Origin of the sequence: Sphingobacterium multivorum (genome assembly GCF_039511225.1) — a bacterium.
Classification (GTDB): domain Bacteria; phylum Bacteroidota; class Bacteroidia; order Sphingobacteriales; family Sphingobacteriaceae; genus Sphingobacterium.
The window spans coordinates 2,477,434-2,535,104 of the sequence record NZ_CP154261.1 but is presented as its reverse complement, the minus strand read 5'-3'; the positions used below and the strand labels follow the sequence as shown (position 1 = coordinate 2,535,104).

Genomic DNA, 57,671 nt, shown 5'->3' with positions numbered 1-57,671 from the left:
GAACTACATTTAGGTTTTTTGGATCAGTTTTTTGATGACGAGATAAAGCGATTTGAAAGCTACATTGGCAATTTCAACAGCCAACTTGACACTATTCAACTGACTATAGAACAATCCCTAACCGACATTGAAAATAAAATACAGAGCCTTGCAGATACTTTAAGTAGTAAAAACGTGAAAGCTGAAATTACAAAATTATCTAATGAAAAGATAACTGAAATTGGAATTACAGTAGTCGCACAAATTGAATCGTTGAATATCCATAAAAAAGTTAAGGAAACTACCACAAAGGAATTAGGTGGTTATATTGTGAAAATAAAGGAAACGGTAAACAACAAAGTAAATGAACTCCCAGATAGCCTGGATCCTGAGGAAATAAAAATAGAAGTAATTAGCTCCGTTAATTCCGTCAAAGGAGGCATTTCTACGCAATTCGAACAAATTAAAAAGATAGTAATAGTTTTACAAAAAGAATTAGCATGTGTTAACAAGAAAATAACATCATTAAAGATCAAAGTCGATAGTCTCTTTGATAACATTAGAAATAAAATTAATGACGGTATAAAACCACTTGCAGACGAAGTTATAAAGCTTTACAACACCTTACAAAATACAAAGATTTCGATAAGGGAAGCTTTCGAAACAATGTTTTACAATAAAAGAACGGAATTTATTCGTGATTTATCGAAGGATATCCTCGATCTATTAATTGAGAATTTTCAAGTCGGAAATGAAATTCCCGCCCCTATTGCTAACATATTCAACCAGATTGACAACTGGATGAAAGATCTAATTACAGATTTAAACACACTACTTTATAAAATAAAAAATGAGGGCGGAAATATAGACGCGGCGATAAAAAAATATTTTGATCCAGCACTAAATTTATATACGGACTATAAGGAAGCTATAGCGGCTATTGAAAGCGGCAATAAAGAGGCTATCATAAAACAGGCAAATAAATTGTCCCAAACCATCAATCAGGATTTTGGTGATGCTGTAGGGAAAGTAACTACAGGTTTTTATAAGGCTGAAAAATTCAGTAAAAACCTGAGAGGTCTTGATCGTGAATTTCAAAATACGCTATTCAACTATCGTTCAGTCGTAGAAGACATTAAAGCCGTAGATCTAGGGATCAATCGCCAGACGGTGGAACTGATCTATAACTTTAAGGAAATATCTGCTCCTAAAGTGCTGATAACCCCGATCATGGGAAAATTGGAAAAACTGAACGATAGTCTGAGTGCAGTGGGCATTACTATACCATATGGAGCAATAGATGAGAAATTCATTGCCCCTATGCGACAATGGGGTGCAAACTTCATAAACTCCTATTCTGACAAATTTCCAATGTCCAATTTACTCAAGGATATCGGCGGATTCAAATTTGACAACTTACTACCATTTCTAAAGGGTGACGACCGCTTTTATAAAGCGGTGAAAGTAGAAAGTAAGGTCGATGAAAAAGCGATGAAAGCTTGGGTAAAAGCAGATTTGGATTACACTTTTACAGATGACAATACTTTAATGAGTATTGGTCCATTAAAAGTTCGTATGCTGCGTAATGCTCGAATCGTTGCACATGCTTATGAAGCCTATGACATCGACCAACAACGAACTAGTGAAAGTTATGGAGCAATGAAATCTACATTTGAAATTTCACTCTCAGGTACTCCACTGATGCTATTTAAGGAAACAACAGTAAGTTTCAAAAATGGAAAATATGATTTTGACCTCGATCCAAGTCGAATGGAAATGCCTGGATTGCTGAAGCTTCTTACCGATGCCTCTAAAAATATTCCTGCTTCCGATCCCGCCTCGTCGAAGGAGGGCGATTCCCCTTTCAAGATGAAAATTCTGAAGTTTACTGTCCCCAACACTAAATTGGAAATGCCTATCGGTGTGCAGGCGAATCTTGATATCCCCCCCCTTTCAGTAGGAGGCGGAACAACAGCTATTTCCAATCTTTCCTTTGGAGGTCATTTTTTATTAAAGGCAATTGACGATAGTGATCCCGGTAAGCCAAAACTCGATTTCAACATAGGTTTAGGTTTTTACCTTGGGAAGAGGGACCTTCCATTCAATTTTACCGCGTTTATTTTGGGTGGTGGAGGCTATATCGATTGTAGTTTTAAATACCAGCCATCGGTCAGCAAAAAACCAATGGTCAATTTCGTAATGAGTGTTCATGGCAGTGCCGGTTTAACTATTAGCGCAGGTTGGATTACGGGTAGCATAATGGTGCTTGCCGGCATTGAGGTTGAATATTCATCTTCAATAGGAAATACCAGGATAGAGATTTTTGTTGCCATAATCGGAGTCGTGGATATTCTCGGTCTGATTTCCGTTTATTTAAGTCTACGTCTTGCAATTAACTATCAAAGCAATGGCAACGGAACCGTACTCTATGGAGTGGGAAACGTGCGTGTGAAAATCAGAATTTGTCGATTTGTAACCATATCCGTTAATAAGAACTATACGATGGTACTAAAAGGCGAATCCAAAAATGTAAAAAATGAAAATTCAGAAAATATTGCGGCATCCTTAAACTAAAATAACATGAGCATTACTCTTCAACTGGCATATGATTCTTCTTTTATTGACCTAGTCAAACAGGAAGATCCGGACGGACAACTAAACTTCGATCTTAAGTTTTCGCTATTGTGCAATGGTAACTCCTACAGCAAAGATTCAATCATTGATGATGATAATATGGTTTCGCTGCGCGAGCAATTGCTTCCCTGGAATTGGTCTGAACAACCTTCATGTATTAGAATATGGAAGATTATAAATGGCACAGTCGACCCAGCATATATCGATTTTGAAATTGACCGAAACTCAATTTATGTTGGAAACGATAAGGATTTAATAAAAAGGTATTTCGAACACAGTATCGATTTTCAACTAAAAAAGATAGAAGATTTTCGTATTTCAATAAACGATCAAAATGCAAAGGTAATCGACATAAAAGAAGACTATTCAAGTGATAATGAAATAATTGAAGGAAAATCAATCCCTATTACAGCTCAGATGGCCCAGAAATTGCCACCCTTCAATGAAAGCTTGGGATGGTTGATCTTAATCAATGAGAAAATAGACAGCAAAAAGCAGGAAAAACTAGATTTTTTCACTGTTGATAGTCCTGAAGAGATAGAATTTGTCTGCTTGCCCATATCTAATGAGGCTACTTCAATTTGGTATCCCAAAAAAAATAAAGAGAATTATTTTATACCTGGGGAAAAAAATTATGTTATTGAGTATGACAAAAAAAGGCAACTAAGAGATGGTATAGAAATAGTATGCAAAGCTTATACTAAGGCTACCCCATATCCACTAGAAGACTATTCGGATAAAGACGGCATTGTTAACATCCGAACAGAAGGAAAATTTGAAGGTAAGGTAAAAATCAATGTAGAGCAAGACAATAATTGGAAAGTAAATTTTACAAAGGTTTTAGCCAATTTGCTTGACATCCGCGATTTTTTATTCGATAAAACATTAATCCATATAATTGAAAACAATGAACCGCTGTATAATGATTACATCAAAAATATTGATATCGCTAATCGTTATATTCTTTCGCCCTTGAGATATCTAACCTATTATTTGGATGCAATAAAACAAATCTATCTAGAAGGACAGGTCATCCAATCTAACTCAAATACGATACAAAATGATTTCGGCAAGCTTAAAACAGAGGTAGATGAGATGTTTGTTAATTTTCAGAGAAATATTGATTATCTCTCTAATTTAAACGACGAAAAAGAAACATTTCTGTACAACATCTTGGCACAGATCCCATTTGTCGATGATTATACAAGGGAGTTATCCAAAAATACTTTGTTCGAAGACGCCCACCGATTATATTCCAAATTATCTGATAGAACTGTTCAACATCATCTAATCTCGATTCTGTTTCAATTTAGCGAAAACCATTTAAAGCGATTTAGTTCGCCGAACGAGAATAGAAGTTATTTTATACAATTTACTGAAAATGAAATAAGCCTTATTGAACAAGATAACGATACGGTTGAACAGCTCGAAAAGCATGAACAACTGAATTTTCATACCCTCGATATGTATGACGAGTTTAATACGTTTTTGATTCTGAATAGTACCTGCAATGGAGAACCTTTACTCAATTACCTTTTAAAAGATGTGAAGGAATATTCTTCACAAAGTATTAATAAGAAAGTTCCACAATTAATTAATGCTATCTATTGCGATGAGGCGGTCATCATTACTCTTCCTGGAATCAAACCTAAAGATTTCACGATCAAATTTAACAGCTTCGACGATAAGCTTGTCCCTTTTCTAATTGAAGAAATTGATTCGTTGAGCAAGATCCCTTCCCAACCATCAAAGGAACAGCTCCCAATCCGCATTCAAATCGGAAACCCAAGTCATATCTCTACAAAAGCCACTAATATCCCTGATGACCTCGCCGATGAATTAAGTGGCTATATATTACTCAGTACACGTAGCAATAGCATCAACGTTGATGATAACTATGGGACGTGGAAATACCACAACTGGGCACAAGCTAAACTAAGTACAGAAGCCAAAGTACTTACAACATCTTTTTTAATTCCCAGCAATCTGCCAGAACAAAATGAGGTAAAACAAATTTTCCTAGAAATTAGTAATGATAGCGCATCTTTGGTTGCGAATTTAGAGGGAATATACAACGATATTTCCGCCGAAGGAGGAGAAATTTATAAAAGTCCGCAAATTGATTATCTTTTGCCGGCAAAGGATCCTGATCCTAAAAAAAGTGATACCACGCAATTCAATCCTTATGCATTACGCTACGGCTATTTTTATCGTTTTTCTGCATTTGCGATTTTAAATAGCGGTATCTTACCAGCGTGTTTAAGGCAAAACGAGATTTTGAATAAGCATAAAGATGAGATTGAATTTGAAGAAATACCTTCCGAAAAAATTCAATCATTTCATTATTTACGCACCAAAGCAATTGGGCCTCCAAATATTATATTAAATGATCCAAGTAGTACGAATACAATGTTCCCTAGCAGTTATCCTAAGGATCTTAACCCATTATACAATGAATTGTTTCAAACTAATATTGAGATAGACGATCCTCATAAAGAGGAAAATAATCGAAAAAATCCCATCATTATGGGAGAGAACTTTAATGAAGAGTTTGTCATAAAAATTAGAAAACCGCTGACCGATTTTTGGGATTGGTATTCATTTAAACCGATTGAGTATTCTCCCGAAAAAAACAGTCAAAATAAATATAGAATAGTCAGAGAATTAGAAAATAAAGTTGACAAAATCATTGAATATATAGATCCAAGTGTTTTAGACACCGTTCATATGGAGATCGAAGTGATCAATGATTTAGACCCGACTATCCCTTTAGAACTGTCACCCAAAAATATATTATACAAGGAAAACGAAATTGAACTTACCTTTAAATGGGGGAGCAAGATAGCCATTGATCCGATCAATAAAAAAGTGACACTTGCACAAGGTAAAATTTATAAAATTTCATTTTTTAATCTGATTGATGCCAAATATTTTGAAAGTGACAAAAATGGTCCCATCGGAAACTGTCAATTTAATTTAAATAGAAATTTTATACCTGATAAAGAATTACAGGAATCTGCTGGATTAATTAAGATAAAAAATGCTGAAAAAGAAATTGAATGTTATAAGGTTTCCAGAGACTATATAATCTTAGAAAGTGCTTATTGTAGCAAAAAACAAGATGACGAAGTTCAGGAACAGCTAAATCAAGAGAAAAAAAATCGACGACTATGGGAAAATATTAGAATTGATGAACAGGGAAATCATACGCAAGAAATTCTAAAAACGCCTTCTGTAAAAGTACTTCTCAATAACAGGGATTACAGCTGTTTTAGCAAGATCGAGGTACGTCATCAAAAATTAGACTGGCAGGGTAGGCAATCAAATATAGAACTTACTAATTTAGGTAGCAATGGTAATATAAATCCAATTGAAAATGCAGGTCTTTATTCTGCTACCGCCGCAATGAAACTAGACGCTTGGTGGAACTCTGAAAGGCCACATAATAGCGCTATGATTTCATACTCAAAATTATTAGCGTCAAAAGAGAACAAAGATAATATCATCCACGAATATAAGAATGTCATTGATAACCATGCAATGTTACTCAAGTATTCACTTACGCTATACAATCGCTACGAAACATTGGGCAAACCATACGATAACGATATAATTAGCAGTCAGATTAATATCGAAACCTTCGAAAAGAAAAGATATTACCCTTGGAAATTTTACCTCAAAAAGTCAAAACGAACAGAACAGCTCCCGGCGCCTTCTGTACGATTCTATATTCCTCTTACTGGCTCTATTAAAGAAACAGGCGAAATTGTCGATCTCAACATCGCGGATGTGATGCTCGTTTTAGATGATGTTTGGTACAAGGAAGCCGGGTTGGCTCAAAAGTTTAGTCTTGGAATTGTACAAACAAAAGATCCGAATGCCGAAAATATTTATCCCGAAGCAGGATATGACCCGACTCTTTCCCTTGAAAAGACTATTGCTGTGGATACAACAGAAGAAAACAATATCGATTATTTAATTCTAGAAGATGAATTTATTACAGGTCCCTTAGGTTTCACTTTTGACTTTGTAGCAACAAATCCAAAAGTCAATTCAACTTCTTTCGTGATTTCCGGGAATGGCTTAGCTTCGCATATTGGAAATAGTTATAATATTAAAGACCCTTTCTATCCCTTATTTAAGCTTGCTGTACGCAGCGAAATACATTCTAAACTCCATGAAATAGCTCCACCTAGTAGTGAAGAAAATAAAGAGCGGACAATTTCCAGCAAATGGAGCAGCGCACAATGGGTACAATTTTTAAAAGCTGTCGACTCTTTTGTACCGAGCGACTGGAGAAATGATGTGCAAAAGGACGGTTTCGTAAAAATAATTAGTGGGGATATCAGAAAAAAACTCAACTTATCTGTTTTAAGCATATTTGGAAGCGTATTTAATGATAATCATAACTGGTACCTTATATTATCCAATATAGAAAGTAACATTGGTGGACTCCCAATTGAGCGATATTATAATACTTACCTGATAGATGATAGTACAAATGAAAAAGAGCTTCCATCGGTGCACAACCAAAATAGGCTAACTGATTTTAAAGAAGGGTATGCGAGAATAATGGTTGTTAGGAAATCAGTAGAACACTGCAATGACCCCGAAAAAAATATATGGGAAGAGCTATTTGGAAAACAAACTTCTTTACAGGAAGAAATAAAATATTTTGTCCAAAATGACAATACACTCGCTAAACCTATTATTACAGAAAGAATACCTTTCAGGGTTTCAAATAATTGAAATCTTTCATAAAAACAGAAAATTGCAAACATTGTCATAATTTTTAAGACAACAAATGTATAATACACAATAGATCCACAGAATCAAACATTTAAAATCATTACCGTTGGATGAAATCCGTATATAAATGAAGAATAATTTGACAGATGATATTATGAAAAAGACATGCAATAAAAAGGTTTACCTAGCTAATGCTATTAAGAATTAAATAACTAATACCCAAATCATATTTTATAAAACTATTTATGAATTCATTAGACACCACAGGAACCTTGAGCTCTACTCCTGCTCAATCGACGACAGCAACGGGAACGCGACCAACAACTGCAGTAAATCAGCCAGCAGCATATTCATCACAAACCTCCATTGCCGAGGGTCAGCAGGCTTTAACAACAACGCATCCTGTCACAACGACAACGCTACCATTAACAAAGATAACGCTAGCTGAAAAATGGGTTGCTCTTACACCGATTTTACTTTTTGTTCTAATTTTAATGTTCATCTTTAGAAAACTAAGACAAGACAATGTTTCTCTTAAAGATCTACTACTAGACAAAGATATTGTTGTAGAAATAGAAGAAGAGCGAACAAAGCAAATTTTAGCATTTAATCAATCTTCCCTCATTCAGAGCCCTGATGCAGTAAAAGCTTTTGAAGCATTTGCAAACAATGGCGATCCGGAAAATGAAAAAAATAACACTAGTGTAAGCAGGTTTCTTGCAGTCATAAGTGGACTCGTATCTACAGGAATTGCTTGTACAATAACAACATTTTTTATGTGGAACTATTTTGATAATGGAGCGAAAGATTTGAACTTAAATGAACTTTTAACTGTACTACTATCATTAGGGATTGGCGTAATTCCTTACGCATTCAATAAAATTGCAAAGAAATAGCCCCTTTAAATTCTAAAATAACTTCACCTTGAAAATAAAACAGGTGAATGTAAGAGGTATGTGAGAGATACCGAAAAGTCTGGTGTCGTGTTGAAGCGGAAACATGTCTTACAAAAAAATGGGCTGTATCAAAATAGCTGATACAACCCATTCGTGAATTACCAGTTCATGAATAATTAAGAGCAATAAGTTATCTCAAAAAAAGGCAACAGAGCATAAGCAACTACAGCTCTACGATCTCTCCAATCCCATTTTTAACTCCGCTTAAAGGATGCCTGCCAGGAATATGCCAATTCACATCGGCATGGAATATATCCTGCAATTCATCGATTGAATTGCTCAAATATGCATCGAAAAATTTGTTTACTACAACTAAGTTTGGATGTTCATTCATGATATTTTAAAATATAATTGTAATTATTGTTCCATACACCGGGGGTGTTGTACACCTAAACCAAATGCCGGAGGTCGCTATCTTCAATAAAACGTTTCTGATCTGCCAAAACAAGAAATCGGCTATAGATATTTTCAAAATGGTCAGCCGGGAAATCTATTTTCATATTTTTTAACCGATCTTTTAATGCTGCACGTCCACTCCTCGCCGATAAAAACAACTCGGGCAACCTCCCCCCTATGATTTGGGGATCAATAATTTCATAGTTTCTACGGTCTTTCAGCACGCCATCCTGGTGGATACCGGAGGAATGCGCAAAGTCATTTTTCCCAACAATGGCCTTATTGGCCTGCACAGGATTTGACATCGCCCGTTCTACCATACTGCTTAGTTCTACAATATATTTTGGATCAATTCCGGTCGCCATCCCCAGATCTTTCTTTACAATGAGTGTCAAAATAATTTCTTCCAAGGCAGCATTTCCTGCACGTTCTCCCACACCATTAATCGTTCCTTCCACCTGAAGTGCGCCTGCCATTAGCCCAGCTATACTATTCGCTGTAGCCATACCTAAATCATTATGACAGTGGACAGAAAGAATTGCGTTCTCTTTTTCCCTTCTATTTTGATTCACATAGGCTATCTTTTCAAAGTACTCGAAGGGTGTACAAAAACCATTGGTATCAGGAAGATTCACAACTTTCGCCCCCGCTTCAACCACTGTATTGGTCATTTGAACCAAAAAATCGTTGTCTGCGCGGCCAGCATCTTCGGCAAAAAATTGTACTTCATCACATTTATCCGACGCATACGCCACCATTTCGTAAGCTTTCGCCAAGATTACCTCACGGGTAGTATTAAACTTATGTTTAATATGAATGTCCGATGTTCCAATTCCGAGCTGAATCCGTGCTACCTTTGCCTTACTCAAGGCCAAAGAGGCCTGTTCAATATCTGTCCTGTTGGCCCTAGCCAATGCGCAGACGGTTGCCTTTTTTACCAGCTTACAAACCTCTGTGACTGCCTTAAAATCTCCAGGTGAACTTATTGGAAACCCTGCCTCAATCACATCTACTCCCATTGCATCTAGTTTTTCTGCAATTTCTAATTTATCATTCAGTGTCAATTGGCAGCCCGGGCCCTGTTCTCCATCACGTAAAGTAGTATCGAAAATCTTAACTTGTTTCATAGTCAACTTATTGTTATAGATCAAAAGTACCAGAACTATAAAATTTAATATATTTGAAAATAAAACAATTGTTATTCAATAATGCCAAAATCCACCATTCCCTTCGTTCAATGTGCCAAGAACTTCCGCGATGGGACAATTGAATTACGTAACTATGGTCAATTCAATACAGAAATGCATGCTCATGAACAAGTACAGGTACTTAGCCCAACAAATGGTACTCTCTTTATCTATACAGAAAAAGCCAGTTTCTGTGTACCAAGTACTTTCTTTGTATATATCCCAGCACATGTCCCGCACAAGCTCATTTCCCGCTCACAGCAACTGTCAATAAAAACCATTTTTGTCGATATGAACAATATGCACGAGGAAGTTAAGGTGTATCCATCAAATGAATTGTTGAATCATTTTTTGCTTTTTGGCCAGCAACATTGGAAGTTGAAAGACCACGACACGTTGACCGCGTCCACCTTGGAGGCCTTTAAGTCTATGCTCCCTATACTATTGGCAAAGCCGATCCTGTTGCAAATCACGCCTGCAAAAAGTGAATTGATGATCCAGGTATGCACGTATATCCTCCAACATCTCGACAATAAATTGTCAATCGCTGAGCTTAGCGCTAATTTTTTTCTTTCGGAGCGAACACTTTTCAGGCAGTTTAAGGAAGAAATGCGGATCACCATATTCCAGTTCATAAAACAGCATAGACTTCTAAAGGCACTTCAATTATTGGAAAATAAGGATATGCATATCGCTGAGATTGTTTATCAAATTGGCTATGAAAGTGTACCGAACTTTTCCAATCTATTCAAAGAATATTTTGGACTGTCACCACAGCAGTATAGAGCGAGACTATAAAAATAATCTTATTGAATATATCTTCTATCTACTTCTAATTCGAATCGTGAAAACGTTACATCTTCTGCGCCAAAGGCCCATCTTTAGTGACCAGACTAGACCAACCGGGACACGATCCCACGGTTAGCTTTGCAACCAATCTGGAAGCTATAAATATATTAGCCTCTGTTTCTTCACAAAAATCCCAAGTGACTTCAACAGGCGACCATGCGTCAAATGGTTCAAGGTTTTCTTTAACAAACTCCACAGGATTTAAAAACGGTAGATTCTCCTTTTTATGCCATTCAGGTTCGCTAGGAGTAGGAACGCTATTGTATAACCATATATCTCCAACTATTTTACTCTCTATCAATAAGTATGCATAACAAACCTTATCATCATCTTCGATAAGTACAGCGAATTCTGGACGATCATTTGATACATATCTTGTTAAACTTCCCATAGAATATCTAATTTAAACAAAAAAATTTGTACTCTTAAAGGGTCTGCTAATTCATTAATTAACGCACTTTCGATAACACTTGATTTTGCTGTGGCAACAATGTCCATAGCATACATTCGCGGATAAACTCTTATCATCCGAATTCATTTTGCTTGCGTACATGTTTAGTACCCTGAAAGATAAGAACATCCATTTTGTCCGAAATAAATTTCTTTTTTATAATATACAATTTTTTGTATCTGTTTTGAAAATTCTTTATATTAAAGAAACCAATTAACCGCCCTTAGCAGAAAGGAGTTTATATGCCTTAATTTTATCGTCTACTGTTAGAAAAAAATATGAAAAGTGTCCCCAAGTTTGATCACTAAATAGTGAATCAATCAGGTAGTCTATTGATATCAATTAAAAAAATCATGTTGAAATTTGGAACAATTCCAGCAGTAGCTTATTTATACACATTTGCAAAATAGAAATTTCGCTAATGTTGACCATTTTAGTTATATTTTCTATAGGGTAGCCTGCGAAGGGGGGAGCATTCAATCCTTATGCGGAATAGAAAAGTCTATTAACAAGATAGTTTCCCATGTTTATCGGATTGAAAAAGAAAGAAAAAATTTGCAGATAAATTCGTAAAGGAACACAACACAGACCATGAGAAACAGAATTCTACTTTCTGCCCAAAAACTTTGGGATACCGTAGTGCATGACAAAACATTTCCCAGTAAACAACTGTTAATCGGACAACTGGAACAGTACAAAAAATTGCTCAATATTTTTCAGGTTGGCGATTACTACTATCTTCTTTTCAACATTATGCAAGGAGAAATAGTGGATATAGGAAAAGATGTAACCAATGTATTAGGTTATGAACCCGCTGAGGTTACAATGCAGCTCTTTACGGACAACATCCATCCGGATGACAGGGCCTGTTTCCTGCACTTTGAAGAGAAAGTAATTTCATTTTATAACTCTGTTTCCATCGAAGAATATCCGTATTATAAAGTGCAATATGACTTACGACTAAAAACAACCGCTAACAAATACAAACGTATTCTAATCCAATACATCCTGGTAGATTATAACGAGTTAAATGTTTGCCAAAGCTTTCATGTCCATACAGATATTTCACATATAAAGCCCACAGGCGAGCCTTGTTTTTCGATTATCGGAATCGAAGGCAGGCCTTCTTACTACGATATACGGGAGCCAATTTTGGTAAAATCTTTCGACATGTTTACCCGGAGGGAACGGGAAATCCTAAAAGAGATAATAGAGGGAAATACAAGTAGGCAGATTGCCGATAAGCTATTTCTTAGCGTTTTTACTGTTGATACACACAAGAAAAACATTTTAAAAAAAGCGCAGGCACATTCTTCTGTTGAGCTTATAAGCAAGTCCGTAAGAGAGGGATGGATATAAAAATGGACAAAGATTAAATAGAAAATACCGAGAACTCGGTATTTTTTTTTGCTTTTGGCTTAGATAAATTTGCTGTATCAGTATAAGCCAAAAGAGGGAATCCCAGCATTAGCCAACGTTTTTTAATAAAACCGAATAGTTGAAATTATTCATCAAATAAAACACAACCTAGTTATGAAAAGAATTTACATTTTTTTGATGCTGTTATTAAGTAGTTCGCTTTCTTTCGGGCAAGGGGGAGAAATAATTTACAAGGATGGTGGAATTATATTTAGCTATTCCTACAAACGTGCGGGAACTTATAAAAGCAAGGATTATATGGGGTCCAGCGGATATGGAACTTGTGAACAACAAATAAATATATTCTATGTCACGGTCAAAGTTAAAAATAATACTCCTGAACTGGCAACCTTTAGAGATTCCTATATAGAAATTATTGGTAGCGATTATAAAGCGCCAGATTGTAAACAAATAACTCGTACTTATAACGGTTGGCCAATGGTTTTTCCTTCTAATCCTACAGCCACTTTTATGGATTTGGGAGCGGGGCGGGAATACCAGAATACCATTGAATGCATTACTGTTGGTAAAGATGAACCTTATGTCGGAAAATCCACTAGGATTGAGCGTGGAGAAAGACCCTATGTCAAGCCTGAGTGGGGGGAATGGAAAACTTTCACAGGTACTGATTGTAATACGAATATACTGTATAAGGTTCTGCACGGAGGTAACGGCTGGGGCGGGCAGACTGATTTTTTCGAGGTAAAAAGCAATAATGACAGAACGGTTTCATTTGTATTTCAATTGTTAGATGCCAATGGTCGAGTTCATTTTGGGGATACTCATACAGTAAACCCAGGTGAAACGATTAAATTTGAGCATAAAATGCAAAATAATGTCCGCATTACATCATACCGTTTGGATAAACTAATTTATGTTTCTACAGGAAAACCGGTATGTGGGACCTCTCAAGAAGAGGAACTGCTGTCATTAAAAAAGAGAAGGTATGAGTTGTGCCAGGAATTAAGTACGGTACTTGGTAATAGGCAGAATGCAGTATTTGACAAGATTTGTAGAAATCTTAATAAAAGCTATGTTGAAAATGATATAAACCAATTAAAAAATGAGGTTAATGAATTGGAACAGGAACTGCGATATCAAAAAGGCGTGGCGCCCCAGCGTGAAACTCAACAAGACCTGGAAAAACAAAGAAATGAACTTTGTAACGAGCTTAGTGCACTTGTTCAGAAATCGGGCAAACCAAGTCAAGTGAACGAAGACCTTTGCCTTTCAGGCGTTCATTTGCCAGGTAGTTTACAACAAGATATAAATACGCTAAAAACCGAAATAGCCAGGCTAAAAACGCTAGATCGAGAGGAGGAAAAACGAAACGATGAACAATTGCGTAAACAACAGGAAGAACAGCGTCGCGCTGAAGAACAACAAAATCGGTTTGACAATTATATAACCCAAGGCGACAAGGCCTACGCGGACGGGAATTATGACAGTGCAATGAGTCTCTATTCGGAAGCGCAAAATATAGCGTTAAATGACACGCAAAAACAGACTGCTTCTGAAAAATACAATCGGGCATATGAAGCTAAACGGACTGCTGCCAGACAAGAAAGATTAGCTGTTCAGGAAAAACGGGATGCAAATGAAGATTTGGCCTATACCAGTTTAGCATCAGGGACGATCGGTATCATGTCATTGATTAATGATCAATATACAAACAAAGTATCATCCGGTAAAGTTCAGGTAGGTTTGGGTTATGAGCAAATGCCTATAATAACTAATCAAAACAATTCGTATTCGGCTCCTGCCTCGTATGCGGATAAGACAAGCTACCCACTTGTTTACTTTGGATTGAATTTAGAATTCCTCAACAATAAACCGGTAAATCTCCATGTTCGTCCTCTTGTGTCAATTGGTATCAATGCTTTTTCAAAGGGAACCAGCGGCACACACACCGCAACAGGGATTGAGGGCGGTATACGGTTTTGGTATAAATCGCAGACTAGATTTAAGTTTTTTGCTGATTTTGGTTGGTATAATCGTGTTGGGGACAAAACTGCTGATAAAGATGCTCAGTCCGGTGGGGCTACTACCACCGATGAAGTGAGGGAAGGAAAATACAGTTACCATGTGTTGCGTTATGGTGGCGGACCTATGTTACATTGGCGTCATCACGGCCGTGAATCATGGTTAAAACCGGGGATTTATTTTGAACAATTTACATTTGCCAAACATCACAAACCGACAATGTCATTTGGTTTAAGTGCTAATATAGAAAGCGAAATCATTTTGGAAGGGACATACAGCAAAAATTATCCAGTAGCTGGAAATCTTCAATATCCTAATGCGTTTACGTTCGCTAATCAAGATTATTTTTCGATTAAAATAATCAGGCAAGGAAAACTTTGGTAAACTTTTAAAAACGATAATTATGAAATTAATTATAATAACGGCAGCAATATTTGGACTTCTGTTTTCCTGCAATGAAGATTCATTGGTAGAGGGGTATAACACTAATAATGAAGATAGAGGTAATATCATAGGACAATGGGAGCTTACACATACGTCAGGATTTACTAATGGTGTTGAAACTTTCTCGACCGATATTGTGCCTGATTGCCCCACTAAAAAAGATTATGAAGAGTTTAGATTAGATGGAACAGGAAGGTATTATGATTTTGATAAAAGCTGTGAAGATAAAGGGCATGATTTAAAATGGTCAAAATCAGGCAATATAATTAGTTATGGTTCGGGTGGATTTACCGAAGAGATATTATTGCTGGATAAAACGACTTTGAAGGTTAAATGGAAGGGTTCAAACACAGTTTATTATATAGATACCTATAAAAAAAGATAGCTACTACAATATAAATGTATGGTCGGGATACTATTGTGTTTGCTTTAGGCTATCTTTGCGGCACATGAGGTTCCCCGGAAGAAACAGGGAACCTCAATTCTGACTACTCGGACGAGAAAATAAAACTCTTGCGCCTGAGAGGAAATTTTACTGTCGGAGATGCTAATTTCTGCAACTTGTTTTTAACGATTCACTGACATAACCTACTTGATTTCCCACGAAGTTATTTTGATCGAAAGACCCAAAGGATCTTAATAAATACATTTAGGACGCCAATATCTCATCCCCAAAATTCTTAGAGTTTAAAATCGACGAATAACCAATACTTTTCTATCATTCCCTCAGCTTCTTTACGTACCACTTTTCACAAATATTTTTTAGGCGAAACAGCATGGGTTTTGATATTGTTATCTCTTAAAGATTTTATAAAATATGTAAAGATTGACATTCGAAGCTTATGAATAGCATGAATGACAAACCCTAAAAAATATTACTATGTCATTATTTTCAAACGATTTGAGCAAAGAACCCGTATTTGACGGCATTGGTTACGAACCTTCTTTTTTTTCAAGAAAGACGATGGTTGCGGCCAAGACAAATTACAGCAAAAAAAAGTACAGTGATGTTAACAAGGACACCCGAAAAAAGATTCTCGTACTTTGCACAGAAGAACGGTATATGATCATGAAAAATGGAAAGAAATTTTCAACAGGCAATCATCCGGTCGAAACACTTGTTCCCATTCTTCATTTCGTACAGGCTGGATTTGAGGTTGACTTCTATACACCAACCGGTGCTCCTGTAAAATTCGAAATGTGGGCTATGCCGTACGAAGATGAAAACATCGGTAACATCCTCGACAAGTATAATACACAATTTTCAAACCCGCACAACCTACGGCATTTTATAGCTGATACGAACAAAGGATACGTTGACTACGTTGCCGTTTTTATTCCAGGTGGACATGGCGCAATGCTCGGGCTACCTGAAAATAATGATGTAAAAGAACTTATCAAATGGGCAGTAACTGAAGATAAATATCTCTTGGCAATCTGCCATGGCCCCGCAGCGCTCTTAAGCGCAGCAGATTGCGGAGACGATGAGTTTCCCTTTAAGGGGTATAAGATCAATTCGTTTCCCGATGAAATGGATAAAACTTTGCCAGAAAGTGGATACCAGCCGGGCGAGATGCCCTGGTTTTATGGCGAAAAACTCAAACAACTTGGGGTTGAAATCTTGAATAAAAAAATTGCCGGCGATTGTCACGTTGATAGAAAACTGATTACTGCGGATAGCCCACTGGCGGCCGATAAATTCGGAAAACTCTGCGCAGATGAACTTCTCGCCCATGAAAAATCAAAATTGGAAAATGGATAGGCGATTTTTTTCAAATAAAAAGCTCCCTTATTAACCGATAAGGGAGTCTTTTTTGGCTAGATGTCCGCTTGAGCCAAATGTTAAACCGGCTTTGGGCATTGCTCTAATTTAAAGTTAGGTATATTTCTGGATTTCAGCTTATTCTTTCGTTAATAAAAGGGCTATATCCTGTTTTGCAAGCACAGGTGTCAAATATGCAAAATCTTCCTTTGAAGCTTTGCTTCTGTTATACAGCTTATTTCGCTTTATAAAAAGTTTCACTTAAATTACTTGCTGCTCGGATTCATCATTTTCAATGCTTCTGCTGGGTTGGAAAGATAACTGCGGTAAATGTCATCGGTCTTCCCTACCCTGATTTCAAGTTCATCATCGCTGAATCCCTGAATAAAACGTGTAGCTACTTCAGACGCGGGAATACCATTTTGTCCACCAATGGGTGCCGAAAATTCGGTATCAACTAAGGGCGGCATAAGTTCAAAGACCTTTACTGTCGAAGAGATGTTATCGAGCGCTATTCTTAACGACTGTGTATAAGAATGCAGAGCAGCCTTACTTGCTGAATATGTTGCAAGGCCTCCCGGCACATAAGCAACAACAGAAGAAACGTTAACTATTGCCGATTCTTTTTTGGCTTGAAGCAAAGGCAAAAGCTTCTCATTTAGTCGGATTATGGATAAGTAATTGGTAAGCATTTCTTCGCGCGCTTTTTCCTCTGCGTTTATATTTTCTGTTAACAGATTATAAACATGTGCTGCACCTGCATTATTGATCAATATGTTAACATCGCTGTGTTTGCTTTGAATTTCTCTTATCAGAGCGTCGGTATCTTCCGGTTTTGAGATATCACACTGAATTCCTATGGCGCCGGGCAAAAGTTGTAAAGCTTTATCTAACCGTTCTTTTGTACGGCCTGTTATAATCACTTTATTTCCATATGCTGCAAATAGCTTGGCAAGTTCCAAACCTATTCCGGCGGTACCGCCAGAAATAATAACCGTGTTGTTTTTTGTGTTCATATTTCTTATTTTTTGAGATTAATTTTGTTAATGATCAGCTGCTGCCACCACAATTTTTTTATTGCTTTTCCGCATCGAGAAAAATAACAGCAGAGGTAGTGATAGTGCAAATGCCGCACCGATGAAAAGATAGGCGTCGATGTAACTTAACATGAAAACCTGTTTTTGCGCAATCATATCCATTAGACCGATGGCCCGATGCTGTGCATCATCATGCCCAAAACCTTTGGTTTGAAAAAGAGCTGTATACTTATCCAGTCTTTCTACCACTGAATTATTTGTGTAGGTGATGTTTGAAACTAAATCCGACCTGTGCTGAGCCATTCTTCTGACAATAAACGTATTGATGATAGAAATACCAAAAGAGCCGCCCAGCTGCCTCATCATATTATTTATGGCTGTTCCCTGTGGTATATCTTCGGGTCTTAATGACGAAATAGCAAGCGTAGAAAGAGGAACTGTCAGCAATGCCATCCCCAGTGCCCTAAAAATTAAATTAACTGATATTGTTGTGAACGGGACTTCTAGAGTTACCCTTGACATCGACCAATTGAAATAGATGAAGCAACAGAAGCCGATGAATACAACTAATGCAGGTGGTATACCCTTCTGTAGCACACGCCCTGTAATTATCAGCGCAAATACGGCTATGATAGATCCCGGAAGGAGCATTAAACCAGCCATTGATGGGGTAAACTGTAAAAGCCGCTGAGCAAATACTGGAGTCAGATAAATAGAAGTAAACATCCCCATACCGGTAATAAAAGTGAGCAACGCAGAAATACTTAATGAAGGGGATCTTAAAATAGATAATTTCACCACAGGATGTGCTGTGGTAAGTTCCCTGTAAACAAAAAGAAGAAGTGAAAGAAATGCAATAACTGCAAGTATGGTGATATACCGGGTTTCAAACCAATCTTCTGTTTCCCCACGTTCAAGAATGGTCTGTAAAGAACCAATCCCTGCGATCAATAATAAGATTCCTGCCCAGTCTATTTCTTTGACCTTTTTTCTGGTTGGAGATTCCGGAAGTATCCGATAACAGATAATAGCAGTAATGATACCGATAGGAATATTAATATAAAAAATCCATTCCCAGGAAAAGTTATCAATTATGTGTCCGCCAAGTGTTGGCCCGATCGTCGGTCCGATAAAAACACCGATACCGAACAGGGCACTCGCGATATTTTGTTTTTCTTTTGGAAAGCATTCGTAGACCACCGTCGCAGAGACAGAGAGTAATGCCCCCCCGCCGATACCCTGAAAAAAGCGAAAAGCCACCAATTCCCAAATACCGGAGGCGTTGCCACACATAAAAGAACATAATGTAAACAGTATAAGAGATCCAATATAGTAGTTTCTACGCCCCAGGTTATTCACAAGAAAACCGGTCATCGGAATAATGATAACGTTTGCGATGCCGTAAGAAGTCACAACCCAGGAAGTATCTTCCAATGTTGCACCCAAGCTTCCGCTCATATGATTGATTGCCACATTGACAATGGATGTATCAATCAATTCCATGATAGCCGCTGATATAACAGTAATGATCAGGAGTATTCTATTCATTTTTTTATTATTAAACCCTTAAGTTATAATATACCGATTGGTATATTATAACTTAAAAAAAATCCTTAAAATAGTTAAGGTTGTCTTGTATTGTTGTCCTGTTGCAAATGTAACCATTCCATCAGCCTTGGTTCAGCAAATTTGTGAACTACTTCAGCACAATATCCATGACATTAAGGATGACCAGAACTGGCTCAGGTTGAATACTCGTATTATCATCGTTACGGATAAACACCTGTCTTTTGGTTGGAAACTTGATACCTTGTACCTCTGTATAATCATATAGATAATGTGCACTTGCAACATTTTCGGAAATTTCCACATTATAATCGTGCCTGCGTATAAGTCCCGCCTTGTCGATGTAAAATGTCTGAATACGACTATGGCTTTCAAGTGTTTCAGGAAAAACAACTCGCAACCTACGGAACGTTTCACCGTCTTCTTCCCAAGCATCAATTTCGGTTACTTCAAAAATCGGATCCGCAAAGCAGAACGGTGCATTGAAATAAATCCAGATCGCATAACTTGCAAAATAAAATGTCTGTAGGCGCGTCCAAGGCGTTTCCCTCTTGTGGTTAAAAAAAGACTGCCTGGGACTGGGCAGTTCTTCAATTATTTCATTATCCAGTGTTAAAGCAGCAACATGATCAGGTTCAAACGACGTCTTCCAATCTGCATAGACCGGTTGAAAAGACGCAAATTGTCTTTTTGTATCTACAGACACATATGTATCGTTTATTATTCCTGACTGTTGTTTCCGAATCCAAGTTAGCCCATCGACTTTTAGATGTGCAGATATGTTAGTAAACATATTCCAATTTTGAAGGCCTCCATGTGCCTCGATCGTTAATTTTAAAAGATTGTTCATAAATTATTATCGCATTATTTTATAGCCATACGAAGTTGAAGCAGCATTTATGCATTCACTGATTCGGTTTAACACAATCAAGATGTTGCTGAAATGCTTCAACCGCCAATTCACTCTTGTCTGAATCGTACACAAATATATAAAAATATAATACCGTTCGGTATATCATTTTATATATATTTTCATTTACTAATTTGTGATACCACTTTGTAATGCCGCGACTTCAGTAATCAAGAGTTTTCATCCCCAGTATCGTGTTCTTGATTAAAATTGATTCGCGATATTTCTTTGATCTAAATTATATAGGCAAAGTACCCACGTTAAGGGGTTATCGTAGACATAAAAGGGTTATCTCCTCGGTATCGGAGTTATACTGGAAAGTCTTTCAAGCTGATTACTTATTGGAAACCGTAGGCGATTTAATCAATAGCCGTAATGCCCGCCTCCATAATATAATTATTTCTACACCTAACATAGATCTTTCTCTCTGATTTGAAAACCGGCAAAGTTTGCCTATGTTCAAACCGTTCTGAATATTTTGATAGAACTCGACAACTCCACATACAGCAGGACGTAATCAGTTGTATGTGTAAAACGTCAGTCAGCTCATAATAGCCAGAGGTCTCCTCATATTGTGGAAGGATCTTCAATCTGATAAAAATCTTGAAAGTTATATTTCATTTTAATATTTTGTATAGGCTTTTACAGCTAAGTCTAAAAGCGAGACTTGAAGAATGGTGTATGTTACCTGCCTCTTCCTCATCTCTCTTGCATAACCTTTTTTCAGGGAAGGTTGAAAATAAAGGAATTCTAAAGAAATAGCGGCCAGAATAATAATGTCGACTAAATAAGATTGTCTGCCATAAAGAAATACTCAGTTAAATAAATTTGAAACGATTATGAAAACAATTGATGATATTTATAGTACTATTGCCAGCAATATTAATTCTGTAATCAACGAAGAGTGGATTGCGGCAGCGTTAGACATAGAGGCTATTGGAGAAATGGTCAGTTTTACGGGAAGTTATGTCAATAAAAATGATCAAAAACAGCAACTTGACGTTGATCAGTTCGATTTCGGCTTAACATTTGATATTCTTGAACTTCAGAAAATAACAACGGAAGATGATAGAAACAAGTGGAATAGAGCTATTTTTTCCTTACAGTCAGACGGTGAGTTTGACATACAGTTTATCTGGGATCAGGAGCTCCATGATGAAGTAATAAGATTATCAAAAGGATAAAATTCAATACGAATAAAAGACTTCAAATTGAAATTGCAAATTATATTTCTTCAGAAAATTCAACTTTTATGACGGTAGATGAAATTTATTTAAACATTGGAAAAAGTATTGTAAATGCGATAAATGATGAAAAATGGAGTCGTGCAACATTAGATATCGAAGTTGTTGATGAAGCACTTGATGCAGAAATAACCAAATTATCAAAAGAATAGAGAAAGCTAGTTAACTTCATTGATGTTTCTCACTTTGACAGCAGGCATCGTCTTGAAAATATCCTCCATGTACTTTCTATGGTTGGCCCCAGCTAGGACTACAACTCTTTTGGCGCCTGCCATCTTAGCCCTGTTGACAACGTTATCGCACATTCCCTCATTTCTCATAATCCACCAATGTATTTTTGACAGCATATCTTCTTTGGGAAACTCATTCATATTATACATAACAGGCAAGTAAAAATCTCCCGAGGCGGAAATTTCGGCGGCCTCATCCGTGTTCAACCATTCCGTTATCATATTGGAAGACTTTTCGATATGAGCATATTTCTCAAAGCCTTTGTCAATAGCTATCAAAGCTGTTTTTAAATGATTTTTTGAAGAATCAACTATATTTTTACTGAACAAGGCAAACTTTGCGTCAAATGCTCCCCAAGATGCTTGCCAATTCAGATCATAGTCCTGGCAATCCATAGACATCAGTTCCTCGATGCCCAACTCCTGCATCATCGGGAAGGCGATATAAGCATACTCAGAAGTTTTTAGCCTTTTCATACTACGGCCTGTGGTATCTACACCAGGGCTAAGCAGTTTTTCGATATAGGTTTCAAGTTCGCTATTAGGATGATGACACAGAAAATTATACACCTGCCAAAATTGGTAATGCCCATTTGCCACATCTTGATCAAGATAATAGGCATGCGCTAAATCAGCTTTTACATGATAATCATGGGGTTGCAGCGTAGATCGTCTCTTCAAGCTGTCAATGGTATGCTGCAATAATACCTCTTTTATAGTTCGATTGCTTCTTAGTTTTTTTAGCCGATCGATATTTGGCTGTTTGCACCAATAATCCATCAGCAACCGCTCGTCCTCTTTACTCAAAAACTCACCAAAAAAGGCGTCAGGTTCAAATTTTCTAATTTTATGATGGATGCTAGAAAAATCCTGGACAGGATATTTACTGTAATCATGGGAAACTCCTATTAATAAGACCTCAATATCCTGTGCTTTGGCATTGATCGATATTAAGAAAAATAAATAAAAGAAATACTTCATATTTTGTGCCTTCTTGTTTCGTTCAGGTATTAGATGGTTCTTTTTTCAGCGTCGCACTTGATACTACAGTTTACAAATCCGCTGCCAGGCGCTTATGCCGTCTACAGAACTAAAAATACAAATAAATCCCTAAAGTTTAACCTCATCGGCAAAGCATTAAAGCCGCATAAAGCACAATATAGCCCGGATGTAAACACGATTCGCTCATTATTACCTATGATAAGTCCAAGCTATTTATAATCCCTTTTTACCTGCCATCCAGTAGCCGTGTAAATAAACGGTACCATTGGTGTTTTCTCTAATGATTTTTCTGAAGAGTTGAGCCGATTTTGCATTACCTGTCAACACGAACTTAGCTTCTTGCCAATCTGGAGTATCGATCACCGGCAGTTTGCCTACCCACTCCTGCTTGTTGGACAAAAAGTTTTTGGGAAATATCAGGCAGTTTTCCAAACCCAATAATTTTGGAACATCTTTGTTCTCTTCCTCTAATTCAAAAATAAACATAAACTGATGCTTGTTCTTCTTCAACATCGGAAGAAACGAACAAGCAAGTGCTAACGAAGTTTCATCGCCAAAAATGACAAACCTTTGCGTGGTTTTATTATAGTACCTACTTAACGCTCTTGGCTTATACATCACAATTTGATCGCCCACTTTCAAATCCGCCATAAGACGACTTCCACAACCTTTACCATTCAAATAAACGACGAAATCAAACAAGCCCTTTTCAGTATCTGCATGCGAAACGGTATATCTTCGAGCCTCTGTATCGTTAATCCTGAAGTCTATGAACGAACCGACCGTAAATTGTACATTTTTTAAATCCCCTTTAAAACAAATCTTCTTCACAGATTTTGACAAAGAGGCTGTTTCGACAACTTCCGTCGAAGGCAGCTTGGGCGTTAAGAATTCTAAGGTATCAAATAACCACTTTGGTGCACTTGGCATAGGATTTTATATTTTGTTCAAAGCAAAGTACAGCAGAACCGATCGTATAAAATAGAACGGAAAAGAGTAGGTATTGGATTAATCGTGGTTTTTGCCCACGAAATGGCAGAGCGTGGTTTACCTCCGCTCTTTAAACATTGCTAGCAAATTATCAAGGCCACCTTCCGCGTGTAATATTTCTGTGTTTTCCAACGTATCTTTGGTTATTACTGCCGCCCTTGCCTGCATTTGTTTTTCATACTGTGAAATTGCCGTCTGAATATCCGGAAAATGATCGCTGGTCAAATTTTCGGCCAGCTCAAAAGCGTCCTGCATCGCCTGGTTTACACCCTCACCGGCATAGGGCGGTATACGATGAGCCGCATCGCCAAGCATGGTCAAGTTGGGTAATGTGGGCCAAGTCTGGTCCAATGGAAAGTGATATTGCGGTCGTGGCATAAACCAAATTTCATCACTTGCAAAAAGTTCATGCCATCGTTCACTCCAGGAGGAGAACGCGACTTTAAACCAATCAAATACCTGTTGCTTGTTGTTAAAGTCAATGCCGCTTTCCTGCACCCAATTTTCAGGAACTTTACAACCGGTATAAAACGATAAACTGCCCTCTCCTTTTGCACTTAAGATAATGGATTGTCCGTTTCCAAGCGCAAAGACTTTTCCGCCTTTTGCGATTTCCCAAAGTTTCGGTGCGTTTTTTTCAGCCTCGTAGACATTTCCCTCAACAATCGTGACGCCAGAATAAATTGGCTTAATATCGGTGAGATAAGGGCGGATTTTTGAATTTGCACCATCCGCTGCGACGACAAGGTCAGCGTAAAAAGATTTTCCGTTTTTGAAATGCAGAAGCCAGCCATGATCCTGTTCTTCCATTGAAACAAACTGACTGTCCCAGACAATGGTACCCTCATGCAATGCGTTTATTAAAATATCACGCAAAGGGGCACGATCAATTTCAGGACGATCTTCCTGATCCTTATGTGGAAGCTCGTGCTCATCCATTTTGATGATGGCCTGCTTGTCCAACACCCTTAAACGTCCCGCCTCGGGTCGAAAGCTAGCTTTAAATTCTTTCATCAAATTTGCCCTGCGAAGAGCTTCCAAACCACTTTCTTCGTGCAGGTCCAGTGTGGCTCCCTGCTGGCGAACTTCTTTATTGCTATCACGTTCATATACGGTTACATTTGCTCCCTTTAATTGTAAGAGTTTGGCTAATGTGAGTCCGCCTGGACCACCGCCAACGACTGCCACTTTTTTGTCTTGTAATTTCATATCCAGTACAATTTAATTTTTTTGACTGAACAAAATTAGGTGGATCTGAGCGTTGAAAATTGTATAAAACGCTCATTTTGGTTCTTCAACAGTTCTTTTGGTGAAACACCTGCAAGTTTCTTGACTTCTTTAATAAAATGGGATTGATCGGCAAAGTTTTGTTGTGGAAACAATTTGCCTTCTTTGATGTGCTGAAAGGAAGCACGGAAGCGGATAATATTGCAATATGCTTTTGCTGTAAGTCCGAACTGCTGATCAAAATAACGGTTGATCTGCTGCCGACTCCAAAACGATTGTGCTGCAAGTTCTTTGATTGTAATCGCCCCGTTTGATGTATAAATGAGGTCGAACAGTGTTCGTTTCCTGTTGTCAACTTCACGTGGCAAAAGTGACTGTATTTTTTTTGTCGCTTTCGCACAGAATAAATCAAAGTCATTCAGGTCGTCGGCACTAAAGTTCCAAAAATTAGGAGGCAAGAGGCTTGCCCTGTCCACCAAGTTGGCGATGCTGGTCTGAAAAACAGATTGGATTGCAAGCGGGTTAAAACTGATGGCGTAAGTCTGTCGCAAAGGCGCAATGGTCGCCCGCCCCGGCTGAGTTTGGATGCCCAAAAGCGTCATGTGGAAAGGATCTGTTGCAGATTGCGTAAAAAATAGATCAACTCTTCCGTCTGGCAGTACAACAACCTCTTTATCGCAATCCGATTGGTTTTGTAAAAGCCAAAAGCTGTCAACAAAATCCGCTAACGGCCTGTCAGGTTTTACTGCCTGATATTTTAATTCATTTTCCATTGCTTTTAGTGAGTTCGTGCGCAATAGCCTTCCCCGCAAAATTCACTACGGCACATCCGGTGAAAAGCCCCACACATTCAATCAAAATTACGGATTATTGTATTACCACACATGAAATAGATCAAATACCAAGCCTATTCGGATGACGGTAGCGGCGATCCGTGTTTTTCAATGACAAATGCTTTAAGCTCTGCCATTTTTCCATCTTCAAATCGCCAAATGTCGCAATAATCGAAATGCTCATATTTTCCGGCCTTATTTCTCAACCGGATTTCTCCGGTCACCATAACAGAATCGCCTTCCTCAATAGATTTTTCGACATTAAAAACTGGTGGTTCCTGATAGAACTCTTTCATATAAGCTCGGACTTCTTCTTTTCCTTGGAGGGTACGGTCCCCTACAAAGACCCATTTCGTGTCTGCAGTACAATAAGCTAAGAAGCTTTCATAATCTCCTTTTGCAATAAATTCGTTGGCTATCTGTAATATTCTTATATTTTTCATTTTCATCAAAAAAAGTCAGGCAGAGAAAAGCCCAGTTTTAAATGGAAGCCTATTTATTCATCCTTTTGTTCGTTGATCAGACGAAATGTCAAGTTGATCCTTGCGCTCATCTTTTGCGTAGATTTTGCGATTCGATGTTCCCATGTCTCCTGCAAATTGCCTTTCATCAACAGCAAAGCACCATGGTTCAGTAGCAATGAATACTTCTTATTATGATCGTCCACTTTCCTGAAATCAAAATAGCGTGCTTGTCCCAGACTCACCGACCCGATCACGGGTCTATTGCCCAATTCGCTCTCGCGATCGCGGTGCCAGGCGACTGAATCGTTGTTATCGCGATATAGATTGAGCAAAACGGAATTGAATGTACAATAAAACCGCTGTTCAATCCGCTCCTTCAATGTTTTTAGAGGTTTAAGCCATTCGTTCACAGCGATCGTTTTGCCCGCCATTTGATAAGTCGCATTTTCGTCGCCATACCAGGCTGTCAAGCGAGGAGTCGATACCGTTCGGTCGTACATTTTCTTGGATGTCTGCTGCCAAGGTACTTCCTTGAGCAGAAAATCAAACAACTGATCAGCTTCTTCCTGCGTAAGAAAGTCCGGTTCAAAGTCCAGGAGATCTTCCGGAAAAATATATCCTTCATGTTGAAATAAGCGAAGCTGATCCATGGAACAATGAGTTAAATTTATATGATTTTCCGAAGCACCTAAAGCCTATGCCTGCAAAGAAAGAACAATCCTCGCCGCAGAGCGTTTGCTATTTTTTGAGGGAAAGTCTTGCTGACTGTTTCCTTTTGTCGCTATTAGAATTATCCTGTATGAGTTTTTTAACGAATTGCGGATTTTGGAAGCATGAAACAAAAAATTGGTAGTAGTAGGACTTATTCTTCTTTCATTATCTCACTGCCATTACCCTCATCTGGACGATGACAAGCAGGACAGAAAAATCAATTGCAACAAGTAATAAAATAAATAGCCTGGATCCAATCACTAAATACGCGATGCCAAGATGGATATTGATACGACCGATAACTTTTGTGACTTCAGGGGCGAAAAACGTATGCGTTTTAAAAAAATTAAAAGGAAGCGTTCTTTATTTTTCAAGCTCGTTAATTACCACCTTGGCCATTTCCTTCGAACTGAATGGATTTTGACCTGTAATCAGATTACCATCTACAACAACATGAGATGTCATTGGAATAAAAGCTTTTTTGAGATCTGCATCCCGCTCTTTGATGGCCGCTTCAAGATTGAAGGGTACCTCCCGTCTTCGTCTGGCAATCGATTCCTCAAACCAGTCAAATCCGGTCATTGATTTTCCTTTAATCAGGTACCCACCGTTGCTAAGCTTAACATTTAATAATCCCCCCACTCCATGACAGATCGCCGCGACTTTCCTTCCTTTTTCATACTGATTCCTAACCATTGATTGTATCGTAGTGTCATCTGGAAAATCGTACATTGTACCATGTCCCCCAGCTAAATAGATCAGATCATATTCTTGTTGTGCCAGCTCTGCTAGTTTTTCGCTATTTGCAAGAGATAAACGAAAATCATCTTCATTCCAATAGTGTTCAGAAATTTTATCCAGTGTAAAGTGTTTTAGACTCTCGGGATCTACCGGAACGTTACCACCTTGAGGACTTCCAATGGTAATATCATAACCCTTCTCTTTAGCCGTATGGTAGATGTGCGTGAGCTCACTAAGCCACAAACCGGTTTTCAGATGACCATTTGCATACATACCGATATTGGTTACTATAATTAAGATTTTCATTATACCCATATTTTTTTCTTAATTTAATGATGATCTGAATTCCAATGGAGAAAACGATGTTCGGCTTTTAAAAAGGCGATGAAAGGACTGCGGATGCTCAAAACCAAGCTGATACGCAATTTCAGAGACCGACATTGAGGTCGTAGAAAGTAATTCTTTTGCTTTTTCGATCAATCGGTTTTGGATATGCTGTTGTGTGGTTTGCCCTGTCTGCACTCTCAACATATCACTCAGATAATTCGCACTCAGGTGCAGCTGATCGGCTATGAAATGAACCGAAGGTATACCGTTAAGGGTTAATTTATCATTTTTGAAATAATCATCCAATAATAGCTCCAGCTTTGAAAGAAGATCACTATTAACTTTCTTTCTGGTCAAAAACTGGCGGTTATAATACCGGTCACAATATTTTAACAGCAGATCAAGATTGGAAACCAGCAGGTCCTGTGAGAACGTGTCCATGTTTCCTTCAATTTCACTCCCTAGGTTATTGATTATATCAAAAATTGTCTTCTCTTCCTTTTCAGAAAGGTGCAATGCTTCATTCGCGGTATAGGAAAAATAACCATATTCTTTAATTCCGGATGCCAATCCATACCCATGCAGAAAATCCGGATGTACCACCAGAACAAAGCCCCTCACTCCATTAAGAAGTATATCATCAAACTGAAGAACCTGATTTGGGGCAATAAAGTACATAATGCCCTCATTAAAATCATAATATTGCTGGCCATACCTGCATTTTCCACCGGCACAGTCTTTTTTTAAAGCAATAACATAAAAATCAGTAGTAATGGTTCCAAGAATAGTCTCCGATTCCAGTTTAATATCATCAAAATTAAATACACTGATCAATGGATTTGCACGTCTTTTTAATCCCAAAAACTGGTGAAGCGTACTTATAGAGGATACTTTCTCTGGAGTTTTCATTTGCTTATTTTCAGATTTGTACATGACTAATTTACTTATTTATTTTGTCCCCTGAAAGCTGTTCATCCTTAATGATTTTGATTCCCTGCGTATATGAGGTGACCTGAAAATCTGGAAATCTCTTTCTGAATTTTGAGTCATCAAATATATTGTCGTACTCATACCTGGGGAGAAGCTCCAGTAACTCCTTTACACTTTTGTTGAAAAATGAACCTATTTTAAACATCAATTTAGGAATGACAGCATAGTGGAGGTCTCTGTTATAAATCTCTGAGGCCATTCGAATAAACTCTTTGTAGGTAGGATGGTTTCCATCTACCGGAAGATGCCATGTCTGACCGAATGCGTCAGGAGTATTGCCAATCAAAGCAGTGGCTCGGCTCGCATCCGGAGTCCAGATCAGGCTTCTTTTCTTATTTACACTCAAAGGTACTTTCAACTTTTTATGTTCCTTGATATTGTTAAAAATCAAGGTATTGGTAATACTCTGTGTTTTGCCGGGGCCGTAAAATTCAGGTGCACGACAGATCACAGCCTCAAGTACCCCTGACTCCATTTCCTTCAACAGCATTTCGGCCATTTTTCTTCGGACTGTTCCTTTCCTTCCCACAGGTCCAAAAACAGTTTCTTCTGTCAATACCCGGTCATCCTGGGGATACATATACGTATTGTCAAAGAATACCAGTTTTGTATGGTTAATCTTACAGGCATCAATCACATTGCGAAGGATAAGCGGGAACTGTTTTTCCCAGCGATCTGAACTGATCGGAAGGCCTAATGTAAAATAAGCTATTTCACTTCCTTTTACTGCCTCGATTGCTTTCTCACGGATCGACAGATCCGCAGAAAAAACCTCGTCTGTGTCGTTTACTTTTTTCGCATTCCTGCTGACAATCCGTATAGATGAAGTAAAATTTCTGTTGAGTTCTCTTGCGAGCTCTTCGCCAATCTGACCGTTAGCCCCTAATATCGTTTGCATATCTTTTGCTGTTTTAAATTATTAAACAAAGTTCAGAAGATTTATAAGGATCTGAGTAGCCCAATTCAGGTAAGTTGTAACAGAATCTCTGTTACATCACCTTTCCTCCTCTAGGATCTTGCCACCCTACGTTATCTATAGTGGTCGGCTCAATGTAAAGGGATTCTTCAACAATAAAAAAATGGCAAATAGCGAGCTATCGCCATTTTTTTAATCCTGACGTTATTTAACCAGTGTTGCTTCCAGTTCTACCTTCAAAGTTTCAAACAATGTCTTGACTTCCAAAACTGTACTTGTTTGCTTCACTTTATTTTTAGTAATCCAATCCTGAATTACATCAAAGTTTTCAAATAGCGCTGTAGAATCGGTCGTGTAGATATTGAGGCGAACGAGATGTCGAGCTTCATATCCACTTGATTGAATAACTTTTTCAAGATTTTCAATAGTATGAAAAATCTGCGTTCTCATATCAGCAGTGCTCGATACGCCATCATCACTAATAGCACATTGTCCCGACACATATAAGGTTGAATTAGCATGTTTAATTTCAACAGCCTGCACATAATTTCTGGCTTCCTGCCAGTTCCAAGGATTGATTATTTTCTTTTCCATTTCTGTAAAATTATTATGGAGCATAAGCTCAAAATATTTTTACATTCACCTGTGTGACAAACCTCACAATTAAATAAAATCAAGAAAACAGACGGCTTAATGTCTCTCTGGATACGCCTAGGTAAGAAGCAAGCAACAATTTTGGAATCCGTTGCAGTAAAGCGGGATTTCTTTTGATCAGCTGCTCATATCTTTCCTTTGCTCCCGAGGTTAAAAATGATAAGATCCGTTGCTGTGAACCGATATGGCCGGCAATTGATTTACGAAGGAAAAAGCGTTCCATCTTTTGAAGCCTATTGCACAACCTTTCAAAATTTTCCAGCGATAGACAAAGTAATTCTGTGTTCTCAAGACATTCCAAAGTAAATGAAGCATTTCCGCCTGTATAAAAGGCCGAAACATCGGTTTCCCACCAGTCTTCCATTGCAAACGAAACAATATGTTGCTTAGCGTCACCGTCTGTATAATAAAATTTAAGAAGGCCAGACAATACAAAGTAAATATAGTTTACGGTATCTCCCTCCCTAAAAATACATTCCGACTTTCTATACTGCCGTTGAATAAAACATGCTTTTACCAAGGCAAATTCATATTCAGTAAGTACAACGACTTTCTCTATATGTTCTTTTAACAGATTATATTTATCTTCCATTAGATTGTCAGTACCATTTGTTGCTGATTACAAGTGTTAAAACTTCCATTGTATAATTAACTAAATGAAGTGTTTTTTCAAAAATGCTGATACAAATCCGCACCGGAAAAAATAGTGCAGAGAGTTTAAATATTCGCAAAAATTAATTGAATTGAGCTCTATATTGTTGTGGACTTTGTTTGGTTTTTAATTTAAACAATCTGCTAAAGGATTGCGGTTGTTCAAAACCTAATTCAAATGCAATTTCAGAAACGCGGAGAGCTGTTGTAGATAACTTATTCTTTGCCCGATAAATCATTTTATCATGAATGATTTGCTGGGTGTTTTGACCGGTAAGGTTTCGCAACAGATCGCTTAAATAACTCGCTGACATATGCAGCTGATCAGCCAAATAATTCACAGTAGGAACTCCTCCACTCAGGACCTTATCGCTATTGAAATAATCCTCTAGCAATTGATCAATACGCTCGGCAATACTTGGATAGTTTTGTTTTCGGGTCAGAAACTGCCTGTTATAAAATCGTTGGGCATAGTTTAGCAACAGTTCAATCTGGGCGATGATCACATTGTGGCTCATCTCGTCTATACGGTTCTCAAGCTCTTCTTCTATATTTCTGAAAAGTGATAGAATGGTTTCTCTTTCTTTGTTCGAAAGGTGCAATGCTTCATTGGTAGCGTAGGAGAAAAAGTGATACTGATGGATCTTTTGGGCTAACGGATAGTGCAATAAAAAATCAGGATCTATAAGCAGCGTGATCTGTGGGCGAAGTATGCTTTGTTCTCCAGTTTCCTTCTGCCTATCCGTTTCTATAGCAGAGAGAATCTGCTGGGGAGCAACAAAAAACAAACCGCCCTCTTTAAAATCAAATTTGGTATGGCCATAGATTAGTTCCCCTCCGGCATCTGGTTTAAAGGCTATTTTATAATAGTTCAACACATGTGATTTAGGAGGAGCATGACCTTCAAGTGGCTTGTCTACCCCATTTAACAAAACAATTAAGGGATGCTGCGGCGGCGGAAAACCTGATGCCTGCATGACATCGGCCAGCGTATTAAATCTTTTTACGGAATGATTCGATTTTTTGGAAACCATATTATAAAAATTCTAGGTTACAAGTTAAACAATATTCGCTTTTCCTCACAAAAAAGAAAAGCGAATAGATCGGAAGATTGTTAACGACGACATAGATCACTAGCCTTGGGCTGCTTGAGAAATCGGTTTCCAAGTTTCCCATTCCTGGATACGCTCTGAATAAGTTTGTCGGATATGTTTCAGATCATTTTTACCCAAAAGGAGTCGCAACGGTGGATTTTCGGCATCCACAACAGCAAATAGCGCATCAGGAGTTGCATTAGGATTTCCCCGTTCCATCGTTTGTAAATTTTTCATCACCTGGCTTTTCAAATCGTCATAATACGGCAGCTTTTTGCTGGCTATTTTCAGTGATTCGGTGCTACCAAATTCGGTATTGTAAGCCCCAGGTTCAATTAGCGTTACTTTGATGCCAAATGCCGCAACTTCTTTAGACAAACTATCGTAAATAGCTTCAAACGCAAATTTCGAAGAACAATAATACCCGATTAGGGGATTACTATAAATGCCGACAGCGCTGGATGTGCCCAAAATATGGCCATGCCCTTGGGCTCGCAATATAGGCAATGCCGCCTGAATCACATGGATAGGTCCTATAATATTTGTTTCATACATGACTTTTACCTCATCAGTGCTACTCTCTTCAATGGATCCCACCAGAGAATATCCTGCGTTATTGAGCACAATATCCAATCTGCCAAAATACTGCTTGGCTTGGTGGATCGCATTTTGCACTTGGGAGCGATTGGTTACATCCACTTCAAGAACCAAAACCTGATCGCCATACGTTTCTTTTAACGCGGCAATACTATTTATATTACGTGCTGTAGCTGCCACCTTGTCGCCACGTTTCAAAGCGGCTGCTGTCCATATTTTTCCAAATCCTCTTGAAGATCCTGTGATGAACCAAACTTTTTCCTTTTGCCTATTTTCCATTTTTAACTAATATTAATATGAATGCAAAGTTGCTTCTAAAATGGATTTACTTACGTTGCCATAATGAGGATTATCCTAACCAAAATAAAGAAAAACGGGCTGTGAAACAGCATTGGGATGATCTAGGAAAAAACATTAGTCGTACAGCAAGATGAAGTAGCTAAAGTCAACATCTGCAAAAGGCAACCCGACATATACAATAAACACCTAAGGTTCAACATTGTATACCATATACTAAAAAAGGCCGGAATAGTCCAGCCCTGATATATAGTTATGATCCCAATAATGGGATAGTCGGTTTCAAAAATGCTGGCTTGACAAAGTGTAAATCAAGCCAGCAAAAGTAATCGTCTCATTTTTCGTATTAGGAACAACCGGAATGCAGTATTCGTTTGATCTTTTATAAAAAAGCCGAGCATCTGACTTAAGCCTCTCTTCTGTTATCCAAGAGCGCGCCGGCACGAAATTCTTTTAAACTCATGCCCTTATGTCTTTTGAAGAACTTATTGATATGGCTTTCGTCTGTAAATCCAAATTCATAAACCAGCTCGTGCACCCTTTTATCGCTGAACCGTAGCCTATGCTCTATGAGGCGAATTCGATAGGACGATATATAGTGTTGCATAGTCTCGTTGCACTGCTTTCGGAAATAACTGCCGAGGTAGGTTGGCGACAGGCCGAACTGATTTGCGATGGCTGAAATCTGAAGTAAATCCGGCCGCCGGATGTTTTCCTGTATATAGTCCAGTATCTGCAATATTCGCCCATCCGACCTAGAAGATATGCTAGGAGGTTTCATTCCGGCAATGTTCCTTCCTGCGATGACAATGACAGCATTGACCAAATGACGGATAAGGTCTTCATTGTAAATAGATGGATATGCTGTCGCTTGCCGTAAATTCTGCATCAGTAAGGCAACCATCTGCTTATCTGCGGGGTGGATAATGACGGAGCCCGATAAATGCGATGCATAATATAAAATACAGGCGATGTGGTCTATACTTTTCCAATCGTATTCTTTGATATAGTTCTCCCCAAAACGCACGACCATAAACTCACAGGTGCCTTTCAAATCAAACTCGTGGCGGTCATTTGGTGTAATCAGAAACATATCTCCTTGATGGTATGCAAACTTATTTCCATTGACAACGTGGCTTCCAGTTCCCGAAATGACATACACGAATTCAAAAAAATTAAATTCCCTCTCACGCAATGGGCATTGGTCAACCTTTTCATAGAAGACCTCTAATGATTGGTAAATATTTTCTTTCGCCATGAGGTAAAGATACCCAAAAACGCTTTAAATGTACCTGTTTTAGCACCTCTTATCGGTATATCTTTGCTCAATAAATAGAATTGAAATGAAAGCAATCGTATTGGAAAAATTCGGAGACACGGATAGCTTAGTCTACAGAACTATTCAAAGACCTGATGTAAAATCAGATGAAGTACTGATCAAGGTAAAGGCCATCAGTGTAAATCCTGTAGATGCTAAAGTCCGTAGCAGACAGGCGCCGTTGGCTGAAGACTTAGCTCATCATCAACCCTTAATTTTGGGATGGGATGTTTCCGGTGAAGTAACCGCAATCGGACCTGGAGTTAACCAATTCAACATTGGTGACGAAGTTTTTGGCATGGTCAACTTTGTTGGCCACGGTAAAGCGTATGCTGAATATGTCGCTGCTCCGGCAGAACATCTTGCTTTGAAACCCAATAACATCAGCCACATCGAAGCTGCTGCCAGCACCTTATCGGCGTTAACGGCTTGGCAGGCATTTGATAGTTACGGGAAATTGAGACCTACTGATAAAGTTCTCATCCACGGTGCTTCGGGAGGCGTAGGACATTTTGCAGTCCAGATTGCAAAACATATCGGAGCCTATGTTATTGCTACATCATCCATTTCCAATAGGGATTTTATACTCGGCATGGGGGCAGACGAACATATCGATTACCAAAAGACACATTTCGAGGATGTACTTTATGAGGTTGATTTTGTGCTAGAAGCCATTGGAGGTATTAATTTTCAGAAGTCAGTACAGGTACTAAAACCATTTGGAACAATAGTTACCTTACCTTCTGGTCATACTAAAGCGGATGAGCTTCAGGCTCAAAAAAAACAGTTACATGCCTGTTATTTCATGTCGGTTTATTCAAGTGGTCGCGATATGCAGAAAATAGCATCCTTATTGGAAAATGGTATTTTAAAACCACACATTTCGCATGTTTTCGGTTTCGACGAGATGGCAAAAGCTCATCTACAAATCGAAACCGGCCGTACCGTCGGAAAGATAGTGATTACCTTATAAAACGGTCAGCGATGCAAAAATGTATCGAGATCACCATATACTATAATCCCTGCTGGTCTTTAACTAGTGGCTAATACTAAGACTCGTCTTTGGTATTTTTCACCAAACCGATACCGGCAAAAAAGAAAATCAAAGCCAATACGCCCACTACCCCTAAATTGGTGTACGCGGTGCTTTTATTGATGAGTTCATAGCCTGTATAAATTAAACCGACAATACCAAGAATAGTCAGTATTGTTCCGAAAATGCGTTTTACGTTCATAAATGCTCGTTTAAAGTTATTGATTTTTAAAAATGAAATTTATTTATAATATTTATCCACTATACTTTTTAGGTTAATCCCTTTTCCCAATACAGGTTTAAAAATATCCCCTTCACTCTGCATTCTTTCAATCGCGTTTAAAATATGAAAATCGCTTATTTTTAACCCTTTTTTCACTTCGTCCCAATGAAGTGGCATAGACACTGTCGCTCCTGGCTTGGGGCGGACAGAATATGCGGCTGCAATGGTCGCATGTGGCCTGTTCTGCAAAAAATCAAGATACATTTTCCCTTTGCGGTCTTTTATGGACCGCTCTAGACTGGTGAATTTAGGAAGCTCATTATGGACTAGCGTGACAATTACCCGGGCAAACTCTTTAGATTGTTCGTAGGTATATTTGCCACCGAGTGGTATATAGATATGAAGCCCTGTAGAGCCACTGGTTTTGCAATAGCTAGTCGCCCCCATATCATCCAATATGCTCTTTGTGACCTGAGCAGCTTCAACAACCTGATCAAACGAATTTTTGTCCGGATCAAGGTCAATTATACAAAACGATGGATTTTCAGGCTTTTTAACCGTACTGCTCCAGGGGTTCATTTCAATGCAGCCAAGATTTGCCATATAGAGCAATGTGGCTTCGTCCTTGCCCACAAGATAATGACGGTCCTTTTCATCCGTTTCACTGTGGTAGAGATAGGTCTCTGCCCATTCCGGTGCCGTATCAGTCACGTTCTTAAAATAAAAACCTTCGCCTTCAATGCCGTTCGGAAAACGGTTCATACTCTGCGGCCTATCCTTAAGATAGGGCAATATAAATGGAGCAGCCTGATAGTAATAATTGATGAGGTCTCTTTTGGTTATTCCTTCTTTTGGCCAAAACACCTTATCTAAATTGGTAAACTTTAGTTCATGGCCATTTACCTTTCTGACCTGGGTTTTATCTGTCGGATTTAATAGTGTTTTCCGCGGTCCTTTTACTCTGGGTGTAACAATTTTATCTTCCATATCGTCTACCATTTTTTCTGTAGGAGTTTCCTCCTCAAGAATTACTTTTTTGGCACTTTTATCTTCCCGTATTCCGTCAAACGAAGGATGCCGCATAATACCGTCGCTGGTTAATTCCGCAAAGTTCACCTCACAGACGAGTTCCGGTTTAAGCCATGTCACGGTAGCATGTGGCGGATTTGGCCTGAAACGCGAGGGCTTATTGACGTCGGGCTCTTCAGAAAAAGGTGCTTTGTTAATAACAAGCGGTTTAAATAGCTTCATCATTTCTTTTTGAAGCTTAACATTAAAGCCAGTACCGACTTTTCCGGTGTAGATCAATTTTTTTCCTTCGTAGACGCCTACAAGAAGGCTACTAAACTGCTTACTTGAATCATCATTCAGTGTATACCCGCCTATGACGACTTCCTGTCTTTTGTTTGCTTTAATTTTAAGCCAGTCCTTAGAACGATAATGGATATGATAGGTGCTATCTTTACGCTTCGCCATAATCCCTTCTAAACCAAGCTTTTTAGCTTCCTCCAGAAAATGTATTCCGGAAGTTTCAAAATGTTCACTGACCAGGATGCTGTTGCCTTTGGGAATGATTTCTTTTAAAATTGCCTTACGCTCGAGCAATGTCAGGTCTTTCAGGTCCTGCCCCTGATACCAAAGGATATCAAAAACGTAATATACCAAATCGCCATCCGCTTCACTCCGCCAATTTTGGAGCGAGCCAAAGTTGGCCGTGCCGTTTCCACCTAAAACGACGACTTCCCCATCCAAGATGGCATCTAATTTCAGCTCCTTCAATTGATCATAGATGGGATAGAATTTTTCATTGAAGCTCTTGTCATTACGGGATTTTAGTTCCACCTCGCCTTTATTCATAAAAGCTACTGCGCGGTACCCATCCCACTTGACTTCATAGATCCAGCCCTCATCATCAAAGGGTTTATCGACCAAGGTAGCGAGCATAGGCTCAATATGGGAATAGAACCTTTGTTTTGGCGCATTTTTTAAAAGTGCCTGAATATTCGTTTTCTTTTTGGAAGTCGCAGTAGGAACAGCTTCAAGCTGCTCAGTGATTAGCTCGGATGCTTTCTTTCTTGTCGTGCGCTTATCTTTTACCGTACTGTCTTTTTTGATAATATGTTCACCATAAACCTGATCGGGTGATTTTTCCATCTGCGGAATGGTCTTGCCTGAGATCACTGATTTATCTTTTGTTGTGATATCTTTCTCACTGGCATATTTATCGTCAAGTTTCATAAGTAGCCATCCGTTATCTCCACGCCCGTGGGCTTTAACAAGAGCGAACTCTCCTTTTAGCTTTTGACCATTGAGCTTAAATTTAAGCTTGCCGGAATAGAGCTGATGCAACAGGTCCTTTTCTTGTTTAGCTACTTCCTTAATGCCACTTTCAGCTGGCTCATACGTTCCTTCATCCCAGACGATCACGGTACCGCCACCGTATTGACCTTTGGGGATCACGCCTTCAAAGTCTCGGTAATCATAGGGATGATCTTCTACCATCATAGCGAGGCGCTTAATATTAGGATCCATAGAAGGTCCTTTTGGCACCGCCCAGCTTTTCAGAACACCATCCATTTCAAGACGAAAGTCGTAATGTAAATGAGAGGCATCATGTTTCTGCACAACAAAGCGTAGTTCAGTCCCACTTGGCTGTCCCCCAAACGGTTCTGGGGTTTTCTCTTCAGAACGCTTTTCACGATATTTCGATAGTCCCATAGCTATTTATTTACTTTACTCCCATTTTCTCTATAACACAATAGCAGCATGAAAAAGGTTTAAAATATTTCCCTCAAAATGTTGTTCAACTGTTTACTACTATTAATCATTTTACTTCACAATAACATCTGGGGTATTTCTACCTAATTACAGTTAGGAAAAATCTGAGCGAAAAAGAACAAAATAATTTTTGGATTTGACAGTCCGAGACCTGTTCAAAGGGGGTATACAGCATCGGTTAAGATGGCGTTTACTGTCAAATTCTGTAAACAATGAAGCTAATCTTCATGAATTGAATTAACTTTACAAACGACAGCAATTTATCCATCATGAAGTTAGAACTATACCAAATAGATTCCTTTACAGAAGAAATTTTCCGGGGAAATCCAGCCTGCGTGGTGCCGTTAAAAGAGTGGTTACCCGATGAGACACTGTTTAAAATTACGCGTGAAAATGCGGTGGCGGAAACGGCCTTTTTCATAGACAACGGTGATACAATCCACTTAAGATGGTTTACACCTGAAATTGAAATGGACTTATGTGGCCATGCAACCTTAGCGACCGTCCATTGCTTGGTTAAACACCTGAATTATCAAAAAAGCAAAATTGTTTTTGAAACGCAAGTAGGTGAATTAACTGTCGATATAAAAAACGAAGTTTATTATATGGATTTTCCATCCAGAATGCCGCAGCCTTCCACACTGCCCGACGTTATTAAAAATTCGCTTAACATACAACCCAAAGAGATTTATAAATCAAGAGATTATGTTTTACTGTACGAATCTGAGGAAGAGATCAGAAACATCCGCATTGACAGATCAATTTTTGATCTGATTAATCTTGATCCCGGAGGTGTGGTCGTCACGGCAACAGGGAACGACAGTGATTTTGTATCCAGATACTTTACACCGCAATCAACGATACTGGAAGATCCCGTTACTGGTTCTGCCTATTGTTCCCTTATTCCGTTTTGGGCATCAAGATTGGGAAAGGATACTCTTTTTTCCCGTCAGCTGTCAGAAAGAGAGGGGCAACTTTATTGCGAGAACAAAAACGACAGAGTGATCGTGGCCGGTAAGGCCCGTACCTATTCTCAGGGTTTCATTTGGATCTCATAACAATCATTGCTTTAGCGGTACATCTTTAAAATGCTATAATAAGAATAAAAAAATACAACTTTAACCCAAACAGGAAAAAGTGACGTGATCATAGCTTGTTAACTGCTTACATCATTTTAATTCACTAAATTTATAATATGGACAATAAGGTTATAGATAAGGTCGCATTGATCAGCATTTCGGATAAAAAAGTGTTGACGGCACTTTCCAAATCAAAATCAAAGCTCTATTTGCCAGGAGGCAAAAGAGAACCTAATGAATCTGACATAGAATGTCTGAAGCGAGAAATTAAGGAAGAACTCAACGTTGAGGTCCAAGAAGATTCGATCCGTTATTTTGAGACCTTCCAAGCTCCTGCCGATGGCAAAGAGGCCGATGTAACGGTGAAGATGACCTGCTATTTTGCGGATTATTCGGGCACACTACAGGCAGCAAGTGAAATCGATTCATTTGAATGGATAACCCTCAGTGATGTTGGCAGAACCTCTGCCGTCGTCCGACTTATATTGGGTAAACTGAAAGAACTAGACCTGATCAACTAGTGCCAACCGGAGCGGCCGCGACTTTAATGGGCTTCTAATAAATAGCAGCTGGTTTGAAAGTTTTTGCGTGGCTCAGTAAAACAGTGAGATAAATACAAAAAACCTTGAGGGGGGATCTCAAGGTTTTTTACTACCTGTTTTTAACCTAATTTATGAAAAGTATTCTTATAACAACGGTTGATTCCCTTTCGTTTTATTTTTTGCAAAAAAGGCCGATTTGCCTGATTTAATCGAATTAGTATTCGATAGACGATGGCTGCGATTTAAATCATTTGCTGCAATCACTATTTTATCGCTAATACAGATTATTTGATAAATACAAGTTAAACCATTTAGCATCTTGCTATCCATAACGAATACCGAATCATTAACATCGTTAATGGGGAAAAACTTAACTTGATTAATTGTGTAGAGATCAATTTTGCTGAGTTTCTTAAAATACTGCGCCATACTTTTATTTTAAGCAGTATTTAACATCTAATTCAAGATTTAAATTAAATACTTCCCTTTGTTTTTACACAATAATTATTGATCTTAATAATAATATTTTGACGGAAAAAAAAGATATGGATTGGATTACACGTGAAAGACCAAAGATAGATAGGATTGCTTGTCCATGGCTGATAAAGCGTTTTATAAATCCGGACGCAAAAATAATATATGCCCCCCTAGATATGGTCTTTGAAATTGCTAAACAAACGAACGCCATTCCGTTTGATATTCCTGATGTAGAATACACTCATTATGCAGACGAGTGTACATTTGACTATTTCCTTAAAAAACATGAATTAAACGATCCGGCATTAAAACGAATTGCTGCAATTGTCCGTGGTGCAGACACGGATAGACATGATTTAATGCCACAATCTGCAGGTCTCGAGGCGGTTTTTTCAGGTCTAGCTTACAATATCAAGGACGACAATCAGCTTTTGGAGATCGGAATGGTCATTTATGACGGCCTTTATAGCTGGGCTCAACACCTCTACCGACTGAAACATAGCAATGAAGGGCCAACTGAGGTTTTGCTCCTTAAAATCTATCATGAACATTTAAATGATAAGCAAAAAGAAAAATCTCCGGAATGGACCGCATCATTGCGGGAAATGATACAGGATCAAATCGATACAAATACAACATTAAGCTTAAATCAACTTTCCGAAGAACTGGATATTAGTTCAAGCTATTTATCACGCGAATTCTCAAAATATTTTGAAAACTTAAATTATGGTGAGTACATCCGTAAAAAAAGAATAGAAAAAGCCATTGAACTGATGTCTGACCGCTCAATTTCCCTTACTGAAATTGCCTATCTGACAGGTTTTTCTGATCAAAGTCATTTCACACGCATTTTTAAGAAATTTTCAGGAATTAATCCTTCAGAATATAGGAGGAAATCTTTTAAAAAGTAAGGAATATACAAAATAGTAAAATCTATTCTATTTTGAGATGTTACGTATTGGTTATACTTGCTTTTATAAAGCAGATATTATGAAACTAAACCGATACCACTCGTCTTACCATAGAACTTTTTATGCAGCGATAATTATTATACTCTTGTCATCATTAGATTTAAGAGCCCAACAACCGAGCAAACTGGTTGCTTATGTTGGTATAGTAAACCCCATTGTTTCCCTATCATCTGGTACGATAACGCCAAATTTTAAAGATAGCTATCAGGTAGGTATGCCGACAGGTATCAATATACTTAGAGAAGGACACTTGGGATTTTCACTGGAAATGGTTCCCTACATTAAAATAGCATCCGGGAACAGCAAAATGAGCAATTTCTTGTTCCATCCGGGCGTATTATTTCCCATCGGAAAGGAATTTACATTTATAGCCAGGGCTGCATTTGAAACTTCTGGACGATATGGGCTTACACCAGTATTAAGCAAGGTCATAACACATGGTCAGGCTGGAAAACTTTTTCTAGCCATCCCCTTCCCCGTCCGATTTGGCAATGAACAAAAAATTTCTATTGCTGCTGCTTTTCAATTCGGATATATATTCTAAATCGAATGGTGATCGATTAAAATTCCCAAATCGACAACAATAGTGGTGTTCATTTGTTGCAAGGGATAGTTTATTATTTATACGTAGTAATATTTTCAAAATATAATAGATCAGAATGGATAATTTTAGAAACTTAACGTCACGCAGAACGCTATTGAAAATGGGATTGCTCTTAACAGGCAGCGGACTAGTTGGCCTTAAAACAGTTCATGCGTTTTCTACGACCACGTCGAATACGCCTGATCTAACCGAGGCTGAAATCCAGGGAATTGAGAAGGCTTTAGGAAAGAAAGGAAAATATAATACAAAAGAAGTTACACATAATACCAATTTTCCCCGTAATGATCTAGCTGTGACCGTCAAAGGTAAGGATGTTCCTATATCTTTTGGCTTTGGAGGATGGGCTGCGATAAAGAGGACCATGGATGGAAAGAGTGCTGTGCTTATGAGTGATTGTGTTCTACTTCAGGAAGAAGTAAATCCCCTTATTACTGCTGCCGTTGAATCAGGTCTGGAAATTGGGGCAATCCATAACCATTTCTTTTATGAAGAACCCCGAATCTTTTATATGCACATCCACGGTATGGGGGAACCAGTCGAATTGGCTCAGAAATACGCAGCAGCTATCTCAAACACTAAGATAGCTGTTGGAAATCAACCAGCACCATCGGATCAAAAACAAGATCCCGGGGATAAGATATTTAATGTTACGGAATTAAATAACATTATCGGTCATGAGGCAGCGATAAACGGCTCAACAATCAAATATACAGTGGGACGATCCGATTTAAAAATTATGGCAATGGGAGCCGAAATGACATCATCGATCGGTTTAAACAGTTGGGCGTCATTTACCGGATCCGAAAACGAAGCCTATATTGCGGGTGACATCGCAATGTTAGACCATGAGGTCAATCAAGTTATCAGTACTTTAAGGAAACACCATATCGAAATTGTAGCAATCCACAACCATATGCTTGGAGATGATCCACACATGATCTTTCTTCATTACTTTGGAGTCGGTCCTTCTAGAGAGTTGGCACTAGCTTTCAGAGATGCGCTTCTTGTACTCGGTAAAAAATCGCATGGGCATAATCATTAGTCGAATTAATTGATCTATGCGCTCCATTGTACTTTTGATAAGACGTGGTGTAATATGCGCTCATTATATACGGCAACGTTAAATTTGACTATAGGATGTCCGCTAATCTATCTTTCTGTAAATAGCGGTAGGTGCATCCATTGCATCGATTGATAGGATCAATTCTTCTGAACTAACGGAATAGATCTGTGGAACGCCATCTTTGACATCATCATATATGATATACGATTCTTCCTTCCCTGTGATTTTACTTAGCTTTTTTTCAATGGAATACAGCCCCTTCTTTGTCGTGTTGTTACCCGTCATGAAATAATAATCTTTCACGCCAAATTGTACAATTTTACCATTTCCTTTATCAAAATATTCCCGCTGCCCGGTAAATTCAATTATGGAAGCTTTTATCTCCCATTTACCAATAATTGATGCCATTGGCAACTTTTCATCTTTACTGCAGGAAAAAATTACTGCAATTCCGAAAACTAATAATGTAACTAATGCCGATCTTCTTTTCATCTCTGTGCCAGATTTATTGATTAGGTTATACTTATTCCAAAGAACGTATTTAGATTATATAATGCTACAGTTAATTCATTGAAAATATTGGCTATTCTTTCTCTTTCTTCTTTATTGATGGAATTTTAAAAAAAAAGGGACGAGTGTTTATGGTATATAGACTTTATATATTACTACTAATTTTATCGTATTTTAAAAAAAAGCTTCATTATATTAGACTTTATTAAACTGATCTAGAATCTTAACTAATACGATGACAACTGAATTATTTGAATTTGAAATTCTAAAGGCTAGCAGAATCAGGTTATTACAAGTAATGGAAACAGTTGATAATACCATATTATTTAAAATTCCAGAGACCTTTAACAATAATATCGTTTGGCAAATTGGCCACTGTATCACTTCTCAGCAGCGGCATATGTACATGCGTAGTGGACTACCAATGATATATCGCAGGAATTTATGGAAGCATTCAAAATTGGAACGGCACCACATACGTGGAAGAATACACCAGACCTTGATGAAATAAAACATCTATTGCTTTGTACAGTAAACCAACTTAGTAAAGATTTAGTATCAGGTATATTTGTTGAATATCAATCGTTCAGTTTACCAATTGGTTTCTCCATCAATAATCACATTCAAGCACTTCAAGCCGCTAACTTTCACGAAGCCGAGCACAGCGGAATAATATTAAGTTACTTAACAATAAGATTTTTCCAGTCTTTCTTTGGGACAGTTATGACACTGGATACGATATCTTGATATGGCTTCAAGGCCAATCGATATTGAATCTACAAAGATATCCATTTTCAGGATGTTAATCTTTAGATAATTATCGCAAAAACTGGGGTTTAAAAAAAAGAGTTTTATACTGTCTATTCATTTGTAATTCCCTATTTAACGAGTCTGTACTGGAAGTTTACGAATTAAACCACGATACACATTTGGCCGCAAATTGCTCAAACTTTCGGTCCGTATTTCGCATGACTGGGCCATGACCAAAGCATATCATAGAAGGATTTAATCCTGCTAACTTTTGGAGAGATCTGATGTTTTGCTGTTGATCCGACGTGAATATTTTTGGAGGGAGCCCTAGGCCAGGCACTGTAGTGAGCAGATTCATATTTGTTGCAGCATCCCCGATTATCAATAAACCATCCCGCTCACGGAATAAAGAAATATGACCGGCTGAATGGCCTGGAGTTTCTATGACCCGAAAGTTTCCAATGCTATCATTTTCAACGAGTGTACCATCGACTTTGTGGCCCTGCCCCGCCCAGTATTTTCGTTGAAGTTTTGCTAACCAATGTTTGGGATTTGGATAGTCGTTGGTGACCATACCTGTTTCAGTCCTAAAAACTTCATTTTCATGGCAAAGTAAAGGTATTCCAAATTCATCACATAGTTGATCACTACAGCCCTGATGGTCTGCATGGGCATGCGTAAGCACATGTTGATAGACGGGTATTTTCTGAAGGGCTCCCTTCACCGTATTATATGAACTGCGTATCCCACAATCAACCAACACACCCTCTACTATATAGCAGTTGATACTATTTCGTGGCATCAATGGTACATGAAAAACTTCTTTGGCAATTTGATGTAACATAGCTTTTTTTTGCAAAACTATGGCACTCTATAGAAATAAATAAGGACATTTGTCCTATAATACTTTGGCGCTATGTATTTGTCCCTTCGCTCTTGTAAGAGATCGCTGCGTGATGCCCAGATATGAGGCGAGGTCTTGTGTCGCTATGCGCCGAACGAGCTTTGGTTCATTCGAAAGGACATGGACGTATTTATCGAGCGCTGATTTATTATTGTAATTCAGTATGTATTGTTCCTTTTGGATATATTCCTGTTCCATCACAACTTGTATGACCTTGTTCCAAGAAGTCACTCGACCAAGCAGATATTGATAGTCAGCATAGTTTATCCGATGAATTATACTATCTTCTACAGCCCTGATACTCCTTCTGGATTTTTCCTGAGCAACAAACTCTGGGAATGAGGTTACAAACTCATTTTCAAATTTGAAACAGGTTATATTTTCTTTCCCCTCCTTGTCGATGGCATATGCTTTTACCGCACCACTGGATATGAATCCAATATGACGACAGGGTTCGTCCGCACGAATAAAAAAATCACCCTTTTTCAAATAGTGTGGTTTGAAGAACTGAACAGAAAAATTCTTTTCTTCAGCTGACAGTACCCCTATCGAGAATAGATATTTTTTTAGTGCATCTGTCATATCATCATATTGTGTCTTCTATTGCTGTTCTTAAAAAAACTCGGGGCCATACCAAATCCAGCATACAAAAGTAACAATAATTGACTATTGAAAAAAGTTGCTCTCTTTGTTCGGATTTCTCCATCTACCTGTGTCATAATATGCGTATTTAAACGCTCGGATTCTTTTCGCATTGTTGGAGAATATTTCGCGATGATAATTTCTGAAATGTCAATATCTTAATAAGGAACATTTCCCTTTCTTAGTCTCAAAACAACATGTTGAATTTGAGGGAAGAGTACTAAAATAAGAATGACAAAAATTAAACCTGTTAACATCAAATCATAATAATCCCTAATAGCACGAGCCAATATCTGCTGACCTACCATCTGATTCAAGTAGCCCGAGGATACTATTTTAGACGTATATATATCGCTGCCTGCATTTGCGTATTGTGCCTGAATATCCAACAAGGTAACAGGCAACTGAGGGTTCGTCTCCGTGAGTGATTCCCGAACTTTTTCCCTTACAGATGATTTTGCAAATAATTGAAGCTCGTTATTAAGTGCCAGACTAGCTGTAAATCCTATGAACCTTGAAAATATACCAATCAGAGCGGCATTTACGGCAATTTTCGAAGGCGCTGATGCGGCGGTAAATGAAACAATCGGAACAAACAACACCCCTGTTGCCGCGCCATACATAAACATAGGCAAAAGGAAATCGGTTGTTTCGCCCTGTACAGAAACAAATAGTATCATATAGGCATAATATAATGCCATCAAGCCAAAACCAATAATAATCATCCTGATCAGGTTATACCCCATCAAGACAAATCGAGAAGTAATAAACATACTCAGTGTAGTTCCAGCAATTACCGCAATCCATACCGGAATGGTACTCAGTGGATGGTTTCCTAAAATCGCTTCAAGATAACCATAGGCTAGCCCAGTACTTCCTTTAAAAATATAAAAGGTAAAAAGAAGCAAAAGTCCTGTAGTGAAATTCTTTGCCCTAAAGATCTGTAAATTGATTAATGGTCTTTTAAGTTTTAATTCTCTGCTAATAAAAAGAGAAAGAATAATTAAATTAACTAAACAAAGTGTGCTGATTAATGAACTATCAAACCATCCCAATTGTCGTCCGTACACAAGGATATATCCTACGATCATGATAAAAGACACATAAAGTAAATAGCCGATCCAGTCCACCTGATAGAGTGGTATTTTTCTGGTAAACCGGGCCCTACTGTTCATGGTAAGTAAAACAACACTTGTCAGCATAATGACTACAATAACAAATCCGTAGAATATCCAGTTGAAGTCAAAGAAATGAAGGATGACACTGATATAGATGGAGTAAAATGGTACCGCTATTTGTATACTGCCATAAAGGAGACTATAAGCAATCACACGGGCACGTACAGACTGTAACCTTGGAAAAATAAGCTGTGACACAATTCCCGACATTAATGCACAGGTAATGCCCTGCAAAAACTGACAGAAAACAAATAATATCCAATCTCTGAAATAAAAACAGACCACAGCACATAGCACATTTACCGCAAGTGCCAGTAGTAGATATTCCCGTGGTGCGAAATACTTTACAATTCTAAAATCCAGCGCCAGGAAAGCTACGGTTGAACCATAGATAACGACCATACCATATTGTACATCTGTGGCTTCTATTCCGTAAAATCCCATTGCAGCACCTGGAATTCCGTAAAAGGCAAAACTAAACAGGCTGGTCATGAGAATAGCAAATATGACAGACCTTGCCATCCATTCTGATACCCAGGATTTAAAAATCGGTATTTTGTGTACTTGCATCGTTAGTTTTTTAAAACATAAACATTCGCATTCATTCCGGCAGAAAGCTTGGTTAATCTTTCGGGCGTATCGGTCAATTTAATCCGAACTGGAATACGTTGGATGATTTTAACAAAATTACCGGTAGCATTATCCGGCGGAAGCAGCGAATACCGGGATCCTGTGGTTGGCGAAAGGGACTCGATAGTACCTTTGAATTTTTCATTCGGAAAAGCATCGACTTCAATAGATACCGCTTGACCGATTTTGAATTTCCCAATCTGTGTTTCCTTAAAATTTGCCATTACCCACTTTTCCTCGGCTCTGTTCACTAAGAATGCCAATGTCTGTCCGGGCTGTATCAGTTGTCCCGCCTGAATGGTCTTTTTCCCAATTTGTCCATCAAAAGGTGCTGTGATAACGGCATATCTAATATCCAACTCTTGCCTTTTGAGAAGTGCTTCTTTGATCTTTATTTCTGCCTCTATTGCATTGTGCTGTACCCTGAAATCATTTAATTTGGATTCAGCGACGTGTAAAGAAGCTTTGGTCTGGTCATAATCTGATTGGGTGATGGATAAAGTAGCACTGATGTTGTCGAATTTTTGTTGTGTTGTCGATTCGTCCGCCAGTAGATTTTTATAGCGGTCAAATTCTTTTTGCTGCTGGTTCAATCGTGCTTTAGCACCTTCCAATTGGGCCTTAATGACGGCAATGCTTTTAACCTGCGTTTCCTCACTTGCTGCCAAGATCGGTAATTTGGCTTGCGCGCTCATGAGTTCTGCTGACGCAGCATCTCTCTTTAACCCGTACTCGTCCTGTTCGATCACTACAAGGGTATCGCCTTTTTTTACCTGCTGGTTGTCTTTATAATATATTTTACGGATATAGCCCCCTACTTTTGCGTTTATCGGGGAAAGATAGGCATCAATCTGAGCGTCGTTGGTCTGTTCATAGCGATATCCTTCGAAGAAATAAACAGCTGCCCAAATAATAATTCCCACGAATAATGTGATACCGAGCCATTTGGTTAGGTTAACAACAATTTTATCTGTTTTATTTTTGTTCATGATATTTGTATTAAAGAATTCCGATAATTGCCAATAGCCTGATATGCGTAAGTTTGACGTTTGTTTGTGCTGTTGTCAGATTAAATTTAGCTTCTAACAAAGCATTTTCGGCTTCCAGAAGATCGGTCAGAAGGGATTCCTGGTTTAAGTAGCTACTTCTGATAACACGAGCAGTTTCGGCGGTTTTAATGATATTTTGCTCCGCTGTTTCCATGCTTTCCAAGGCCTGTTTTTGCTGTAAATAAGCCTCTTTTACCTCAAGGTAGATCTCCTCTTTTTTAATATTTGCTTTTTCTCTTGCCTCATTACTGATTACTTGAGCATGAGCGATAGAATGCTTACTTTTGTAGAGATTATCAATAGGAAACTGGACTTTGATCCCGGTCTGACCAAATCCCCATAGATCATTAGAATATGGATAAAATGAAATCTGCGGATAGGTGTAATTGTAAGTTGAATACAAGGAGATTTTGGGTAACAACGTCGCTTTTACCTGCTTGATGTTCATTTCGCTCAATTTAATATCGCTATGCACGATGTTGTACTCCGGAGATTTGTTTAAAGCGATGTCTACATAATCCTTGTAACCACCTTGAGTGATAGCCTCTAACTCGATTGTATCTTGGTATTTTATTGCAAGCTCAGCATCATTTTCATTCCCCATCAGAATATTGAGTCGCTGTTTAGCGATTTCAATCTTCTTTGCAACATCAGAAAGGCTGAGTTCCAGTTGCGCTAATTTCACGGAGGTTCTTAGTACATCGCTCTTTAGCACGGTGCCATTTTTATGCAAGCTTGCTACCAGTGTCAATTGTTTTTTTTCGGCTTCAATTTCTGCAGCAAGAAAATCCTGGAAATGCAGAAACTTATACAGATCAAAGTAAGCCGCTGCAACATTGTATTTTACACTGTGTTTTTGCAGATCGACTTCATATTGTGTACGTATCGCCTCTTCCTTTTTCATGGCGATGTTTCTTTTGTCCTTACCACCATTGTAAAGATTGACGTTCAGGTTGTAACCCACGCTGTAACCATAACCTTTTACAGGCACATCCTGCGGAGAAGAAAACAATCCATTGTCATAGATCAGGAATTTGGAATTGAGTTTTACATCCCCACCAACAAAAAGCTCAGGCAACAAATGGTCTTTCGCTTCCAATATTTCTAAATTACTTTGCTGAAGTTTTAGATCGGATAGTTTCAGTTGACGGTTATTCTTTTCGGCTACTTTCCAAATTTCTTCTAAGCTTAACATCGGCACATTTTCTGTATGCTGGGCATAAAGAGATTGTGTAAACAGCGCTAGCATGATACCCAAAATCGGGACTATTTTATATTGTTTCATCGGTTTTGTTTATATATTTCTTTCTTTTTACTAGCCATGGTTTTACAATCTTTTTCAATTCATCAAAAGCAAAAGTTAAATCTACCATTGGCATAAAAGCATAGTTATACCCATAAGCAAACCAAAAGATATTTGCACTGTCAATTCCTTCATCTGAATGATGTAATTTATCAGCAGACTTTTGAGCTTTTGTTTCAAGTTTAAAATCTTTGCGCGGTGTTATGATTTTATGTTTCATAATGACTTTACTTATTACTTAGCAAAAGTATCCAGTATGGCGAAGTATCATTTTATATAATTAGCCTAATATTTGTTAAATTTGGCCATATGGAAATTCTGAGCCAAATCATACATATTGTTGATCAAAATCCTGATTCTATCCTGGTGATGCGACAGCAGACGGAACAACGTTTACCTGCCCACCAGCACAAGAAGGCTCAGTTGTTATTGGTCTATGGCGGGATTGCTTACCTGCAGACTGACGAAAAGGATTTCTATATTCCCTCAAATCATTATATCTGGATACCAAAAAACTATCGGCACAACTTGATGTTCAACACCCAGGACCTGTTTATTATCAATATTTATTTTCCGGAGGAAAGTGCTGGTAATTTTTATGAGGAGTTGGGCATTTATCCCGTGAGTAGGCTGCTGGCAGAGATGCTTTCATTTAGTGAGAAGTGGCAAGGTGATTATTACAAAGGTTCGTGGGAATTTGAATTTTTAATTACGCTAAAAGGCCTACTATCAAAAGAAAGTCTCAAAAAATTCTCCATTCAACTTCCAACAACAGACGATCAAAGGCTCAATACCATAATCGACAGTTTTAGAAATAGGTTAAATGAAAATCTAAGCTTAGCAATGATTGCGCAGCAATCGGGAATGAGTGTTCGTAGTCTCACCCGATTATTCCAGCATAAACTGCACATTACATTTGTTCAGTATTTAAAAATGCTACGGATTATTAAGGCAATGGAATTAATCAACGATACAGATTTGAATATGACTGAGATTGCCTACGAAATTGGTTATTCAAATATAGCGGCTTTCAGCAATAACTTTTATCTGCTTACCAACATGAGGCCTACGGAATTTAAAACGAAGTGAGGAATAAATTTTTACCGTCCCGCTGTATTGATTTTGGTCTGCGCATTATTGTCAGAGCTGTGTCATAGTTCTATGTCGATAAATTTCAGGCCAGCTGAAATTGACGTCTAATCCTTGAAAACTAACGGGGTAACGGTAGCTAAAGCAAATTCTTGATCCACGTCAATCTTTTTTTTCGAAAAATAAAGGAACTTAGTTTATACAAAAAAACAAAAGAAATCGTATAAACAGATTTAAAAGAAATAGGATGAAAAAGATAGCAATTAATGGATTTGGCCGCATCGGACGTGCTGCCTTAAAAATAATAACAGAAACTGTCGATCTTGAGGTCGTTGGAATCAATGATCTGATGAGTATTGAAAACGCTGCATATCTGCTTAAATACGATAGTAACTATGGGAAATATGAAAGAGATGTGCACATCGAGGGAGATACACTTGTGGTCGATGGAAAACCGATTAAATATACAAGTATCAGGGAGATCGAAAAGTTACCTTGGAAAGATATTCAAGCGGATATCGTTATAGAAAGTACGGGCATTTTCACCAACAAAGCGGACGCCGAAAAACATTTGGCCTCTGGAGCAAAATTTGTCGTCATCTCGGGTCCTACTAAAGATACGCCGACAGTGGTCCATGGGGTAAATACTGAAGATGGCAGGGTTTCTGTTTTTTCGTGCGCAAGCTGTACGACCAACAATATAAGTCCAGTAATCGAAATATTGGGTAGAAGACTGGGAATAAAAAAAGCAATACTAAATACCACACACGGTTATACGGCTTCACAGGCATTGGTCGATGCTCCATCAAAAAAAGAACCACGTATGGGAAGGGCTGCAGGCATTAACCTTGCCCCCGCGGCCACTGGTGCTGCAATAGCGACGACAAAAGCACTTCCGCAATACGCCGGAAAGTTTGACGGTATAGCTGTGAGGGTGCCTGTTCCAGTAGGATCCATTTCCGATATTACGTTTATTGCAGAAAGGCCCACCACAATCGAAGAGATCAACCAAATCTTGAGCGAAGAATCAAAAACTGATCGTTATAAAAAGGTGCTTACGGTGACTGATGAGCCCCTGGTATCTACCGATATTATCAAAAGTCCATTCGCAGCGACAGTAGATCTAGAAATGACTCGAGTTGTCGATGGCGATCTGGTAAAAGTGATGGCTTGGTACGACAACGAATGGGGATTTACCAACCAAATGATTAGACAAATTCAATCGATTTAGCGCAATAGCAACGAAAAACTTAACGTGCGAGGGGTTATCTAAAGGTTAGATAGCCCCTTCTTAATACAATTTTATACTTCTTGCAGCCCAGCCAAATAAAGTAAGCAGCATGCGTATTCAAATATTCAACTTTTAAACAAATCTTTCATTTTGTTAAAGTCCTGCTTAGGTTTTTTACAGCGATAGATCGTTTGCAGCACCCAATCTTCGCTACTTGCATCGGGACTATATAATTTTCGCACAGGAACAACTTTTTCGAAAAAAGGACAAAAGAAATCGTCACTGGTATCGTTATAACAAATGGCAATCACCGTTTGGGGCATGCGGCCTGTCGGTGCCCAGTTATAACGCAGCATCTTTCCAAGCCAAGACTTAACTTTATGCCGTCTTCATCCTTATTAATCAGATCGTTTAATTGTCTCATTTTAGCTTGCCCAAAAGCAAATGAGATGCATGACAAATAGTAAGATTTTAATGATCAATTTCATACAGCGTGTCCTTTCTACCTATTCTAAATTATAAAAGCATTGATTTCCTATCGCGACACCACCATATTCCAACGCAAGCCTATCATTTACATTATGTAAGTACAGCCATCATTACAAGCCCTTTTTAAGCTATCGGAAATTGGTTTATCAAATACAATCGGGCCTACAAAATCTTATAACTTATTCTTTCGTATAATTCGATGTTCCGTTTACATCAACCTGCTTACCTAAATACTTTGGTTTTCTATTTCTCATGATATCCAAAACGGCTTTCGCAACCGATAGTTTTTCTCTAAATGCATAGTATTTATATCCCTGATAAACTCCTCGATCCGCACTATAACCGAATGATTTTATGCCCAATTTATCACCCAGATAAACACATCTATTTAGATGATATTTTTGAGATACCAAAATTGCCGTATCAACATTAAATATATATTTTGCCCGGTACATGGTCGAGTAGCTATCGAACCCAGCATAATCGATGTAAATTTTTGTGGTATCGATACCATTTTTCTGACAGTACAACTTCATTACGCTAAGCTCATCGTACTCGTCTCTTCCGTTGTCTCCTGACAACAATATTTTATCCACTTTGTGGTTTTTATACAACGAAATCCCGGCATCGAGTCTATCTTTCAGATACCTACTTGGCTGATCACCATTGATACCAGCACCAAAAATAATGGCTACCTTGGTTCTTGGCACATCGGTGAGTTCGGTAAAAATCGCCGACTCTGTTTTAGCCGTTATATTGCTGTTGGTTAACACCACAACAACCAGGGCTACTACGCATAGGACCAGAACAACTAAAACCACCCTTTTAATCTTTTTCATGAGCTTGATGTGTTTACAATAAATTATTATTTTAAACCCAAATTTAACTGTAAAACCTACTGAAAATTGAAGCAACTATAATTCGCTGCAGATCAATTATCATTCGTAGCTCCTTGCAGTCTTTTCGCAATATTTCCGATGGCTATTAATGCATTAAAATTTAAATACAACCAACATCGCTTTATGATCGGTTGGCCACACACCTTCGGGAAGTAGGAAGTTATCTTCACTATCTTTTTCCTGCTTCCGTCCATATTTTACGGTTTGTTCCGGACCGACAACGTTAGCTTTTAATGGTTTCAACGGTTTTTTGCTACGGTAATAAACATAGTCGATCCGATCTCGATCATCCGCTGTGGGTGCCCATGCCAATTTTTCCATAGGAACATCTTTGTTGAAAGCCGGATAGGTAAAACCAGGATGAGTAACCGGGTTAGGATATAATTGACGGAAACTATCTATAAATCCGGCTTTTTCCAATAAAACCGAACAGTCCCAGGGAACCACTGCTCCATGATGGTCAAAAAGATCTTTTGTTGCCAATGTCCAATCCAAATGTGAAGGCTCATTAAAATCACCTGCAATAATAAACGATTGTGATTGATCCTCTTTTTCTACGTCGCTCAGGATATCCTGGATAGCCTCATCACGTTTGCTTTTACGATTAGCCTCAATAATGGTACCCACCCCTGAAATAGGACGATCTAACTTCTTCCAGGTCACACCATCGTAACCACGTGGCAAGTAGCAGGCATAATTTGTGTAGTCCAAGTGTAAAGAATAGCATACAAAAAAACGCTTCCCAATCTTGATCTTACTTTTTAAAACACCGCCCATGGTACTATCTTTTTCATAAAGCGCATGTTGTGATTCAATCGGATATTTGGAAATAAAACCGACATCCAATTTTGCATCACTAGACTGGCCAAAATATATAGCCCCCTTAGTTTTGAGTTCCGTTAGTATACGCTGAATAAAATCTGTTCCCTTGTAATTACGGACTTCACTAAAGAGAACGACATCTGCATGCTTGGCAATAATTTCGTTTGCAATCGCAGGAAACCCATTGAGCACAACAGTCCCCTCCTGCCAAATGTTGATCTGCAGTACTTTTAACTCATTTTTTGCCTGGGCGAAGAGTGTATGCCCCAAAAGGCTTATCACCAAAAGCAATATAATTTTTCTTAATTTCATTGGAGTTGTCTATTTCTAAGGCTAGTAGTACCGCACCTAGATATGTCAAATGCGGTTTTTACAATTATCTAGTCAGCTAATTTACGTCTTATTTCTGAAATTGTTCAGTTCCTGCAATAATTAGCTATCGGCCCATTGTTGTGGCTATTGATGTCCTCGTTATTAAAGCACCATCTGGGGTGTAAAAAATTATGTACAGCATTGCCCTAATCCCAAAACAACTGATTTTTTCATAAAGATAGCCCTTCCGCATAAGCTTTGATTATATACAGGATCTCTCCATAATTTAGGAGGTCTTTATCTTTTAGTTTTAATATCTTTGCTATATGAATATTGAACAGATCAAACAACCTTTCTTCAAAAAATTCCCGGGAGACTTTTCCAATAACCCTACACAGCGAGGCACCCCAAAAGTGCTATTTGCTACGATTGAACCTGCTGGGTTTGAACAGCCTCAACTAATTGCTTTTAACGAGGCTCTTGCTGAGGAAATAGGACTAGGTAAATTTGAAGAAAAGGATCTTAACTTTCTGGTAGCGTCTCATCTACCCGACAATATTCAGACCTACGCTACGGCTTATGCCGGACATCAATTTGGTAATTGGGCCGGGCAACTGGGCGACGGCAGGGCCATTCTGGCGGGAGAAATTACCAATGCTGCCGGTAAAAAGACCGAAATTCAATGGAAAGGAGCCGGTGCAACCCCCTATTCAAGGCGTGCAGATGGAAGAGCCGTATTACGGTCTTCTGTACGCGAATATCTAATGAGTGAAGCCATGTATCACTTAGGCATACCTACCACCAGGGCCTTAAGCCTGGCCTTTACAGGAGAAGATGTCCTTCGGGATATCATGTATAACGGCAATCCACAATACGAAAAAGGAGCCATAGTGATCAGAACCGCCGAAAGCTTCCTTCGCTTTGGACATTTTGAACTGATGTTTGCTCAGGGTGAACATACGTTATTACAGGATCTGCTTGATTTTACAATTGAAAATTACTTTCCTGAAATTGCCTCATCCGATCAGCAGAAATACAAAGATTTTTTTGAGAATATCTGTAGCCGCACGGCAGATTTAATGTTAGAATGGTACAGAGTAGGTTTTGTACATGGGGTAATGAATACAGACAATATGTCCATCTTAGGCCTAACGATCGATTATGGTCCCTATTCAATGCTGGATGAATATAATTTAAATTTCACCCCGAATACCACCGATCTTCCTGGAAGGAGATATGCTTTTGGAAAGCAGGCGCAGATTGCCCAATGGAATCTATGGAAACTCGCAAATGCCCTCCAGCCCATCATCAACGATGAAAAATTCCTTGAAAACACCCTAAATAATTTTGGCGTGTATTTTTGGGAAGCCCATGACAAAATGCTCTGCAAAAAATTCGGATTTGATGAACTAAAAGAAGAGGATGAGATGTTTTTTAACAACTGGCAGGGCTTAATGCAGGACCTCGCATTGGATCATACCTTATTCTTCAATCAATTGGAGAAAATAACACCAGACACAGATTTACAAAAACATTTCAGCCAGGTAGCTTACAGCGCTTTAAATGAAGAAAAGCTCAGCAGACTGAAGGACTTCATGGAACGCTATCAATCCCGTCTGAATTCAAATGCTATTTCAAAAGCTGAGTCCGTGGAATTAATGAAAAAAACAAACCCCAAATTTATTTTGCGGAACTACCTGCTTTACCAATGTATTGAAGAAGTTAGTGCAGGAAAAACAGCACTCTTAATGAAACTAACGCAAGCATTAGAAAATCCATACCAGGAATTATTTCCGGAATTTTCCGTCAAGCGCCCTTCAATCTATGACGACACCGCAGGATGTTCTACACTTTCATGCAGTTCGTAGTATGAGATGCCCCGTTCGTTAAACATTCAGGGCGGGTTTAAAAGCTAAAGTTTAGGATTTGTAGATTTTCTAAAAATAATCATACACAATAACCAGCCAGCAATTAAACCTACCAAGAGATAAGACTCCAGATGCATATCCTGAAAACGAATGCTGGGTATATCACTATCCGAAGCGAACTCGGCTCTTCTTAACAGGTCATGTATCTGAGCAACTTTAAATTTTAAATAAATCACGCGCATACCACAAAATATAGATCCCGACGTACAGATCAATAATATAGCTAACAGTTGATTTCTTACTGAAGATAATTTACAATAATTTTTGACTGACAGATACAAAAAAGGGAGAATCCCAAGAGAGAAAATAAAAATCAGTGTTGGCAAAACCTGGCCAGGTAAACGCCAACTGTCCTTAAACAAAGGGCTTTCACCTATAATTTCCGTAGTAAAAAACGTCAAAAATTGATCTCTAACAAAGAAAGCAATGAGACACAATACGGTTGACAATCCAATAGCAATGCTGTATTTTTTCATCTTTTTCTTTTCATGAACTATGAGTCGGCAAAGCCGGAAACCTCAGTTTTAAAGTTTCTGTATTGCCAGATAATAATAATA

General features: G+C 38.4%; 55 protein-coding genes (1 of these 55 running past the window's edge). 21 read left to right on the top strand and 34 right to left on the bottom strand.

Annotation, left to right across the window (positions count from 1 at the left end):
* From AAH582_RS10320 to AAH582_RS10310, 3 genes are all read left to right on the top strand, one after another.
* A protein-coding gene (locus tag AAH582_RS10320; protein ID WP_343322063.1) for a hypothetical protein crosses the window boundary here: on the top strand, window positions 1-2,553 show its final stretch. It extends 4,368 nt beyond the left edge of the window; only the last 2,553 of its 6,921 coding nucleotides appear in the window; the start codon falls outside the window, past its left edge; its stop codon occupies window positions 2,551-2,553.
* A 6-nt stretch (window positions 2,554-2,559) separates the two neighbouring features.
* A complete protein-coding gene (locus AAH582_RS10315) occupies window positions 2,560-7,362 on the top strand; it encodes a hypothetical protein (RefSeq protein WP_343322062.1) in 4,803 nt (1,600 codons plus the stop codon).
* A 245-nt stretch (window positions 7,363-7,607) separates the two neighbouring features.
* Entirely contained in the window at window positions 7,608-8,258 is a 651-nt protein-coding gene (locus AAH582_RS10310; protein ID WP_343322061.1) for a hypothetical protein, read from the top strand.
* A gap of 223 nt (window positions 8,259-8,481) precedes the next feature.
* Here the strand turns inward: AAH582_RS10310 and AAH582_RS10305 are convergent, their stop codons facing one another.
* Complete coding sequence (locus tag AAH582_RS10305) at window positions 8,482-8,652, bottom strand: hypothetical protein (protein ID WP_343322060.1); 171 nt, start codon at window positions 8,650-8,652, stop codon at window positions 8,482-8,484.
* 55 nt (window positions 8,653-8,707) lie between these two features.
* Entirely contained in the window at window positions 8,708-9,841 is a 1,134-nt protein-coding gene (locus AAH582_RS10300) for a 2-isopropylmalate synthase (protein ID WP_343322059.1), read from the bottom strand.
* An 81-nt stretch (window positions 9,842-9,922) separates the two neighbouring features.
* Here AAH582_RS10300 and AAH582_RS10295 point away from each other — a divergent pair, with 81 nt between their 5' ends.
* Window positions 9,923-10,699 (top strand): AraC family transcriptional regulator, encoded by a 777-nt coding sequence (locus tag AAH582_RS10295; RefSeq protein WP_343322058.1) that lies wholly within the window; start codon window positions 9,923-9,925, stop codon window positions 10,697-10,699.
* A 55-nt stretch (window positions 10,700-10,754) separates the two neighbouring features.
* Here AAH582_RS10295 and AAH582_RS10290 read toward each other — a convergent pair whose 3' ends face one another.
* Window positions 10,755-11,141, bottom strand: coding sequence for a hypothetical protein (locus tag AAH582_RS10290; RefSeq protein ID WP_343322057.1), 387 nt, complete (start codon window positions 11,139-11,141; stop codon window positions 10,755-10,757).
* Window positions 11,142-11,792: 651 nt separating this feature from the next.
* Between AAH582_RS10290 and AAH582_RS10285 the strand changes: the two genes are divergently transcribed.
* The 4 genes from AAH582_RS10285 (at window position 11,793) to AAH582_RS10270 (ending at window position 16,809) form a co-directional block, all read left to right on the top strand.
* Entirely contained in the window at window positions 11,793-12,560 is a 768-nt protein-coding gene (locus tag AAH582_RS10285) for a LuxR C-terminal-related transcriptional regulator (RefSeq protein ID WP_343322056.1), read from the top strand.
* Between the two features lie 174 nt (window positions 12,561-12,734).
* Window positions 12,735-14,987: a hypothetical protein gene (locus AAH582_RS10280; protein ID WP_343322055.1), complete on the top strand. Its 2,253-nt coding sequence runs from the start codon at window positions 12,735-12,737 to the stop codon at window positions 14,985-14,987.
* A 19-nt stretch (window positions 14,988-15,006) separates the two neighbouring features.
* Window positions 15,007-15,432 carry a hypothetical protein gene (locus AAH582_RS10275; RefSeq protein ID WP_343322054.1) on the top strand — a complete coding sequence of 142 codons (426 nt, stop codon included), beginning with the start codon at window positions 15,007-15,009 and terminating at the stop codon, window positions 15,430-15,432.
* A gap of 495 nt (window positions 15,433-15,927) precedes the next feature.
* Window positions 15,928-16,809 (top strand): DJ-1/PfpI family protein, encoded by an 882-nt coding sequence (locus AAH582_RS10270; protein WP_343322053.1) that lies wholly within the window; start codon window positions 15,928-15,930, stop codon window positions 16,807-16,809.
* A gap of 266 nt (window positions 16,810-17,075) precedes the next feature.
* Here the strand turns inward: AAH582_RS10270 and AAH582_RS10265 are convergent, their stop codons facing one another.
* From AAH582_RS10265 to AAH582_RS10255, 3 genes are all read right to left on the bottom strand, one after another.
* Window positions 17,076-17,825 (bottom strand): SDR family oxidoreductase, encoded by a 750-nt coding sequence (locus AAH582_RS10265; RefSeq protein ID WP_343322052.1) that lies wholly within the window; start codon window positions 17,823-17,825, stop codon window positions 17,076-17,078.
* 27 nt (window positions 17,826-17,852) lie between these two features.
* Window positions 17,853-19,394 (bottom strand): DHA2 family efflux MFS transporter permease subunit, encoded by a 1,542-nt coding sequence (locus AAH582_RS10260; RefSeq protein ID WP_343322051.1) that lies wholly within the window; start codon window positions 19,392-19,394, stop codon window positions 17,853-17,855.
* A 148-nt stretch (window positions 19,395-19,542) separates the two neighbouring features.
* Window positions 19,543-20,262, bottom strand: coding sequence for a hypothetical protein (locus AAH582_RS10255; RefSeq protein ID WP_343322050.1), 720 nt, complete (start codon window positions 20,260-20,262; stop codon window positions 19,543-19,545).
* An 899-nt stretch (window positions 20,263-21,161) separates the two neighbouring features.
* Between AAH582_RS10255 and AAH582_RS10250 the strand changes: the two genes are divergently transcribed.
* Both AAH582_RS10250 and AAH582_RS10245 read left to right on the top strand, forming a co-directional pair.
* A complete protein-coding gene (locus AAH582_RS10250; protein WP_343322049.1) occupies window positions 21,162-21,506 on the top strand; it encodes an immunity protein YezG family protein in 345 nt (114 codons plus the stop codon).
* Window positions 21,507-21,574: 68 nt separating this feature from the next.
* Window positions 21,575-21,718 (top strand): hypothetical protein, encoded by a 144-nt coding sequence (locus tag AAH582_RS10245; RefSeq protein ID WP_343322048.1) that lies wholly within the window; start codon window positions 21,575-21,577, stop codon window positions 21,716-21,718.
* 6 nt (window positions 21,719-21,724) lie between these two features.
* On the opposite strand, the gene AAH582_RS10240 is transcribed toward AAH582_RS10245, so the two are convergent.
* The 14 genes from AAH582_RS10240 to AAH582_RS10175 form a co-directional block, all read right to left on the bottom strand.
* Complete coding sequence (locus AAH582_RS10240) at window positions 21,725-22,777, bottom strand: DUF5694 domain-containing protein (protein WP_343322047.1); 1,053 nt, start codon at window positions 22,775-22,777, stop codon at window positions 21,725-21,727.
* A 234-nt stretch (window positions 22,778-23,011) separates the two neighbouring features.
* Window positions 23,012-23,728, bottom strand: a complete 717-nt coding sequence (locus tag AAH582_RS10235) for an FAD-binding oxidoreductase (RefSeq protein ID WP_343322046.1) — start codon at window positions 23,726-23,728, stop codon at window positions 23,012-23,014.
* 117 nt (window positions 23,729-23,845) lie between these two features.
* A complete protein-coding gene (locus tag AAH582_RS10230; protein WP_343322045.1) occupies window positions 23,846-24,997 on the bottom strand; it encodes an FAD-dependent oxidoreductase in 1,152 nt (383 codons plus the stop codon).
* Window positions 24,998-25,032: 35 nt separating this feature from the next.
* Window positions 25,033-25,788, bottom strand: a complete 756-nt coding sequence (locus AAH582_RS10225; RefSeq protein ID WP_343322044.1) for a helix-turn-helix domain-containing protein — start codon at window positions 25,786-25,788, stop codon at window positions 25,033-25,035.
* Between the two features lie 134 nt (window positions 25,789-25,922).
* The gene (locus AAH582_RS10220) at window positions 25,923-26,291 is read right to left on the bottom strand and encodes a nuclear transport factor 2 family protein (protein ID WP_343322043.1); all 369 of its coding nucleotides are present in this window, start codon (window positions 26,289-26,291) and stop codon (window positions 25,923-25,925) included.
* A gap of 53 nt (window positions 26,292-26,344) precedes the next feature.
* Window positions 26,345-26,962: an alpha-ketoglutarate-dependent dioxygenase AlkB family protein gene (locus AAH582_RS10215; RefSeq protein ID WP_046675995.1), complete on the bottom strand. Its 618-nt coding sequence runs from the start codon at window positions 26,960-26,962 to the stop codon at window positions 26,345-26,347.
* A 424-nt stretch (window positions 26,963-27,386) separates the two neighbouring features.
* Window positions 27,387-28,070, bottom strand: a complete 684-nt coding sequence (locus tag AAH582_RS10210) for a type 1 glutamine amidotransferase domain-containing protein (protein WP_343322042.1) — start codon at window positions 28,068-28,070, stop codon at window positions 27,387-27,389.
* Between the two features lie 18 nt (window positions 28,071-28,088).
* Window positions 28,089-29,024 carry a helix-turn-helix domain-containing protein gene (locus tag AAH582_RS10205; protein ID WP_343322041.1) on the bottom strand — a complete coding sequence of 312 codons (936 nt, stop codon included), beginning with the start codon at window positions 29,022-29,024 and terminating at the stop codon, window positions 28,089-28,091.
* Window positions 29,025-29,031: 7 nt separating this feature from the next.
* Window positions 29,032-29,979 carry an NAD-dependent epimerase/dehydratase family protein gene (locus AAH582_RS10200; RefSeq protein ID WP_343322040.1) on the bottom strand — a complete coding sequence of 316 codons (948 nt, stop codon included), beginning with the start codon at window positions 29,977-29,979 and terminating at the stop codon, window positions 29,032-29,034.
* Between the two features lie 222 nt (window positions 29,980-30,201).
* Window positions 30,202-30,591 carry a RidA family protein gene (locus AAH582_RS10195; protein ID WP_046675989.1) on the bottom strand — a complete coding sequence of 130 codons (390 nt, stop codon included), beginning with the start codon at window positions 30,589-30,591 and terminating at the stop codon, window positions 30,202-30,204.
* Window positions 30,592-30,670: 79 nt separating this feature from the next.
* The gene (locus AAH582_RS10190; protein ID WP_343322039.1) at window positions 30,671-31,243 is read right to left on the bottom strand and encodes a Crp/Fnr family transcriptional regulator; all 573 of its coding nucleotides are present in this window, start codon (window positions 31,241-31,243) and stop codon (window positions 30,671-30,673) included.
* A gap of 142 nt (window positions 31,244-31,385) precedes the next feature.
* Entirely contained in the window at window positions 31,386-32,336 is a 951-nt protein-coding gene (locus AAH582_RS10185; protein ID WP_343322038.1) for a helix-turn-helix domain-containing protein, read from the bottom strand.
* Window positions 32,337-32,435: 99 nt separating this feature from the next.
* The gene (locus AAH582_RS10180; protein WP_343322037.1) at window positions 32,436-33,272 is read right to left on the bottom strand and encodes an SDR family NAD(P)-dependent oxidoreductase; all 837 of its coding nucleotides are present in this window, start codon (window positions 33,270-33,272) and stop codon (window positions 32,436-32,438) included.
* A gap of 424 nt (window positions 33,273-33,696) precedes the next feature.
* Complete coding sequence (locus AAH582_RS10175; protein WP_046675985.1) at window positions 33,697-34,548, bottom strand: AraC family transcriptional regulator; 852 nt, start codon at window positions 34,546-34,548, stop codon at window positions 33,697-33,699.
* An 85-nt stretch (window positions 34,549-34,633) separates the two neighbouring features.
* On the opposite strand from AAH582_RS10175, the gene AAH582_RS10170 reads away from it, so the two are divergent.
* On the top strand, window positions 34,634-35,581 hold the full coding sequence (locus tag AAH582_RS10170) for an NADP-dependent oxidoreductase (RefSeq protein WP_343322036.1): 948 nt from the start codon (window positions 34,634-34,636) through the stop codon (window positions 35,579-35,581).
* 76 nt (window positions 35,582-35,657) lie between these two features.
* Here AAH582_RS10170 and AAH582_RS10165 read toward each other — a convergent pair whose 3' ends face one another.
* Together AAH582_RS10165 and ligD are read right to left on the bottom strand one after the other, a co-directional pair.
* Window positions 35,658-35,843: a hypothetical protein gene (locus AAH582_RS10165; protein ID WP_343322035.1), complete on the bottom strand. Its 186-nt coding sequence runs from the start codon at window positions 35,841-35,843 to the stop codon at window positions 35,658-35,660.
* Window positions 35,844-35,882: 39 nt separating this feature from the next.
* Window positions 35,883-38,582, bottom strand: coding sequence for a DNA ligase D (ligD, locus tag AAH582_RS10160; RefSeq protein ID WP_343322034.1), 2,700 nt, complete (start codon window positions 38,580-38,582; stop codon window positions 35,883-35,885).
* A gap of 329 nt (window positions 38,583-38,911) precedes the next feature.
* Here ligD and AAH582_RS10155 point away from each other — a divergent pair, with 329 nt between their 5' ends.
* Window positions 38,912-39,700, top strand: coding sequence for a PhzF family phenazine biosynthesis protein (locus AAH582_RS10155; RefSeq protein WP_343322033.1), 789 nt, complete (start codon window positions 38,912-38,914; stop codon window positions 39,698-39,700).
* A 137-nt stretch (window positions 39,701-39,837) separates the two neighbouring features.
* A complete protein-coding gene (locus AAH582_RS10150) occupies window positions 39,838-40,242 on the top strand; it encodes an NUDIX hydrolase (protein WP_343322032.1) in 405 nt (134 codons plus the stop codon).
* 165 nt (window positions 40,243-40,407) lie between these two features.
* On the opposite strand, the gene AAH582_RS10145 is transcribed toward AAH582_RS10150, so the two are convergent.
* On the bottom strand, window positions 40,408-40,692 hold the full coding sequence (locus tag AAH582_RS10145; protein ID WP_343322031.1) for a hypothetical protein: 285 nt from the start codon (window positions 40,690-40,692) through the stop codon (window positions 40,408-40,410).
* Window positions 40,693-40,808: 116 nt separating this feature from the next.
* Between AAH582_RS10145 and AAH582_RS10140 the strand changes: the two genes are divergently transcribed.
* From AAH582_RS10140 to AAH582_RS10130, 3 genes are all read left to right on the top strand, one after another.
* Window positions 40,809-41,651, top strand: a complete 843-nt coding sequence (locus AAH582_RS10140) for a chromate resistance protein ChrB domain-containing protein (protein WP_343322030.1) — start codon at window positions 40,809-40,811, stop codon at window positions 41,649-41,651.
* Between the two features lie 79 nt (window positions 41,652-41,730).
* A complete protein-coding gene (locus AAH582_RS10135) occupies window positions 41,731-42,255 on the top strand; it encodes a hypothetical protein (protein ID WP_343322029.1) in 525 nt (174 codons plus the stop codon).
* Between the two features lie 115 nt (window positions 42,256-42,370).
* Window positions 42,371-43,357 carry a DUF1259 domain-containing protein gene (locus AAH582_RS10130; protein WP_343322028.1) on the top strand — a complete coding sequence of 329 codons (987 nt, stop codon included), beginning with the start codon at window positions 42,371-42,373 and terminating at the stop codon, window positions 43,355-43,357.
* Between the two features lie 102 nt (window positions 43,358-43,459).
* On the opposite strand, the gene AAH582_RS10125 is transcribed toward AAH582_RS10130, so the two are convergent.
* Window positions 43,460-43,870, bottom strand: a complete 411-nt coding sequence (locus AAH582_RS10125; protein WP_343322027.1) for a hypothetical protein — start codon at window positions 43,868-43,870, stop codon at window positions 43,460-43,462.
* Window positions 43,871-44,123: 253 nt separating this feature from the next.
* On the opposite strand from AAH582_RS10125, the gene AAH582_RS10120 reads away from it, so the two are divergent.
* Both AAH582_RS10120 and AAH582_RS10115 read left to right on the top strand, forming a co-directional pair.
* A complete protein-coding gene (locus tag AAH582_RS10120; RefSeq protein WP_343322026.1) occupies window positions 44,124-44,399 on the top strand; it encodes a DinB family protein in 276 nt (91 codons plus the stop codon).
* Window positions 44,333-44,635, top strand: a complete 303-nt coding sequence (locus tag AAH582_RS10115) for a hypothetical protein (protein ID WP_343322375.1) — start codon at window positions 44,333-44,335, stop codon at window positions 44,633-44,635. The genes AAH582_RS10120 and AAH582_RS10115 overlap by 67 nt, the downstream gene beginning before the upstream one ends.
* 157 nt (window positions 44,636-44,792) lie before the next feature.
* On the opposite strand, the gene AAH582_RS10110 is transcribed toward AAH582_RS10115, so the two are convergent.
* The 6 genes from AAH582_RS10110 to AAH582_RS10085 all read right to left on the bottom strand — a co-directional run bounded on the left by AAH582_RS10110 (window position 44,793) and on the right by AAH582_RS10085 (window position 50,564).
* On the bottom strand, window positions 44,793-45,482 hold the full coding sequence (locus AAH582_RS10110; protein WP_343322025.1) for an MBL fold metallo-hydrolase: 690 nt from the start codon (window positions 45,480-45,482) through the stop codon (window positions 44,793-44,795).
* Between the two features lie 54 nt (window positions 45,483-45,536).
* Window positions 45,537-46,124 carry a Crp/Fnr family transcriptional regulator gene (locus AAH582_RS10105; protein ID WP_046675973.1) on the bottom strand — a complete coding sequence of 196 codons (588 nt, stop codon included), beginning with the start codon at window positions 46,122-46,124 and terminating at the stop codon, window positions 45,537-45,539.
* Between the two features lie 218 nt (window positions 46,125-46,342).
* On the bottom strand, window positions 46,343-47,932 hold the full coding sequence (locus AAH582_RS10100; RefSeq protein WP_343322024.1) for an MFS transporter: 1,590 nt from the start codon (window positions 47,930-47,932) through the stop codon (window positions 46,343-46,345).
* Between the two features lie 2 nt (window positions 47,933-47,934).
* Window positions 47,935-48,981 (bottom strand): HlyD family secretion protein, encoded by a 1,047-nt coding sequence (locus AAH582_RS10095; protein WP_343322023.1) that lies wholly within the window; start codon window positions 48,979-48,981, stop codon window positions 47,935-47,937.
* A 10-nt stretch (window positions 48,982-48,991) separates the two neighbouring features.
* A complete protein-coding gene (locus AAH582_RS10090) occupies window positions 48,992-50,326 on the bottom strand; it encodes a TolC family protein (protein WP_343322022.1) in 1,335 nt (444 codons plus the stop codon).
* Window positions 50,313-50,564: a hypothetical protein gene (locus AAH582_RS10085; protein WP_343322021.1), complete on the bottom strand. Its 252-nt coding sequence runs from the start codon at window positions 50,562-50,564 to the stop codon at window positions 50,313-50,315. Before AAH582_RS10085 ends, AAH582_RS10090 begins: the two co-directional genes overlap by 14 nt.
* An 89-nt stretch (window positions 50,565-50,653) precedes the next feature.
* On the opposite strand from AAH582_RS10085, the gene AAH582_RS10080 reads away from it, so the two are divergent.
* Together AAH582_RS10080 and AAH582_RS10075 are read left to right on the top strand one after the other, a co-directional pair.
* Window positions 50,654-51,433 (top strand): helix-turn-helix domain-containing protein, encoded by a 780-nt coding sequence (locus AAH582_RS10080; RefSeq protein WP_046676394.1) that lies wholly within the window; start codon window positions 50,654-50,656, stop codon window positions 51,431-51,433.
* Between the two features lie 247 nt (window positions 51,434-51,680).
* Window positions 51,681-52,664, top strand: coding sequence for a type I glyceraldehyde-3-phosphate dehydrogenase (locus AAH582_RS10075; RefSeq protein ID WP_343322020.1), 984 nt, complete (start codon window positions 51,681-51,683; stop codon window positions 52,662-52,664).
* 125 nt (window positions 52,665-52,789) lie between these two features.
* On the opposite strand, the gene AAH582_RS10070 is transcribed toward AAH582_RS10075, so the two are convergent.
* The 3 genes from AAH582_RS10070 to AAH582_RS10060 form a co-directional block, all read right to left on the bottom strand.
* Window positions 52,790-53,020, bottom strand: a complete 231-nt coding sequence (locus AAH582_RS10070; RefSeq protein WP_343322019.1) for a hypothetical protein — start codon at window positions 53,018-53,020, stop codon at window positions 52,790-52,792.
* A gap of 312 nt (window positions 53,021-53,332) precedes the next feature.
* On the bottom strand, window positions 53,333-53,992 hold the full coding sequence (locus tag AAH582_RS10065; RefSeq protein WP_343322018.1) for a SanA/YdcF family protein: 660 nt from the start codon (window positions 53,990-53,992) through the stop codon (window positions 53,333-53,335).
* Window positions 53,993-54,145: 153 nt separating this feature from the next.
* The gene (locus AAH582_RS10060) at window positions 54,146-55,186 is read right to left on the bottom strand and encodes an endonuclease/exonuclease/phosphatase family protein (RefSeq protein ID WP_343322017.1); all 1,041 of its coding nucleotides are present in this window, start codon (window positions 55,184-55,186) and stop codon (window positions 54,146-54,148) included.
* Between the two features lie 326 nt (window positions 55,187-55,512).
* Between AAH582_RS10060 and AAH582_RS10055 the strand changes: the two genes are divergently transcribed.
* On the top strand, window positions 55,513-57,054 hold the full coding sequence (locus tag AAH582_RS10055; protein WP_343322016.1) for a protein adenylyltransferase SelO: 1,542 nt from the start codon (window positions 55,513-55,515) through the stop codon (window positions 57,052-57,054).
* A gap of 44 nt (window positions 57,055-57,098) precedes the next feature.
* Here AAH582_RS10055 and AAH582_RS10050 read toward each other — a convergent pair whose 3' ends face one another.
* Window positions 57,099-57,590: a hypothetical protein gene (locus tag AAH582_RS10050; protein WP_343322015.1), complete on the bottom strand. Its 492-nt coding sequence runs from the start codon at window positions 57,588-57,590 to the stop codon at window positions 57,099-57,101.
* Between the last annotated feature and the right edge of the window lie 81 nt (window positions 57,591-57,671).

Coding starts and splice junctions, on each gene's coding strand:
- ligD (WP_343322034.1), bottom strand. CDS start 38,582: ATGGGACTATCGAAATATCGTGAAAAGCGTTCTGAAGAGAAAACCCCA.
- AAH582_RS10190 (WP_343322039.1), bottom strand. CDS start 31,243: ATGGAAGATAAATATAATCTGTTAAAAGAACATATAGAGAAAGTCGTT.
- AAH582_RS10050 (WP_343322015.1), bottom strand. CDS start 57,590: ATGAAAAAATACAGCATTGCTATTGGATTGTCAACCGTATTGTGTCTC.
- AAH582_RS10300 (WP_343322059.1), bottom strand. CDS start 9,841: ATGAAACAAGTTAAGATTTTCGATACTACTTTACGTGATGGAGAACAG.
- AAH582_RS10215 (WP_046675995.1), bottom strand. CDS start 26,962: ATGGATCAGCTTCGCTTATTTCAACATGAAGGATATATTTTTCCGGAA.
- AAH582_RS10290 (WP_343322057.1), bottom strand. CDS start 11,141: ATGGGAAGTTTAACAAGATATGTATCAAATGATCGTCCAGAATTCGCT.
- AAH582_RS10150 (WP_343322032.1), top strand. CDS start 39,838: ATGGACAATAAGGTTATAGATAAGGTCGCATTGATCAGCATTTCGGAT.
- AAH582_RS10140 (WP_343322030.1), top strand. CDS start 40,809: ATGGATTGGATTACACGTGAAAGACCAAAGATAGATAGGATTGCTTGT.
- AAH582_RS10105 (WP_046675973.1), bottom strand. CDS start 46,124: ATGACAGATGCACTAAAAAAATATCTATTCTCGATAGGGGTACTGTCA.
- AAH582_RS10250 (WP_343322049.1), top strand. CDS start 21,162: ATGAAAACAATTGATGATATTTATAGTACTATTGCCAGCAATATTAAT.
- AAH582_RS10275 (WP_343322054.1), top strand. CDS start 15,007: ATGAAATTAATTATAATAACGGCAGCAATATTTGGACTTCTGTTTTCC.
- AAH582_RS10120 (WP_343322026.1), top strand. CDS start 44,124: ATGACAACTGAATTATTTGAATTTGAAATTCTAAAGGCTAGCAGAATC.
- AAH582_RS10055 (WP_343322016.1), top strand. CDS start 55,513: ATGAATATTGAACAGATCAAACAACCTTTCTTCAAAAAATTCCCGGGA.
- AAH582_RS10240 (WP_343322047.1), bottom strand. CDS start 22,777: ATGAAGTATTTCTTTTATTTATTTTTCTTAATATCGATCAATGCCAAA.
- AAH582_RS10305 (WP_343322060.1), bottom strand. CDS start 8,652: ATGAATGAACATCCAAACTTAGTTGTAGTAAACAAATTTTTCGATGCA.
- AAH582_RS10155 (WP_343322033.1), top strand. CDS start 38,912: ATGAAGTTAGAACTATACCAAATAGATTCCTTTACAGAAGAAATTTTC.
- AAH582_RS10070 (WP_343322019.1), bottom strand. CDS start 53,020: ATGCTGCGTTATAACTGGGCACCGACAGGCCGCATGCCCCAAACGGTG.
- AAH582_RS10110 (WP_343322025.1), bottom strand. CDS start 45,482: ATGTTACATCAAATTGCCAAAGAAGTTTTTCATGTACCATTGATGCCA.
- AAH582_RS10075 (WP_343322020.1), top strand. CDS start 51,681: ATGAAAAAGATAGCAATTAATGGATTTGGCCGCATCGGACGTGCTGCC.
- AAH582_RS10145 (WP_343322031.1), bottom strand. CDS start 40,692: ATGGCGCAGTATTTTAAGAAACTCAGCAAAATTGATCTCTACACAATT.
- AAH582_RS10195 (WP_046675989.1), bottom strand. CDS start 30,591: ATGGAAAAGAAAATAATCAATCCTTGGAACTGGCAGGAAGCCAGAAAT.
- AAH582_RS10080 (WP_046676394.1), top strand. CDS start 50,654: ATGGAAATTCTGAGCCAAATCATACATATTGTTGATCAAAATCCTGAT.
- AAH582_RS10175 (WP_046675985.1), bottom strand. CDS start 34,548: ATGGCGAAAGAAAATATTTACCAATCATTAGAGGTCTTCTATGAAAAG.
- AAH582_RS10200 (WP_343322040.1), bottom strand. CDS start 29,979: ATGCAAACGATATTAGGGGCTAACGGTCAGATTGGCGAAGAGCTCGCA.
- AAH582_RS10255 (WP_343322050.1), bottom strand. CDS start 20,262: ATGAACAATCTTTTAAAATTAACGATCGAGGCACATGGAGGCCTTCAA.
- AAH582_RS10125 (WP_343322027.1), bottom strand. CDS start 43,870: ATGAAAAGAAGATCGGCATTAGTTACATTATTAGTTTTCGGAATTGCA.
- AAH582_RS10180 (WP_343322037.1), bottom strand. CDS start 33,272: ATGGAAAATAGGCAAAAGGAAAAAGTTTGGTTCATCACAGGATCTTCA.
- AAH582_RS10115 (WP_343322375.1), top strand. CDS start 44,333: ATGGAAGCATTCAAAATTGGAACGGCACCACATACGTGGAAGAATACA.
- AAH582_RS10260 (WP_343322051.1), bottom strand. CDS start 19,394: ATGAATAGAATACTCCTGATCATTACTGTTATATCAGCGGCTATCATG.
- AAH582_RS10165 (WP_343322035.1), bottom strand. CDS start 35,843: ATGAACGTAAAACGCATTTTCGGAACAATACTGACTATTCTTGGTATT.
- AAH582_RS10295 (WP_343322058.1), top strand. CDS start 9,923: ATGCCAAAATCCACCATTCCCTTCGTTCAATGTGCCAAGAACTTCCGC.
- AAH582_RS10235 (WP_343322046.1), bottom strand. CDS start 23,728: ATGCCAAGTGCACCAAAGTGGTTATTTGATACCTTAGAATTCTTAACG.
- AAH582_RS10100 (WP_343322024.1), bottom strand. CDS start 47,932: ATGCAAGTACACAAAATACCGATTTTTAAATCCTGGGTATCAGAATGG.
- AAH582_RS10310 (WP_343322061.1), top strand. CDS start 7,608: ATGAATTCATTAGACACCACAGGAACCTTGAGCTCTACTCCTGCTCAA.
- AAH582_RS10230 (WP_343322045.1), bottom strand. CDS start 24,997: ATGAAATTACAAGACAAAAAAGTGGCAGTCGTTGGCGGTGGTCCAGGC.
- AAH582_RS10285 (WP_343322056.1), top strand. CDS start 11,793: ATGAGAAACAGAATTCTACTTTCTGCCCAAAAACTTTGGGATACCGTA.
- AAH582_RS10225 (WP_343322044.1), bottom strand. CDS start 25,788: ATGGAAAATGAATTAAAATATCAGGCAGTAAAACCTGACAGGCCGTTA.
- AAH582_RS10065 (WP_343322018.1), bottom strand. CDS start 53,992: ATGAAAAAGATTAAAAGGGTGGTTTTAGTTGTTCTGGTCCTATGCGTA.
- AAH582_RS10210 (WP_343322042.1), bottom strand. CDS start 28,070: ATGAAAATCTTAATTATAGTAACCAATATCGGTATGTATGCAAATGGT.
- AAH582_RS10090 (WP_343322022.1), bottom strand. CDS start 50,326: ATGAAACAATATAAAATAGTCCCGATTTTGGGTATCATGCTAGCGCTG.
- AAH582_RS10205 (WP_343322041.1), bottom strand. CDS start 29,024: ATGTACAAATCTGAAAATAAGCAAATGAAAACTCCAGAGAAAGTATCC.
- AAH582_RS10185 (WP_343322038.1), bottom strand. CDS start 32,336: ATGGTTTCCAAAAAATCGAATCATTCCGTAAAAAGATTTAATACGCTG.
- AAH582_RS10265 (WP_343322052.1), bottom strand. CDS start 17,825: ATGAACACAAAAAACAACACGGTTATTATTTCTGGCGGTACCGCCGGA.
- AAH582_RS10095 (WP_343322023.1), bottom strand. CDS start 48,981: ATGAACAAAAATAAAACAGATAAAATTGTTGTTAACCTAACCAAATGG.
- AAH582_RS10085 (WP_343322021.1), bottom strand. CDS start 50,564: ATGAAACATAAAATCATAACACCGCGCAAAGATTTTAAACTTGAAACA.
- AAH582_RS10280 (WP_343322055.1), top strand. CDS start 12,735: ATGAAAAGAATTTACATTTTTTTGATGCTGTTATTAAGTAGTTCGCTT.
- AAH582_RS10270 (WP_343322053.1), top strand. CDS start 15,928: ATGTCATTATTTTCAAACGATTTGAGCAAAGAACCCGTATTTGACGGC.
- AAH582_RS10245 (WP_343322048.1), top strand. CDS start 21,575: ATGACGGTAGATGAAATTTATTTAAACATTGGAAAAAGTATTGTAAAT.
- AAH582_RS10170 (WP_343322036.1), top strand. CDS start 34,634: ATGAAAGCAATCGTATTGGAAAAATTCGGAGACACGGATAGCTTAGTC.
- AAH582_RS10135 (WP_343322029.1), top strand. CDS start 41,731: ATGAAACTAAACCGATACCACTCGTCTTACCATAGAACTTTTTATGCA.
- AAH582_RS10315 (WP_343322062.1), top strand. CDS start 2,560: ATGAGCATTACTCTTCAACTGGCATATGATTCTTCTTTTATTGACCTA.
- AAH582_RS10130 (WP_343322028.1), top strand. CDS start 42,371: ATGGATAATTTTAGAAACTTAACGTCACGCAGAACGCTATTGAAAATG.
- AAH582_RS10060 (WP_343322017.1), bottom strand. CDS start 55,186: ATGAAATTAAGAAAAATTATATTGCTTTTGGTGATAAGCCTTTTGGGG.
- AAH582_RS10220 (WP_343322043.1), bottom strand. CDS start 26,291: ATGAAAAATATAAGAATATTACAGATAGCCAACGAATTTATTGCAAAA.